Below are 49,690 nucleotides of genomic sequence, written 5' to 3'. Positions count from 1 at the left end.
GTCGACGCCTCGCGCTCGCGCAGCACCCGCACACGGTGGTACTCCTCGGCGAGGTTCGCCAGGTGGAAGTAGCACGTGAAGGCGCGCGCCACCTGCTCGGCACGCTCCAGCGGGAACCCGGCGACGAGATCCGCGGCCTCCGTCAGCGTGGCGCCGCCGTCGTCCGCCCCGTAGGCGCGGATGGTCAGCTCGCGCAGACGCTCGACGTCGTCGAGCAGGCCCTGCCCGCCGGCCTCGCGCAGCACCGTGCCGAGCAGGCCGCCCAGCAGGCGGATGTCCTCGCGCAGCAGCTCGGGCATCTCGTGCCGCGCGCTCACGCGTTCGATCGAGCCGGTGGATCCCAGGTTCTCGCTCACGGGACCAGAGCGTAAGCCGTCTCGCCTCCCGGGCGTCGTGGCGTCCGGCAGGTGACCCCGCCCCCCCGGCGTCAGCCCACCCAGGCCGGGTCGGCGAGAAGCGCCTGCAGCTCGTTCACGAGCCGGGCCGTGTGGAACCCGTCGGCGGCGGCGTGGTGGACCTGCACCGCCAGCGGGAGCAGCACCCGGTCGTCCCGCTCGACGTAGCGCCCGAGCGTGAAGATCGGCGCGAGGTGGCCCCAGCCGTCCCGGATGTCGAGGGTGAAGCCCGTGAACGACGCCCACGGCAGGCTGGAGACGTCGAAGGCGTTCGGCGGCGGCGGGCCCTGCGGGAAGAAGTCGACCGCCCGGCCGTGCTCGGCCAGGAGCGCGGCGGCCGCGTCGTGAAAGCTCCCGAAGTCCCGGTCGTATGCGGTCCAGACGCACGCGAAGGTCTCGCGCTGCGCGTTGAACACCGTGAAGGCAGGGTGCACCGCCGGCCAGACGGCGGGGGCGCCGTCGCCGGTCAGACACATCCGGAACTCCTCGTGCCGGTTGACGACCGTCGCGAGCGCCCAGACCTGCGCGACGTACGTCTTGCGCGCGGACCGGGCCAGCGCCCGGGCGAACGCGGTGACGTCGAGCTCGACCGTCATCGAGTACGTGCACGGCACCGCCTGGCGATAGTGCTCGAAGTGCTGCCGTCGGGGCCACGTGTCGAGGTCGATCGGGACGGGGTTCTCCATGCGGCTAGCCTCCCAGCCACCGCCCGCTCCCCCGCAGCGATTTTCGACGCGCCTCGCGGCGGCCCGAGCGAGCGCCGACCGGCCTATAGCTCCACGACCACCCCGGCATCGTCGGCACCTCCGTCGCTCGCCCGAATCTCACATCCCGACCCGGGCACGCGCGTACCCGACGGCGATCCCGGCACCGACTACCGCGAACCCGGCCCATGCCCAGCCGCCCTCGGCGAGAGGGCCGGCGAGCAGGGCGCCGACGACGGACGACCCGACGACGCCGCCGACGGCGAGCGCCAGGCCGTTGATGCCGAACCGGGTGGCGACGGACGCGGCGGGCGCGCCCGCGGCGACGACGGCGCTCATCGCGGGCTGGAACACCATCTGGCCGAGCGTGAAGACCACCATCCCGGCGACGAGCGACGCGACGCCGGGGCCGCCACCGAGGACGGCGACTCCGGCGCCCATCGCCGCGACGCCGAGCGCGAGCACCACGGGCAGGCGCAGCCTCGCCTGCAGCCACCGCGTGGCGGGCACCGTCGTCGCCAGGACGAGGACGGCGGCCGCGGCGTACACGGCGCCGACGCCGACGCTGCTGCCGAGCACGGCGTCCAGCCGCAGCGGCACGACGAGCTGCAGCTGGGTGAAGATCGCCCACGCCCCCGCGTTGAGCAGGCACAGCACCACGAGGGCCCGCCGCGCCTCGCGCCGCATCCCGCCGGACGCGGCCGGCCCGGGCTCGTCGACGACGGGCGCGGCGGGCGCGGTCGACCCGGCCCCCGGCTCCGCCGCCCGCCCGAGGCCCCACCAGGTGAGCGGCGCGGCGGCGAGGAAGAGGCCCGCCGCGACCCAGCACACGACGTCGAACCCGGTCGCGACGAGCAGGCCGCCCAGCAGCGGCCCGACGACGAACCCGGCGTTGCTCAGCGCCTCGCGCCGGGCGAAGACGTCGGGCCGCGCGCCGCCGAGCCGCGCGTACGCGGCGTAGCTCGCCGGGTGGAAGAGCGCGCCCCCGAGCCCGACGGCGAGGCCCGCGGCGCCCACGGCGACCGGCGTCGTCGCGAGGGCGAGCGCGGCGAATCCGCCGGCCCGCACGAGCACGCCCGCGACGATGGTGCGGCGCACGCCCCACCGGTCGGCGAGGATGCCCGCCGGGAGCTGCAGCCCCTGCTGCGCCCCGGCGCGGATGCCGGCGAGCAGCCCCACCAGCGCGAGCCCGAAACCCAGCCCGTCGGCCAGGTGCACGGCGAGCAACGGCACGAGCACGTAGAAGCCCGTCGCCATGACGAACGTGTTGGCGTACAGGGCGGGCATCGCGCCGCGGGGCGGAACATGCCCCGCGGCCCGGTCGTCGGGCGTCACCGGGGGCCGAGCACCTCCGCGAGCGCCGCGAGCTTGCGGGGGGTGTCGTACGCCGCGCCGCCCTCGTGCCCGTTGTACGGGAAGACCTCGATCTGCGCGGGCCCGCCGTAGCGGTGGTAGGCCGCGAACACGGTGGACGGCGGGCAGACCTTGTCCATGAGCGCCACGGAGAACCACCCGGGGCAGCGGGCGCGCGCCGCGAAGTTCGTGGCGTCGAAGTACGACAGCGTCCGCATCACGTCCTCGACCTCGAACCGGTGCCCCTTGAGGTAGCGCGCGATCTCGGAGTACGGCCCCTCGTCGGTGATCTGCGACGCGCGGCGGTAGTGGCTGAGGAAGGGGACGTCGGCGATCGCCCCGGCGAGGTCGTCGCGCAGGCCCGCGACGGCGAGGGCGAGCCCGCCGCCCTGGCTGCCGCCGAGCACGGCGACCCGGGTCGGGTCGACCTCGGGCAGCGCCTTGACGGCGTCGACGGCGCGCACGGCGTCGGTGACGAGGCGCCGGTAGTAGTGCTTGGCCGGGTCCTCGATGCCGCGGGTGAGGAAGCCGGGCGACGACGACCCGTGCCCCTCGGGCGCGACGTCCGGGGTGTCGGCGGTGGTCTTGCCGCCGCCGCCCTGGCCGCGGTTGTCCACCACCAGGTGCGCGTACCCGGCCGCGGACCACGTGAGCCACTCCCACGGCACGCCGCGCCCGCCGTTGTACCCGATGTACTGCACGACGGCGGGCAGCGGGCCGCTGCGCCCGCGCGGCAGCAGCAGCCACGCCTTGATGGGCTGCCCGGCCCACCCGGAGAACGTCACGTCGCGCACCTCGACGGTCGCCAGCCCGGCGTCGAACGGCACCGACTCCGGCTCGGACGCGGCGGCCGCCGCGGCGTCGAGCGTCTGCTTCCAGAACGCGTCGAAGTCCGCGGGCTCCTCGGGCTGGGGCCGGTAGGCGCGCAGGTCGTCGAGGGGCTTGTCGAAGAAGGCCATGCGGTGCTCCTGGGTCGTGTCGTGCGGGGGTGAGGGTGGGGCTGGTCCGTCAGGGCGCCGAGGGGCCGACGTCGGACCGCTCGAGCGGCTGCCGCACGACGGGCGCCGTGGACACCTCGTCCGCGCCCACGTCGGGCCGGACGTCGCGGGGCTGGCCGTCCAGGTCCTCGGCGAGGAACGGGTACGAGCCGACCGCGGTGTTCATCGCCGGGCCCGGACGCAGCCGCCACAGCCCGCGCGAGCGCACCAGCAGCGGGTCGACGACGCGCACCTCCCGGGGCGCGGCGTCGATGCCGAGGGTCGCGGCGCCCGTCGGATGCGCGACGTTCCCCACGTACGTCACGCCGGCGGGCTGCTTGTGCTCCACGAACAGCGGGCCGGCGGACCCGACGACGAGGTTGTCGGCCACGAGGGAGTCCACCGGCGGGTACAGGTAGTTGGCGCCGACCTCGACGTTCGACGCGTTGTCCACGAACGTGTTGTGCACGACCGTGGCGCGGTGCACGCGCCAGTGCGCCGACGTCGAGCCGGAGCCGTCCACGTCGCCGCCGTCGATCTGCAGGGCGGCCGTGTAGCCGGAGCCGGCGAGGCCCTCGAAGTAGTTGTCGTAGACGAGCTGGTCGTCGCCGTACAGCCGCACGCCGCCCGTGCCGGGCTTGCCGTCGCCGAGGAAGTAGTTCCCCTGGATGACGTTGCGGTCCCCGCGCCGCGCGACGAACGCTCCGGCCGACCGGCGGACCGTGTTGTAGCGCACCGTGTTGTCATCGCTCTTGAGCGAGACGATCTCCGGGTCGGAATCCGTGTTCTCGAACAGGTTGTGCTCGACGACGGCGAACGAGCTCGAGTCCGACAGTGCCGAGACACCGAGCCGGATCGCCTCGCCGCCGTTCACCGGTTGCGCCGCGCTGTCGCCGAACCAGTTGTGGTCGATCCGGTCGTGCTGCGAGATCTGCGTGGCCCCGCCGTAGACGGTGACGTAGTTGCCCATCAGCGTCTTGTCGTGGAACGCGTTGTGGTCGATGCGGTGGTACCCGCTGCCCTCGCCGGAGATCTGCAGCCAGTGCCGCGACGACGTCGGGTCGGCGGGCGGCTCGAACTGGAGGGCCACGTCGTTGCGCGTGAACCGTACGTGCGTGGACGCGGTGATCTTCAGCGTGGTGGCGTTGCGCCAGGTGAGGCCGCGCACGACGACGTGGCTGGACCGGGCGACCTCCATCTGGCCGGCCGTGACGACCGCGCCGCCGAGCGTCGCCGCCTCGACGACGACGGGCAGCTCGGCCGTGCCCGCCTTGTCGGCGAGCTTGACCATCGTGTACTCGCCGTCGGCGAGCACGATCCGGTCGCCGGGCGCCGCCGCCTTGAACGCCGCGGCCAGCTCGGCGCTGGTGCTCACGCGGACCGTGCGCAGCGGCGCGGGATCGGCGCTCTCCCCCGCGGGGGCGAGGGGCGAGCCGGACGCCGTCGTCTCGCCGGGTGCCGCGGCCGAGGCGGACCCGGTGGCGGTGGCGGGCGCGGCCGCGCCCAGGGACAGCCCGAGGGCCAGGGACAGCGGCAGCGCGAGGTGCTTCTTCATGGTGCTCCTCCTGAGGTCCGGGTCTTCGGGTCAGACGAACGACGCGGTGACGGTGGCGCCGCGCAGGTCGGTGGTGCGGGCGGCGATCCGCCAGCCCGCCCCTCGCCGCGTCACGGTGACTCCGGGCGCGGCGTCCACGAACCGCAGGCCGGGCCGGAACAGGTCGACGACCACCTCGGCGCGGGTCTGCGTCGGGTCGCTCACCGCGACGGTGGTGGGCCGGGTCCACCGGGTGGTGGCCCGGGAGGCGTGCACGACGACGGACGCCGGGCCGTCGGCGCGCAGCGCCCCGCCCTCCCCCGGCTCCGCGGCGCCGAGGGGCACCGAGGCGGCCGCCCAGAAGTTCGCCGCGAGCGTGCCGCCGAGCTGGACGGCGTGGACGTCGTCGTCCTGCGCGAGGATCCGCAGCCCGGCCGCGGTGCCGCAGGCCCCCGCGAACCGACGTGTGCCCTCGGCGTCCGCGGCGGGGAGCATGACGTAGGCGTACGACGCCGCGGCGGGCGCGGCGCCGTGGTCGATCCAGGCCGTGACGTACGGGCGGGTCACCGGCGTGTCCGTGCCGTACTTGACGTTGATCTCGCGCCACGTGTGCGTGCGGTCCTCGCGCAGTGCGCGCAGCCGGGCACCGCCGGGAAAGACGTAGCCCGCCGTACCCGCGAGGTGGCACCACCGCACGTCGTCGAGGTCGGCCGACCACCCGTCGGCGACGCCCTGGTCGACGCCGTCGACGACGAACGCCGCGCCCTCGCGCACCTTGCGGTTCTCCACGACCGTCTCCACCCCGCCGGCCGCGGGGGCCGCGATGCCCGATCCCACGCAGACCACGGCGTCGTCGAGCAGGAACCAGCTCTTGAGCGCCCGCAGGTCGGAGCCGCGGGCGCGCAGGTCCTGGCCGTAGGCGGCGAGGGTGGCTCCGGGCAGCGCGGCGCCACCCACCCAGGTCGCGTCGTTCGTGGCGCGGAAGTCCGCGCTGTTCTCGAGGCGCGCGGTGTCGACGGTGGTGCCGGGCAGCCGGTACGGGTCGACCGTGGGCCAGTAGTCCTCGCTGTAGTGGCCGAGGTCGTCCGTGTAGAGCAGCACCATGCCGTCGGACAGGTGCCAGCCGTGCAGGTTCTCGTTCTGGATCGACTCGTAGTTGTAGACGCGGCTGGAGTACGCGCTGACGCTCACCGCGAAGCGCGGCCGGTGGTGCACCGCCTTGTCCATCGCCGGGAACTGCCGGTGCGCGACGAGCGCGCCGCGCGGCGTCGGTCCCGCGGCGAGCAGCGCCGTGGCGGCGACGACGGACGCAGGCGTCGTGACGGCGAGGAAGTCGCGGTAGGTGTCCTCGGCGACCCACTGGGCCACGAGGGAGGTGAGGGTCGCGGCCTGCGCCGCGGGGGCCGACGGGATGAGGCGCAGCGTGCCCTCGATGACCGTCTGCGTGGGCGCGTGCCCCTGCTTGCTGGGCCGCGCGATCTCGCGCCCGCACACCGACGCGACCATGTCGCCGCGCACCATGAGCGGGTCGAAGGCGTCGGTGACCCAGGCGTAGACGTTGGCCAGTGCCGGGTCGGTGACCTGCCACGGCGAGTCGCCCAGCAGGTGCAGCAGCGACGACAGCGTGCCCAGCAGCTCCTTGCCGTAGCCGCCGTTGTACGGGTGCTTCCAGTGCTGCAGGAACGAGCCGTCGCGGAAGAAGCCCTCTCCCGTCCCCTCGCCCTCGGCGGTGCCGCCGTCGACGAAGGCCAGCACGCTGTTCGCACCCCCGCCGTCGACGTCGCTGAGGGCGTCACGCACGCGCAGCAGCGCGGCCTCGTCGCCGTCGAGGCACGCGCGGACGGCGACGACGGTCGCGATCCATACCCGGTTGGCGCCGGTGGCGATCTGCCGGTCGGCCCGCCACAGGTTGGGGTCGGGCGTGTAGTGGTCGATGGCGGCCGTGCTGCGGGCGAGCGCGCCGCCCAGGTGCTCGCGCAGCACGACGAGCGTGTCGGCCAGCGCCGACGCGGAGCCGATCTCCCAGTCCCAGTCGTTGTCGAACCTCGGGATGCCGGGCCCGTACACGTGGTCGTGCATCCAGGAGACGCCGTCCGCGACGGCACCCGCCACCGCCGCGTCGCCGGCCACCGACGTGCCCGGCGTCGCCCAGGCGACGGCGATCGACCGCAGCCGCTTGAAGGTCGTGGTGACGGTGTTGGACCGGGTCCAGTCGGCCAGGTCGGGCCACAGCGCGGCGCGGCCGGCGGACCGGTCGAGCGTGGCGAGGACGGTCGTGGCCGCCCTGTCGACGCGGCGCACGGCGGCCGCGACGTGCGCGTCGCCCAGGTCGAGCCCGGGGCCGCCGGTCTGCAGCACCGCCCACCGCTCGACCAGCTCCGCCGTGGTCGAGGCGGGCACCGCCCGCGCGGGCAGCGGCAGGGCGGGGGCCAGCGCCGCCGCGCCGGCGAGGGCGCCGAACCCGCGCAGCACGCTGCGCCGGGTCGGGCCGCCTGGGCGTGCGGGCATGCTCATGGTGTCGTTCTCCATCACGATCCCTCTCGTCGTCGAGCAGGTGGGTGGAACGGTCGTGCGGGCCGTGCGTCGGGAGGGCGTCAGCCCTGCCGGATCAGCCCAGGAGGGCGCGACGCGCGACGGCCGCGGCCATCGCGGCCGCTCCGGCGGGCGTGGGGTGCAGGCCGTCGCCGCTGTCGAAGGCGGGCGCGAGGCGCGCCGGGTCCGCCGGGTCGGCGAGGGCGGACGCCACGTCGGCGACGGCGTCGAACGCGCCGGTGCCCCGGCCCGCCTCCGCGAGCAGCGTCGCGTTGACGACGCGGCGCTCCTCCTCGAGCGCGGGCGTCCAGCGTTGCCAGCCGCCGAACGGCGTGATCGTGGTACCGACCACGCGCAGCCCCTGGTCGCGGGCGCGCAGCACGAGCTGGCGGTATCCCGCGAGGAGCACGGCGGGGTCCGTCTGGCTGGGCGGCTGCTGCAGGTCGTTGACGCCGAGCACCACGAGCAGGGTGCCCACGCCGGGCAGCGCGAGGGCGTCGCGGTCCAGGCGAGCCTGGCCGCTCGGGCCGAACCGCTCGTCGTCGAGCAGCACGCGGTTGCCGCTGATGCCGAGGTTCGCGACTCCGACCGGTCCGCCGCGCTCCGCGAGGCGGCGGGCGAGGTGGTCGGTGAACCGCTGGTCGGCGTCGTCGGGCGTGCCCACGCCCTCGGTGATCGAGTCGCCCAGCACGGCGACGCCAGGCACGCCCGGCCGCTCGACGTCGACGCCCACCAGCAGCACGGCGGAGCGCGTCGTCTCGGCGCCATCGAAGCCGGCGCCCGCGTCGGCGGTGAGGTCGCCGGACCCGACGTAGCCGGTGGCGTGCGTATTGCGGTGGAAGCTCAGGGAGCCGGTAGGGCCGGGCAGATGGACGCTGACCACGAGGTCGCCGGCGTCGGGCACGTCGAGCGCGGCCGGGTCGCTGACGAGCGTCGCGCCCGCCGCCAGGAGCGCGCCGCGCTCGCCGCCGAAGGTGACGGTCGTGACGGTGGCAGGGTCGACCGCCGCGCCCGCCCCGGTGAGCCCCGCCGCGCGCCGCGCGACGGTCACCGCGCCCACCCGCACCGGCGCCGCCGAGAACGTGCCGGCCAGCCGCACCCTCAGCGTGCCCGTGCGACCGCGGCCGCCCGCCGACCCGGCGCTGAGACGCAGCACGTGGCGCACGGTGCGGTCGGTGACACCGCCCAGCACCAGCGGGTCGGTGGCAGTCGGGCGGGTGTGGGCGGTGGTCCACGACGGCACCCAGGTGGTCGTCCTGGCCCGCGCGGCCCCGGTGTCCGCGAGCGCCTCCGCCCCCGCGAGCGCGGTGGCGCGCGGCGCGAGGAGCAGGGCTCCCGTCGTCGCGAGCGCGCCGGCGAGCAGCGAGCGGCGGCCCATGGTCCGGGCGTCGACGGCGCGGTCCCGGGCGGCGGGTGCGGCGCTGGTGGCGGGGTCGGTCGGGTACGTGGTGCCGGTCATGCGTCGTCCTCCGTCTGGTCGAGGATCACGAGCCCCACCAGGACGGGGACGCTCGCGCACAGCAGCAGGGGGCCCGCGGGGACCACGAGCGAGAACACCGGCGTCGCGACGGCGGCGCCCAGCAGGGCCGTGCCGCGCGGCACGGAGCCGAAGGCGAACCACAGCGCGCCGGGCGCCCAGGTGCGGAGGCTCCCTCCGGGCCGGACCGCCGCGACCACCGCGAGCGCCAGGTGGTACGGCACCGCCGCCACCAGCAGCCCGATCGCGAGCATCACGAGCACGACGGCCGCCGGCCCGGTGCGCCCGACGAGGAACGCGACGTCGGCCGCCAGCAGGGCGAGCCCTGCGGTCGACGCGACCCCGTGCCCGAGGAGCGGGCGCAGGTACGTGCCGAAGGCGCGGAAGACGCCGGTGAACGTGCGCCCCTCGCCCTCGGTGCGCCAGGCGCGCAGGGCGTGGCCGGTCGCGGCCAGGGCGGGCAGCCAGGTCACGACGCCGAGGCACAGGATCGCGAACGCCGCCCCCGCCGCCACGGGGTGCGCGAGCCACTCCAGCCAGCCCATGAGGGTCTGTGACCAGCGGCGCGACCGGTCGGGCGCGGCTCCTGGCCGGGCGGCGGCCCGGGTGCCGGGCGCGACGGTCATGCGTCGGCCCCGAGCACGCCCGTGACCTCGTCCTCGCCGTCGAGCAGCACGCGGCCGTCGAGCTCGACCCGCCGTGCCCCGACGACGGCGACCCGGTCGCCCGCGACGAGCACCGCCCGGGCCCGGGCGCGCACGCCGTCGGCCTCGACGACGCCGTCCGGCCCGGCGAGGTACGCGCGCTCCCCGCCGCCCAGGTCCACCCCCACCCCTGCTGTGAGCATGGTTGTGGCCCCATTTCGCGCCGAATCCGGGCCAAAATCATGCTCACAGCGATCCCCGGGGAGCAGGCGGGCGGCCGACGGCGTCGGACGGAAGGCGTCGAACGGCTCGATCGTGGTGACGGCGAGCAGGTCGCGGGAGGCGGAGGGTGTCACGCGCAGCGTGTGCAGCCGCCGCGTGACGACCAGCGACGGCGTGCTCGACGTCGGGTTGGCCTCGACGTCGGTGACGACCTGCTCGGCGCGGACCGCGGCGCCCGGGGTGTGGGTCGTGAGCCACGCGCCCGCGCGGCCGTTGCGCAGCACGCGCCGGACCGCGCCGTCGTCGGCTCCGTCGACGGCGGCGTCACCCGCGCCGGGCACCGTCTCGGCGGGGTGGTCGGCGTGGAGGAGCACCGTCCACTCGCGCGCCTCGGCGGCGCGCCCGCGGTCGACGACCACCGTCCGCCCCGACGGCAGCACGACCAGCGTGCGCTCCAGCGACTCGACGCCCAGCTCGGCCGGGTACATCCGGCCGGTCCGCGCGCGGCCGTGCAGGAAGCCGCCCTCGGCGAGCACGTCGACCATGTCGGCGGTGCGATCCGGCGGGGCGTCGGCGTAGACGTGGTACCGCCCCTCCCCCGCGAAGCCGTGCCCGTCCACGAGCACGAGGTTGTGGTGCCCGGCCCGCTTCGTGTTGGAGTACCCCTCGTCCACCAGCAGCCACGCCCCGCGCGACGCGAGCACGAACGACCCCGCGTCGGGGTGGTGGTGCCCCGCGCTGAGCGTGTCCCAGCCGCGCTCGGCGTCGATCCTCCGCGAGGTGTCCCAGGCGGTGTGCCCGCCGCCGGGCGACGACTTGAACGACACGAGCGTGGCGTCGTCGTCCCACGACGTGCGGTGCACCAGGAGCCCGAGGTCGCGGAACGCCGCCTGGGGCGCGACCGATTCCGCCGGGTCGACGGGCGCCACGGACGCGTCGTACCAGAGCAGCTCGGCCCACGCCTCGGGCAGCACGCCCGGCTTCACGCCGCTCTCGTACGCCTCGCGCCAGAAGAAGCGCTCCGCCACGGTGTCGGCCAGCCACTGCGCCTCGCCGAGGCCGTAGCGCGCCGCGAGGATCCGGTACAGCGCCACGCTGTGCCCGCTGCGGCGGTCGTGGCAGTCGCCGTGGTCCACGATCTCCTCGTAGCCCGGCGCCGCCTGGTGCAGCCGGTAGGAGAAGGTGTGCGCCAGGAACCGGCACCGGTCCCACCAGTCCACGCCCTCGGCGTCCTGCAGCAGGTCGAGGTACGTCGCGAGCCACGGCACCCCGTAGCGCCAGTACACGACGCCCTCCATGTCGGAGCCGTCGGCGGGCAGCACGTCGACGACGGTCGACATCGCCGCCTTCGCGCGCTCGGTCCACGCCGGCACCCCGAGGGCGTAGCCGACGGTCGCGAGCCCGGTGTGGCAGATCCAGTGGTGGTTCTGCCAGAACGAGCTGCTCCACCAGGAGCCCTCGCCGGCCACCGCGAAGTCGAACAGCCGCCCGCCCTGCAGCTCGAGCTTGGCGCGCAGCTCCTCCCGCCGGTCCGGCTCGAGGTCGTCGCCCAGCCACGAGTACGCCAGCGACAGCCCGTGCAGCAGCCATCCGGCGTCGAGGTCGTGGTCGGGCAGGTGCGCTCGCCCCCAGTGCTCGAACGACACCGCCGCGGAGATCCACCGCCACGCCTCGTCGAGGTAGTGCCGCTGCCCCGTGAGCCGGTACGCGAGCGCGAGGTTCGCGGCCGCCGGCCCCAGGTACGTGATGCTCGCGAGCGGGTGCTCGGCCGGGGGCGCGGTGCGCCGGTACAGGTCGCACTGCTCGGCCAGGCGCCGCCACTGCGGGGCGAGGTCGCCGTCGAGCCGGGAGCGCAGGTCCGCCAGGCAGTCCGCGTCGAGCAGCAGCATCCGGGGCGGGTCGTCGGCCGACGCCGCGGTCGTGACGGTCGCGGTCGTGTCGGTCATGGCGTCATCTCCGCCGGGAGCCGGTGCGCCTCGACGGCGCCGTCGGCGCGGTGCACCCGCACCTCGGCACCGTCGTCCGCGAGCTCGACGCGCGCCACGTCGGCACCCCCGCCGCGCACCGCGGCGTCCGCCTGGAACACCGACACCCACGTCGCGGACGTGGTCCCCTCGGCGGCCCAGTCGACGTGCGCGCGCTCGCGCTGCGGGTCGACCGCGGGGCCGGGGCCCGGCCGGACGGCGGCCCGCACCGGCACCGCGCCGTCCGGGCCGACGGCGACCGCGGCGTGCACTCCGTCGAGCGCCTCCGCCCCGCGCCAGGTGGTCCGCACGACGTCCCCGTCGACGCGCACCCCGAGCGGCACGTCCGGCCGCAGGCCGAGAGCCAGGCGGCGGGGGCGGTCGGCGGACGCGTGCGCGACGTCGAGCAGGTAGCCGTCACCGAGCACGACGTGCCGCACCGCGCGGGCGCCGTCGAACCAGGACGCCTCGTCGCCGCGGACCTCGACCGTCACCGACCGCTCGTCCCGGGCGACCAGGCGCCCGGTCGCCTCGGCCGGGTCCTCGTCGTCCACCCGCACCACCGGGTGCGCGGCCGCGGACGCGTAGTGCGCCCGCCAGGCCGAGTGCCCGTACGGCACCTGGCCGGGGTCGGGCTGCCACGGCGTCTCCCGCCCGTACAGCGCGAGCGAGAGCTTGTCGTGGTGGCCGTGGCCCGCGCCGTGCGGCCCGTGGTCCAGCACGGCGTGGATCCCCGCCCCGCGCAGGACGACGATCCCCACCTCCTCGTCCACGCTCACCGCGGCGCGGGGCGCCCGGTCGACGACGAGCGGCGGCCCGGCGAACCAGCCGCCCGTCCCGTCGCCCCGACCCGCCCACGGCATCGCGCGCAGCTCGTCCTCGAGCCCGTCGGGGCCGCCGTCCGGCCCCGGGTGCTGCCCGGACCCGGGCCCGTGGACCGCCGCGGCCTCGTCCCGCGCCCGCGCGGCGACCGCGTCCAGCCCGGCGTCGGCGACGAAGCCGTCGGCGAGCGCGGCCAGCTCGGTCCACTCCAGCCCGAGGGCGGGGCGTACCGACGGTCCGTCGTGGACCGACGGCAGGATGCCGCCGTCCGTGGCCAGGCCGGCCAGCACGTCGATCATCGCGACCAGCCGGCCGCGGGCCTCGGCGGGCAGCTCCGCCGGGTCCGTCCCCCGCAGGGAGAGCAGGTAGGCCCGCACGACGAAGCCGTGGTAGTACGTGCTCGCCTCCCACTCCCAGCCGCCGGGGGTGCTCGCGGCGAGCGCGTGGGCGAGCTGCCCGTGCTCCCCCGCGAGCCACTCGTCGTCCCCGACGGCGGTCGCGCCCTGCGACCGGCGCACGAGCGCGGCGGCGCGGCTGCACACCCGGCCCGCGGCGTTGAGCCACGCGGTGTAGTTCGACGTGAAGCGCCCGTCGGCCACCAACCGCGCCCGAGCCGCCCGCGCGGCCTCCGCCGTGGCGTCGAGCAGCCCGAGGACGGGCTGCAGGTCCGCCGCGCGCTCCGGGTCGGCCTCGGCCAGCGACCACACCGCGTGCCCGATCGACACCGACCAGATCGCGTCGGTGAGCGCTTGGTGGAACAGCCGCCCGCGGAGCATCCAGTCCTGCGCCCGCTCGTGCTCGCCCCCGCCCGCGACCTCGGCGTAGACCTCGGCGTACCCCACGAGCAGGGACACCGCCTCGGCCCGCGCCGCCTCGTCCCCCGTGCGCGCCGCCCGGTGGGCGAGCACCCGGGCACGGCGGGCCCAGGCCTGGTGGCTGAGCACCAGCCACGCGCCGCGCACGAGGTCGGTGTCCACGACGCAGCCGTGTGGGCAGCGCACGCCGCCCGCGGGCGGCACCGGCCCGGGGATCCCGTCGTGCAGGAGCTCCGTCCCGTGCGTCGGGCAGACGAAGTCGTGCCACCAGCCGCCGCGCTCGCGCGGCAGCCCGGCCGCGGGGGCGTCCGTGGTCACGGGGGCGAGGGAGGTCATCGCGGCCAGGTCCCCCCGTCGATGTCGAGGGTGGTCCCGGTGATGTACGACGCCTCGCGCGAGGCCAGGTACTGCACCGCGGCGGCGACGTCCTCGACCGTGCCCGGACGCCCGACGGGCGTGCCCGCCACCATCTTCTGCTGCGCCTCGGCCGTGCTGAACGTGCCGTGGAACGCCGTGTCCGCGATGTACCCCGGGGCGACGGCGTTCACCGTGACGCCCTGCGGCCCGAGCTCCTTGGCGAGGCCCTTGACGAAGCCGCGCACGGCCGCCTTCGACGCCGCGTAGACGACGGACCCCGGCCCGCCACCGTTGTGGGCCGCGAGGGAGGACACGGCGACGATCCGCGCCCGGTCGGACTCCAGCAGGTGCGGGATCGCCGCCCGGCAGGTGCGGAAGGTGGCGCCGAGGTTGACGTCCACGACCGCCTGGTAGTGGTCGTCGCTCATCTCGGCCACCGGCACGCGACCCACCAGGTGCCCCGCGTTGCACACCACGGCGTCGAGCCCGCCCAGGAACGCGACCGCGTCGGCGACCAGCCGGTCGACGTCCGCGGTCGACGTCATGTCGGCCTGCAGCGCGACCGCCTTGCGGCCGAGCGCCTCGACGTCGGCCACGGTCCGGGCGGCCGCGTCGGCGGAGCTGCCGTAGTGGACCACGACGTCGGCCCCCGCGGCCGCCAGCCCCAGCGCGACGCCGCGGCCGATGCCGTGCCCCGCTCCCGTGACGAGCACCCGTGCGTCCGTCATGTCCATCGTCATCTGCTGTCCTCTCTGTCCGACGGACGGCGCGCTGCCGCCCGTCACTTGATGCCCGCGTTCGCGAAGCCGCGGACGAAGTACTTCTGCCCGAGGAGGAAGAGCGCCACCATCGGCAAGGTCGCCAGCGTGGTGCCGGCCATGAGGAACGCCCATTGCGTGTCGTTCTCGGTGCGGAAGACCGAGAGCCCGACCTGGATGACACGCATCGAGTCCGTGCGCGTCACGAGCAGCGGCCACAAGAAGTTGTTCCAGGAGCTCTCGAACGTCAGGAGCGCCACCGTGATGAACGCCGGCTTGACCAGCGGCGTCATGATCCGGCCCCAGATGCCGAGCTCGCTCACGCCGTCGAGGCGCGCGGCCTCCTCCAGCTCCACCGGAAGGTCCAGGTAGAACTGCCGGAACAGGAACACCGCGAAGGGCGTCACCGCGCCGGGGACGATGAGGGCCCACCAGGTGTCCAGCCAGCCGGTGCCGCCCTGCCCGAGGATGTCGTTGCCGCCGAACAGCGGCATGAACCGCACGATGAGGAACTCGGGGATGATCTTCGTGTAGGTGGGGATCATCAGCGCCGCGACGAACCCGAGGAACACGAGCTCGGAGCCGCGGAAGCGCAGCCGGGCCAGCGCGTAGCCCGCCATCGAGGCGATCAGGAGGTTGATGGCCGTGTGGCTCACCGCGATGACCAGGCTGTTGCGGGCGTAGGTGAGGAACGGTGCCGCAGCGAGCGCGTCGGCGTAGTTGCTCCAGGCCCACTCGGTGGGCAGGAACGTGGGCGGGCTCGCGGCGATGTCCGTCGGCGTCTTCAGCGACGTCAGCACCATCCACACGAACGGCACCACCATGACCGCCGCGATGACGCTCAGGATCACGTAGAGGGCGGCCCGGGAGAGCCGGCGGCGCGAGGCCGGCGAGCGGCCGACGACGTCGAGCGTCGTGCGCGGCGAGGTCGCGGTGAGATCAATGCCGGCCACTGTCGCCTCCGTTGAGCCGTCGGTTCGCGAGGGTCAGGAGCAGCAGGAAGACGAACAGGATGATCGACTGGGCGCACGCGTAGCCGACGCGGAACTCCCGGAACGCCGACTTGTAGATCTCGTACGTCATCATCGTGGTCGTGTTCGCCGGACCGCCGTCCGTGAGGATGTAGATGAGGTCGAACGCCTGGAAGGCGGAGATGACCGAGGTGACGAAGACGAAGAACGTGGCCGGCTTGAGCAGCGGCAGCGTGATGCTGAAGAACTGCCGCGTCTTCGAGGCCCCGTCCACCGACGCCGCCTCGTACACGTCCTTCGGCAGCGACTGCAGCGCGGCCAGGTAGATGAGCATCTTCAGGCCGATGCCCTGCCAGATGCCGACGGCGATGACCGAAGGCATCGCCCACGTCGTCGACGACAACCAGTTCTGCGCCGGGATCCCGAAGAAGCCGAGCACGGCGTTCAGCAGGCCGCTGCGCGGGTCGTAGATCCACAGCCACACCAGCGCGACGGCGATGGTCGCGGTCACCTGCGGGATGAACACGGCGGTGCGGAACAGCGCCCGGGCGCGCAGCTGCGTGTCGAGCATCAGCGCGATGAGCAGCGCGATCCCCATCGCGACCGGCACGGTGAAGAACGCGTAGACCAGCGTGTTGACCATGCCGCGGCGGAACACCGGGTCGGACAGCGCGTCCACGTAGTTCTGGATCCCGTTGAACCGCGGCTGCGTGAGCACGTCGTAGTCGGTGAACGACAGCACGAACGCCGCGATCACGGGGATGCCGATCCAGATCAGCGCGTGCAGGAACGCCGGCGCCACCATGAGCATGCCGGCGCGGCGCCGGGCCGCCCCCGCCCGCCGGCGCCGGGGCGCGGGCGAGCGGGACGGGGTGGCGGGTGGTGCGCTCACGTCGCGCGGCGCAGAGACGACGGCCACGACGACCCCCTCTTCCTCGGTGTGACGGACACGGTCATGGGACGGGCCGGGTCACAGGCGGGCGATCGCGTCGTTCGCGATGCCGGCGAGCTGGTCGATGGCCTGCTGGGCGGACTGCTGCCCGACGATCGCCGTCTCGAGGGTCGGCTTGATCTTCTCCCGGATCTCCATCCAGGCCGGGGTGCCGCCCTCGGACCGCGCCTTGTCGAGGTTGTTGATGGCGAACTCGACCATCGGGTTGCTCTTGACGTAGTCGCTGTCCTTGAGGTCGAGGATCGCCGGGACCGAGCCGCGCTGCTCGCTCGCCACCAGGACCGCGTCGGGCGAGCCCATGAACTCCACCAGGGCACGGGCGGCGGCGGGGTTCTTGGACGTCGCCGACTGGGAGACCATCGTGCCGCCCTGCAGCATCGCCGGCGTGGTGTTGCCGAGCACGAACGTGCCGATCTTGTCGACCAGCTCGGGGCTCTGCTGCTGCAGCTGCACGTACAGCGAGTTGTTGGTCATCATGATTGCCGACGTGCCCTGCTGGAGGGTGGTGGGCTGCCCGGCCTCGGTGGTGAGGGCGAAGTCGGCCGAGCCGTCGGCCACCATGTCGAGGAAGAGCTGCAGGGAGGCCACGCCCTCGGGGCTGTCGAAGAGGACCTCGCGCCCGTCCGCCGAGAACAGCTCGCCGGAGTTGCCGAACAGGAACGTCTCCCAGCACTGGCGCAGGTCGATGGAGAACGGGTCGAAGCCGACCCGTGTCACCGTGCCGCCGTCGCGGACCGTGAGCTCCTTGGCGATCTCCCGCAGCTCGGCCCAGTCCTTGGGCGTGTCGGTGATGCCGGCCTCTTCGAAGAAGTCCTTGCGGTACGCCACGATGCGGGTGTCGAGCACCATCGGCAGGGCGTAGAGCTGGCCGTCGAACCGGGACGGCTCCAGCACCCGCTCCTCGTACGTGTAGCGGGTGGCGAGCGACTCCGGGAGCGGCGCGATCGCGTTCTTGTAGGCGAACGGCGGGATCCAGCCGACGCCGAGCGTGACGACGTCCGGCATGAGCCCGCTGGCGAGACCGGTGGTGATCTTCTCGTTGAGCGACCCGTAGTCGGTGTAGTCCACCGTCACGTTGACGTCCGGGTACTTCTCGTTGAACTGCTTCAGCAGGTTGCCCTCGAGGGTCTCCTTGCCCGTCGTTCCCTCGAAGAGGGCGCACAGGAAGGTGATGTCGCCGGCGACCGGGCCGGTGGGGTCGGCGGCGGGTGACGTCGCCCCGTTCGTCGTGGAGCATCCCGCCACGACGGTCGCGGTCCCGAGGCCCATGGCCGTGAGAAAGCTGCGACGGCTGAGTTCCATGACTTGCCCTTTCGATCGGCACTGATCTCATGAAGGCGATGCCCGGCAGTCTGCGACGACTCCGGTGTAACGATGCACCGACCATAGAGGCGCGGGTGGCCAGCGTCAAGCGCCTGAGAATGCCCTATGATCGGCCCTATACAGTCCATCGATGCACTGGACGGATGGGCTGAACCCGGACGCTGGAGGAGGCCGCGCGAGCGCATGGCTGGAATCACGATCCTGGACGTCGCCCGCGCTGCCGGCGTGTCAACGAGCACGGTCTCGAACCTCCTCAACGGGCGGACCGGCCGCATGCTGCCCGAGACCCGCGAGCGCGTGGAGTCCACCATCCGCGAGCTCGGGTACCGACCCAACCGCGCCGCACGGCAGCTGCGCACCGGCAAGCCGCAGGTCATCGGCCTCGTCGTGCCGTCCGTCGGGAACCCGTACTGGGGCGCGCTGGCGCGACACCTCGAGGCGGCCGCACTCACCGAGGGCTACCACGTGCTGCTGTGCAACTCGGAGCGCGACCCCGACCGTGAGCGCCAGTACGTGGACGAGCTGGTCTCGGACGGCATCCGCGGCATCGTGCTGTGCTCGTCGCTCCCGTCCCTCGAGCACGTCGCGGGGCCGCTCGAGGACGGCCTGCGGCTCGTCGCGTTCGACCGGACGGCCCAGGCCGACGACCCGTCCAGCCTCGTCAACGTGAGCGTCGACAACTCGATCGGCGGCGAGCTCATGGGCGACCACCTCGTCGGGCTGGGTCATCGCCGGGTGGCGTTCGTGTCGGGCGCGATCCGGTCGGTCAACCGCACGGAGCGCTTCCAGGGCTTCCTGCGCGCGCTCGAACGCGCCGGCATCGCGCGTCCGGACGTCGTCACGTGGCCCGGCAGCAGCGCGGACAGCACCTTCGGCGACGTCGAGGCCGCGGAGCTCGGCCGCGTGGCGGCGACGGAGCTCCTCGCCGGCCCGAACCCGCCGTCGGCCATCTTCGCCGTCAACGACATGACGGCGATCGGCGTCTGTCGTGCCGTGCGGGACGCCGGGTTCGAGGTCGGTCCGGACATCTCCGTGGCGGGCTTCGACGACATCGTGCTGGCCGAGCTCTACTCGCCGCGTCTCACCACCGTCCGCCAGCCCATGAAGGAGATGGCGACGGCCGCGTTCCAGGCGCTGCACGACCCGGGGGACGGCGACCGCCTGCCCGGCGCGACCTCGCTGCTCTTCCGGCCCGAGCTCGTGGTGCGCGACTCGACGGCGCCCCCGCCCGGCTGACCGGCCGGAGACGGCCCTCAGGCCGCGTGCCGGGCCAGGATCGCGGCGGCGTCGGTGCCGCGCGGCAGCACGCCGTACCCGTGGCCGCGGCCGACGCCGAGCCGAGCGGCGACGAACGCGTCGGCGCTGGCGGACGGCGCGTGCCGCACCATGAGCGACGCCTGCAGGCCGACGGCCAGCGACTCGACGACCCGCCGCGCCGACGCCTGCCGCTCGGCGTCGTCGGCCGCGGCCACAGAGGCGAGCAAGCCGCGGGTCGCGGCGACGTGCGCGTCGAGCACCGGGTGGGCTCCGGCCGTGGTCGCGAGCTCGGCGTCGAGGGCCGCCCACGAGTCCGGCTCCCGGGTCATCGCCCGCAGCACGTCGAGCGCGATGACGTTGCCCGACCCCTCCCAGATCGCCATCACCGGCTGCTCCCGGTAGCGCCGGGCCAGCGGGAACGCCTCCGTGTACCCGTTGCCGCCCAGGCATTCCATCGCCTCGTACGCGTGCTGCGGCCCGCGCTTGCACACCCAGTACTTCGCCGCCGCCGTCGCGAGGCGCCGGAACGCCCGTTCGGGCTCGGCACCGCTGTCGTGCGCGGCCGCGAGGCGCATCGACGTGAGCGTCGCCGCCTCGGACTCGAGCGCGAGGTCGGCGAGCACCGCCGTCATCGCCGGCTGGTCGACCAGCCGGGCGCCGAACGCCGACCGGTGCCGCGCGTGCCACAGCGCCTCGGCGACGCCCTGCCGCATCCCGGCGGCGCTGCCGTGCACGCAGTCGAGGCGGGTGCGCTGCACCATCTCGATGATGGTGCGCACGCCGCGCCCCGGCTCCCCGACGAGGTGCCCGACGGTGCCGTCCAGCTCGATCTCGCCCGACGCGTTGGAGCGGTTGCCCAGCTTGTCCTTGAGCCGCTGGATCCGGAACGTGTTGCGCGTGCCGTCCTCGAGCACGCGCGGCACGAGGAAGCACGACGGCGTCCTCGCGGCCCCGTCGGGCGCGCCCGGCTCGGCGTGCGCGAGCACGAGGAACGCGTCGGACATCGGCGCCGAACAGAACCACTTGTGCCCCGTGAGCAGGTACGTCCCGTCGTCGCCCGCCCCGGCCGGCACCGCGCGGGTCGTGTTCGCCCGCACGTCGCTGCCGCCCTGCTTCTCGGTCATCGCCATGCCGACAAGCGCGCCGGGCTTGGAGCCGGGCGCCGCGAGGGCGCCGTCGTACCCCGTCGACAGCAGGCGCGGCTCCCAGAGCGCCGCGAGGCGGGGCGCGTGACGGAGGCTCGGCACGGCGGCGTGCGTCATCGACACCGGGCACCCGTGCCCGGGCTCCACCTGCCCGAAGAGGGAGAACACCGCGCCGCGGACGACGTTCGCGCCCGGGCGCGGGTCGGCCCAGGCGCTCGTGTGCGCGCCACGGGCGACGGCGGCGGCGATCACCTCGTGGTAGGCCGGGTGGTACTCGACCTCGTCGACGCGGCGGCCCCGCCGGTCGTGCGTGCGCAGCTCGGGCTCATGAGTGTTCGCGAGCTCCGAGGCGCGCTGGAACGCCGCGCTGCCGACGTGCGCCCCGGTCTCGACGAGCCGCTCCTCGCCCCAGGCTCCGCCGAAGGCGTGCACGGCGTCGCGCAGCACCGGGAAGTCCAGGTACTCGTTGACGTCCACGCGCTCCGGGGGCTGGTTGGTCACGTCGTGCGTGCGGTGACCCCGAGGCGTGACCGGCCCCTCGTCGTCGACGGTGTCGGTGGTCATGTCATCGACCCTCCGGGCTCCTCGCCGGTCAGGAGTACGCGCCCTGCCAGACCGTGTCGAACGGCGTGCTGGCGGCCACGCGAGCCTCGATGCCGCGGGTGACCATGTCCTTCGCGACCTGGACGGCGGCGGGCACGGTGGCGCCCTTGGCCAGCTCGGCCGTGATCGCGGCGGCGAACGTGCAGCCGGCGCCCGAGACGCGCTCCTCGCCGACCTTGGGCGCGGCGAAGACGGTGACCTCGTCGCCGTCGAACAGCACGTCGACGGCGTCGGGGCCGGGCAGCTCGACACCACCCTTCGCGACGACGTAGCGCGGCCCGCGCCCGGTGTCGAGGCGGGCGTGGATGCGGCGCGCCGCCTCCGCCAGCTCCTCCACGGAGGTGATGTCGTCCATGCCGGCGAGGGTCTTCGCCTCGAACAGGTTCGGGGTGACGACGGTGGCGAGGGGCAGGACACGCTCGCGCAGCGCGGTGTCGGTGTCGAGGGCGGCGCCGGGCTCCTGCCCCTTGCAGATCAGCACCGGGTCGAGCACGACGTGCCGCCACGGCTGCGCCTCGAGCGAGCGGGCGACGACGTCGATGGTCGCGGGCGTGCCGAGCATGCCGACCTTCACGACGTCCAGCGCGTGCGTCGCCGTGGCGGCCTCGACCTGGTCCGCGATGACCTGCGGGTCGACCGGGACGAACCGGTGGCCCCAGTCGCGCTTGGGGTCGAAGGAGACGATGCAGGTCAGCGTGCCGACACCGTAGGCACCGAGCTGCTGGAAGGTCTTGAGGTCGGCCTGGATCCCGGCCCCACCCGTGGCCTCGGAACCGGCGATGACGTACGCGAGCGGCGGCGTGGTGCTCATGACGGCACAGCCTACGACCGTCGCAGCCACCACGGGTCCGACGTCGGGGCCGCTGAGACGCTCCGCCAACCCGGAACCGGCGTACCGTGAAGGAGCGAGGCGCGTGGGACGGGTGCGCCGGGCACCGAGAGACCGTGGTGGGGCGACCAGCACGGCGGGCTCGCGAACGGCGACGGACGCCGGGAGACGGTTCTCATGGCGATCTCGAGATACCTCCACGAGTGCGCGTCGCGTGCCGCCGGGGTCCTCGGCGACGACATCGAGGCCAGCATCACGATGCGCCAGCACGGCGTCACGCTCCGCGCCGGGAGCAGCGCGCCGAACGCCGCCCGGTGCGACCAGGCCGAGGCCTGGGCCGACGACGGACCCTGTGTCGAGGCGATGATCACCGGTGCCCTCCGGACCGTGCCGTCGGTCGCCGACGAGATCCGGTGGTCCACGTGGCAGGAGCAGACGTCGCGTGAGGGGTTCACCAGGGCGATCGCACTCCCCGCGCAGGTCTCGCCGGACATCATGATCGCGCTCAACCTCTACTCCAGCGCCACCGGCGAGTGGGAGGCGCAGCTCGTGCACGCCGCCGAGTCCTACGCCCGTCTGATCGCCTCGGCCGTCCGTCTGCAGCTGCAGTTCGCGGACCTCGACGACTATGCCGCGGCGCTCTATCGCGACATGTCGGACGCGACCGTCCTGGAGCGTGCCGTGGGCGCCGTGATGCAGACCAACGGCTGCACGGAGCAGGAGGCGAGGAAGTTCCTCCACTCGGCATCGGTCGAGCATCCACCGGGGGGCCGCGAGATCGCCGAGATCATCCTCCGCTCGCTCGTCGTGGGCATGGACGGCGACATCGTCGACGACCCGAGCGCGGAGCGCTGACCCGCGGGGCGGCCCCACCTCGCGGGCTCGCCCATCGGTGGAAGACTGGTCGGGACGAGGGGGTGGCGAGCACGTGGACGCGTCGAAGCTGCTTGGGCTGCTGGCCGGCACCCTGGCGCACCTCGACGCAGACATGCCGCTGGCGTCCCGCCTCTGCCGGGCCTGCGTCGAGATCGTCGGGGCGCAGAGCGGCGCGCTGACGGTCACCACCCCGTCGGGCGAGCGCATGGTGGTGAGCACCTCGGGCGGCGTGTCGGAGCAGATCGAGGACCTCCAGGAGGTGCTCGGCGAGGGGCCGGGTCAGCTCGCCCTGGACGAGGCCCGGGTCGTGGTCACCCGGATCGACGGCGACACCGCCAGCACGTTCCCGGTCTTCTCCCAGATGGTCTCGTCCGTCAGCGGCCCGGCCACGGTCTACGCCGTGCCGATGCGCGTCGGGCAGCGCGTCGTGGGGGTGCTCAGCCTGTACGTCACGACGGACGGGCTGGCCCGTGACCTGGAGGACCTCCAGTTCCTCGCCGACGCCGTCGGAACCTCGTTGCTGGGCGACCTCGAGTCCCTCGACTGGTCCGACAGGGCCCGGATCCACCAGGCCACCGGGATGGTGACCGCGCAGCTGAAGATCCCGCCCCCCGACGCGCTGGCGGTCCTCCGGGCGCACGCGTTCGCCCGTTCGTCGACGCTGCAGGACGTCGCCGACGAGGTCCTGGCACGCCGGATGGCCTTCACCCACGACGACATCACCGTCGACGAGAACGAACGAACCGAGGACTCATGACCCGCACGCCTGCAGACTCGCTCGCCGACGCAGCGGGAACACTCCTGCACGATCACGACGTCGCAGACCTGCTCCTCCGGCTGACGCAGGACGCCATGCGCTTCGCCGGCGGCGACGCCGCCGGAGTCCTCGTCCGCCTGGCAGCCGGCCCCTTCGAGGTGCTGTCCGCCACCTCGCACACGGCGACGCACCTGGAGCTCTACCAGACGCACCGACAGGAAGGGCCGTGCGTCGACGTCCTCGACACGCACCGGCTGGTGGCGGTGTCCGGCCCCGAGGCGATCGTGGCGCGCTGGCCGGCCGTCGGGCCGGCCATCGTCGAGGCAGGGTTCGCGTCCGTGCACGCGTTCCCGCTCGTCTGGCAGGGCGGAGCGTTCGGCGGGCTGAACGTCTTCGCGGCCAGCGACCGCGGTCTGGACGCGGGCACCATCCGGACGACGCAGGGGCTCGCGGACATGCTGACTCTCGCCATCGTCCAACCGGACCGGCTGCGCCCGGAGGACGTCGACCGTCGTCTCGCCCGGGCCCTGGACGCCCGGGTCGTGGTCGAGCAGGCCAAGGGCGCTCTCGCGCACCAGCTCGGGATCGACGTGGCGCGGGCGTACGACGTGCTGATGGAGCGCTCTGTACGCGCCGGCACGCCGCTCACCCACACGGCGCGAGCCGTGCTCGAGGAGGCTCAGCTGGGCTGAGCCGCGTCGGTGCCGGCCCGTAGGGTGGGCGGCATGAGCGTGAAGATCGGGGCGCACGTCGGGCTTCAGGACGCGGTAGCGGAGGCGAAGGAGATCGGGGCGGAGGTCGTGCAGGTGTTCCTGTCCGACCCGCAGGCGTGGAAGGTGCCACCGCTCGAGTACGCCGGCGGCGCGGAGGCGTTCCGCGAGGAGACGGCGTCGGCGGGCCTCCACGTGTACGTGCACGCGCCGTACGTCATCAACGTGGCCTCGACCAACAACCGCATCCGCATCCCGAGCCGCAAGCTGCTGCAGCAGATCATGTCCGGCGCCGAGGCGATCGGCGCCAGGGGCGTCGTGGTGCACGGCGGGCACGTGACGGCCAACGACGACCCCGCGGTCGGCTTCGACAACTGGCGCAAGGCGATCGACGCGCTCGAGTCGGACGTCCCGGTGCTGATCGAGAACACCGCCGGCGGGGACTTCTCGATGGCGCGACGGCTCGAGCGCATCGAGCAGCTCTGGGCGGCGGTGATGCAGGCGAACGGTGCCGAGAACGTCGGCTTCACGCTCGACACGTGCCACGCCTGGGCGGGCGGCATCGACCTCGCCACCGCCGTCGAGGACATCCGCGCCATCACCGGCCGCATCGACCTCGTGCACGCCAACGACTCGCGTGACACGGCGGGCTCCGGTGCCGACCGGCACGCCCACTTCGGCGACGGGAACATCCCGCCCGAGCTGCTCGTCGGGGTGATCGCCGCGGCCGGCGCCCCGGTCGTCTGCGAGACGCACGGCGACATGGGCCCGGACATCGCCTGGCTGCGGGAGCGCCTCGCGGCCTGACGGGTCCCCTCGACAGGCTGCGGGCGCAAGCGCGCCCGACGCTGGCCTGTGGACGACGCCCGACGCCGAGCGCGCCAGGCCGCCAGGCTGGCCGCATGACCACCGCACCGGCCGCCGAGCGGCCGCCCGCTGCCGACCCCGACCGATACCGCCGCATCGACCCGCACTGGACTCCACCTGGGGATCCGGACCTCGACCCTGACCTCGACGACGCCGAGGGCGGGCTCGGGGCCCCGCGGCGCCGACGACGCCGGGCCCCGCGGCTGACGGAGGACGGGCTCGCCCTCGTCGCCGCCGGCGCCGTCCGCTACGAGTCCGCCCGCCGGGACATGTCGCAGCAGGACCTCGCGATGGCGCTCGGACGGTCTCGCTCGGCCGTCTCCGCCCGTTTCACGGGACAGGTTCCCTGGTCGCTGGACGAGATCGGGAAGATCGCGGTGCTCTACGGCTGCCGCGTGGCCGACCTGCTCGCCGAGGCTCCCCGGTCCACCAGCCCCTGGTGAGCGACCGGGCCTCCGCCAGCTCTCGCGACGCTCTCCCCCTCGCTCGGTCTGCGCCACCTCGTTCGCTCGGCGGCGCGCGCTCGTCCTTGCCGAGGACGTTGTCCTTTCGAGCCCTGTCATCCAGGCAGGAACCGTGTCGCACGAGCGGGTCCCAGTTCGCGTCGGCGGGACGTGATCGGGTATCGGCACCGAGGCCACCTGAAGCGGAGGGAATCCCGCAGAGCGAATCTGTCCGGCCGAGCGGGATTCGGGCCTGCCCAGGGCGCAGGACTCCGGCCGGGCCGACAGGGCCCGAAATGACAACGTCTTCGGCGAGGCACTGGCACGGGCACGATTGCGCGGAGGCTCACCACGACCGCTGGCGCGCCCAGGAAGCACCCCCGGGCCACGAGAGCGCGGTGTCAGGTGGCGGCGAGACCGGCGTCGTGCACGACGATCGCCGCCTGCACGCGGTTGGCGGCGTCGAGCTTGGTGAGGATGCGCGACACGTGGGTCTTGACCGTCGGGACGCTCATGAACAGCTCGGCGGCGATCTCGGCGTTGGACAGGCCCCGCCCGACGGCGAGCGCCACCTCGCGCTCCCGGTCGGTGAGCGTCGCGATCAGCGCCACGGCGCGCCGCTTTCCGTCCGGCGCGGAGTCCCGGGTGACGGCGGTGATGAGCTGCTGGGCGACGCGCGGGGAGAGCGTCGGCTCGCCGGCCGCGGCGGCCTGCACCGCGGCGACCAGCCGGTCGGGCGGTGTGTCCTTGAGCAGGAACCCCGCCGCGCCGGCGCGCAGGGCCTCGAGGATCATGTCGTCGGTGTCGAACGTCGTGAGCACGATGACGCGCACCGCGGCGGACCCGGCGGGCCGGGACGCGCCCCCGGCGACGAGGCGGCGGGTCGCCTCGATGCCGTCGAGGCGCGGCATGCGGATGTCCATGAGCACCACGTCGGGCCGCTCGCGCGCGACGACGTCGAGGGCCTCGAGCCCGTCCCCCGCCTCGGCGACGACCTCCAGTCCCGGCCCGCCCCCGAGGATCAGCCGCAGGCCCGAGCGCACCAGCGGGTCGTCGTCGACGAGCACCACCCTCGTCGCGCCGTCGTGGCCGGTCGTGCCCCCGCTGTCGCTCATGGCGCCCACGGTAGCCAGGCCTCCAGCACGAACTCGCCGTCCGACCGCCCGTACTCCAGGCGACCGCCGCTCAGCTCCGCCCGCTCGGTGAGCCCCAGCAGGCCGAGGCTGGACGACGGCGGGGCCGGACCGACCTCGGGGCCGACGGTCCGCACGGGGTTCCGCACGCTCAGGGCGAGGCCCTCGCCCGGCGCCCCGTCGACGACCACCGTCACCGGCGCCCACGGGGCGTGCTTGCGCGCGTTCGTCAGGCCCTCCTGCACGATGCGGTAGGCGTGTCGGCTCACCGAGTCGGCGAGCTCGTCCAGCCGGTCCGTTCGCCGGTCCAGGCGTACCTCGACGCCGCTTGCCCGCGCCTGGCCGAGCAGCTCGTCGAGGTCGCCGAGCGTCGGCTGGGGCGGCTCCGGCCTCCGCGCCCCGCCGGCCGCCACGTCCCCGTCCGAACCTCCCGAGCCCGTCGAGCCGTCGGCGGCCGAGCCTGCGCCGTCCTGAGCCTGCCGAAGGGTCGAGACCTCCGTCTCCCGCAGCACCCCCAGCACCTCGCGCAGCTCGACGAGCGCGGCGTGCGCGTTGGTCTGCACGACGGCGGCCGTCTCGGCGATCTTCTCGGGCGGCAGGTCCGTGCGGTACGCGAGCGCCCCGGCGTGCATCGCGACGAGCGACATCCGGTGGGCGAGGACGTCGTGCATCTCCCGCGCGATCCGCGCCCGCTCCGTGGAGCGCGCCTGCGCGACGCGGCTCGCCTGCTCGCGCTCCGCCGTCTCGGCCCGCTCGCGCAGGGAGACGAGGTGCTCGCGCCGCAGGCCGATGTATGCCCCGATCCACACCAGCAGCGCGAAACCGAGCGCGCCGGCGACGAGGTCCACCACCCAGTCGTAGGCACCAGGGTCGGCGTAGGGGTGCAGGACGCCGAAGGCCCACGACGCCGCGACGGAGACCACCACGGCGACGCCGATCTTCCACCAGCGGCGATGCGTGGCGAGCGAGACGATCGCGACCACCTGGGCGCCGGTGACCAGGATCGACACCGACGACGCCGCCCCCAGCACGAGGGCCACGGTCAGCGGCGCGCGACGCCGCAGCAGGAGCAGCGGCAGCCCGAGCACCCCCACCAGCAGGTCCAGCGCCGCCTGGGCGTCCGTGACGGTCCGCTGCCCGGTGTCGACCTCCCAGGCGACGAACGCGAGGCCGACGAACCCGATCGCCGCCGCGGCGAGGATGCGCCACGTCTCGCCCCACGCACGGCGGGCACGGGAGGGTCGGTCGGGGGTCACGGGCACGGCCCGAGCCTAGGCAGCCGCGGGCCGCCGGGCATCCGCCGAGGGTCTGCACGGCGTCATCCGAAGGACGGACCCGAACCATCCCCTCGCCCGACGCGCCCGCCACCGCACGCGCGGGAACGTGGAGCCATGATCACCGTGGAGCACCTCACCAAGAGATACGGGCCCGCCGCGGCCGTGGACGACGTGTCGTTCACCGTCGAACCCGGCCACGTCACCGGCTTCCTCGGCCCCAACGGCGCGGGGAAGTCCACGACCATGCGCATGGTGTGCGGCCTGACGCCCGCGACGTCGGGCAGCGCCCGCGTGCTCGGCAAGCCGTTCGCCGCGCTCACCAACCCCGGGCGACGGGTCGGGGTCCTGCTCGACGCCGGCGCCCAGCACTCGGGCCGCACCGGCCGCGAGGTCCTCACCCTCGCCGCGCTGATGACCGGCGTCGACCGGTCGCGCGTCGACGCCACCCTCGACCTCGTGGGCCTCACCGAGCGCGAGGCCGCCCGCCGCGTCGGCCAGTACTCCCTGGGGATGCGCCAGCGGCTCGGCATCGCGAACGCGCTCCTCGGCGACCCGGAGGTCCTGATCCTCGACGAGCCGGCCAACGGGCTCGACCCGGCCGGCATCCGGTGGATGCGCGACCTCCTGCACGACTTCGCCTCCCGTGGCGGCACGGTGCTGCTCTCCAGCCACCTGCTGCGCGAGATGGAGGCGGTCGCCGACCGGCTCGTCGTCATCGGCCGCGGCCGGATCGTCGCGCAGGGTCACCAGGACGAGCTGCTGCGGCAGGCCGGCACCTTCGCCCGGTCCACCGACGACGCCGCGCTGGCACGCGCGCTGCGCCAGGGCGGCGTCGGCGTCCAGGAGCTCGTCACGGGCGGCCTCGCGATCGAGGCCGAGCCGCTCGACGTCGGGCGCGCCGCCGCCGCCGCGGGCGTGGTGCTCGCCGAGCTGCGCGCCGCCGACTCCCGGGGACTCGAGGACCTCTTCCTCGAGCTCACCGCGGACGACGCCCGCGAGACCGTCCGAGAGGAGGTGGCGGCATGACCGCGACATCGTCGTCCGGCCTCGCCCCGTCGGTCGAGCCTGTCGAGACCACCTCGCCGGTCAAGCCTGTCGAGACCCTCCCTGTCCGCCCCGTCACCTTCGCGACGCTCACGCTCGTCGAGTGGCGCAAGCAGCTCGACACCCGCGCCGGCCGGTGGATGCTGGCCGTCATCGCGATCATCACCGCCGCCGTGCTCGCGGTGATGGCGGCCGTGAACGGGGGCGACCACTCGTTCGGCGCCTTCCTGGTCGCCACGACCACGCCGATGGCGATGCTCCTGCCCATCGTGGGTGTGCTCGCCGCGACGTCCGAATGGTCGCAGCGCACCGCCCTCGTGACGTTCACCCTGGAGCCGCGGCGTACCCGCGTCGGCCTCGCGAAGGTGGTCGGCGCGATCGGGTCCGGACTTGCCCTCCTCGTCGTGGCCGTCGGGCTCGCCGCCCTCGCGCACCTGGTGGTCGTCACGTTCCGCGACGCGACCCCGGCGTGGGACGTCGCCGCAGCCGACGTCGGGGGCCTCGCGCTCACCGTCGTGCTGTTCATGGCGCAGGGCGTCGGCTTCGGCCTGCTGCTGCGCAGCACGCCCGCCGCCATCGTGACCCTGCTGCTCCTGCCCACGCTGTTCAGCATCGTCGGGAGCCTCATCTCCGGTATGGCCGACGTGCTGCCCTGGGTGGACCTCAGCACCGCGACCGAGCCGCTGCTCTTCGGCGCCGCGCTCGACGGCGCGGCCTGGGCGCACCTCGGCACCGCCGCGCTGATCTGGGTGGTCGCCCCGCTCGCCGGCGGGCTGTGGCGCGTGGCCCGCAGCGAGATCACGTCGTCCTGACCTCAGACCGGCACCGCCGGTCGAGCCTGCGCCGTCCTGAGCCTGTCGAAGGGTCGAGACCCGATCCGTGGTCTCGACAGGCTCGACCGACGGATGACGTCAGTTTCCGTCGAGGTGCCCACGCATCTCGACGGCGATCTGGTCGGCGTCGAGCTGCTCGAGCGCGCGGCTCAGCAGCTCGGAGTCGTACGTCCCGACGGCGCGGGCATCGAGGAGCGCCTTGCGCTGCGCCGCGATCGTGACGAGCCGCAGCTCGAAGAACTGGCGGCTGAGCTCCTCGGGGGTCGCCTCCTCCTCCGCCATGTCGTTCTGCTCGCGCACGACGACCTCCCGGACGCGCTCGACGACGTACGGCGCGTAGGGGAACCCGTTCCTGCGACGCAGGTCGGGGTCGTCGAGCAGCTCCCGCGCCGTGCCGTCGACGATCTCGCGCAGCCCCTGGGTCCCCTCGACGAGCCGGGACGACGTCACCCCCGCCAGGCCGAGGCGCCGCACCACCCACGGCAACGTGCCGCCCTGGACGAGCAGCGACCCGGCGGCGACACCGAACGCCACGAGGACCACCAGCGACCGCTGCGGGAAGCTGGCCGGGAGGGTCTGCGCCGCCGCGAGCGTCACGACGCCGCGCATCCCCGCCCAGACCAGCACGACCCCCTCCTTGGGCCCGAGCGGCGCGGCGAGCAGGTAGTCGACGTCGGCGACCCGGCGCGCGAACCGGCGCCGGAGGTCCGTGACGCGCGCCGTCCTGCGCTCGTGCATCCGTTCGCGCTGGTCCTCCGACGGCGGCTGCTTCCTCCGCTTCGCGGCCTCGAGCCTGCGGCGGTACCGCTCCTCGTGCCGTCCCCGTCGGCGCGCGTCTCCGACCCCCTGCGGGCCCACCCCGCGCATCGACGCCATCATCGCGGTCGAAGCCTCGGGCGTGAGGATTCCCTTGGCGTCGGCGAACGCGTCGAGCGTCGCCGCGATCCGCTCGGAGTTCTGGTCCAGCGTCTCGCGGATCTGCCCGGCCCGCTCCCGCTTGCGCGCGAGGTAGCGCAGCAGCGGCAGCACGAAGAGCGCCCGCACGACGACGATCCCCGCGGCACCCAGGGCCGCCACGCCCACGGCGAGCCAGAGCGACCCGTGCGCGAGGCGCACGTCCTCGACCAGGTCGAAGACCTGGAGCCCCATCGCGAGGAAGACACCGCCCTCGAGCAGGGTCTCGATGGTGCGCCAGTTCATCCGCTCCGCCACCCGGTCCTGGGGGCGCAGGTGCTTGGCCGACAGCGTGCTCGTCACGAGCCCCGCGGCGACCGACGCGACGATCCCCGAGGCGTCGAGCTCCTCCGCCGGCAGGTACGCCGCGAACGGCACGACGAACGAGATCGCCGTGGACAGGGCCGCGTGCTTGACGTGGGTGCGTGCCCACAGCCCGAGCCGCCCCACGATCATGCCGACGACGGCCGCGATCAGCACCGCCTTGAAGAAGTCCCCGACCACGCCCCACAGGCTCACGCTCGCCGCGGTGGCCGCGATGGCCGCGATGGCCGAGCGGAGCAGCACCAGCGACGTCGCGTCGTTGAGCAGCCCCTCGCCGTCGAGCATCACGACCACGCGCCGGGGCGCGCCGAGCTTCTTGATGATCGACGTGGCCACCGCGTCCGTAGGGCTGACGATCGCCCCGAGCGCGATCCCCGCCGCGAGGTCGATGCCGGGGATCACCCAGGAGAAGACGAACCCCATCACCACGGCGGAGATCACCACGAGCAGCACGGACATCCCGCTGATCGCCGTGAAGTCGCGCCGGAAGTCCATCGACGGGAACGAGGCCGCGGAGCCGTAGAGCAGCGCCGGCAGCACCCCCGCGAGGATCACCTCGGGGTCGATCTCGATCGCGGCCACGAACGGCAGGAAGCTGACGCCCACGCCGAGCAGCAGCAGGACCAGGGGCGCCGCGACCCCCGCCCGGGGCGCGAGCGCCGTGACCCCGATGACGACGACCGCGGACGCCACCGCGATGAGGAGCACGTCCATGCCGACCAACCTAGAGGGTCGGCGCGTCAGCGCACGGCGGCCACCCGGATCATCGACTGCTCCACCCGGTTGCCGTCGCCGTCGCGCATCGCGACCCGCAGGTGCAGGTGGTCGCCGGCGGCCCCGGCCCCGGGCACGACGGCGGTCCAGGAGCCACCGCGGCCTCGCACGACCGGCACCTCGGCCCAGTCGGCGACCTGGCCGACCAGCGTCTGGGAGCCGTAGGCGAACTCCAGGGTGGCGCCGTCGAGGTCCGCGAGCCCGCCGGTGGCGTCGTCGCGGGCCGCGAGCCGCACCCCGACGTCCTCGCCGGCCGCGACCCGGTCGGTCAGGCCGGCGTCGACGTCCACCACCGGCACGAGGCTGTGCTGCGCCCCCTGGTCGGCCGAGCGGGTCGTGAACCACCAGTCGGTGGTGTACGCGCTGCCGAGGGGGTACAGCGAGGTGCGACGCGTGAACGCCTGCTGCACGTGCACCTCCGCCGGCCCGGCGGGGACGGCGTACCCGCCGGCCGCGGGGATCGTCCGCTCGCCGTCGACCCACACCGTGCGGAGCACGGAGTCGGCGTTGAACAGCCCGATCGAGTCGTGCCCCGCCGCGTCGCCCCAGGAGCCGAGGTACAGCGACAGGCCGTTCACGTCGCGGGTCACCAGGGGCTTGCCGTTGGTGTTGGACGACAGCCCGAGCGGCGTGGCGAACCAGGAGGTGGACCCCTCGGCGCCGCGGGCGTACGTGCGGGGCCCGTCGAACGACGCCGCGCTGGCCATGTTCGTCGTCATGCGCGCGATCGTGGTCCACCGCACGTCCGGCGACGCCGTGTACAGCTCCGTGCGCTCCAGCGGCGCCCGGACCGGCAGCAGCGAGCCGCTCGCGTAGACCGGGGCCGCGCCCGGCATCGTGAGCGCCAGATCGAGGTACCACTGCCGCTGGTCGGCGCCCTGGGTGTGGTACTCGGTGGCGACCTCGGCGAGGTCCCGCTCCTTGACACGCTGCACGCCGCTGGGCATCCGCCCCTGCTCGACGCTGGCGAGGTTGTAGACGTACGGGCTGGTCGCGACGGGCTGCGCGTCCCAGGTCATCGTCACCTCGCCGGCGGCCAGCTCGGCCTGCAGCGCGGCGGCGTCGTCGGACGTGATGGTCACCATCGGCAGCTCCGCCCCGCTGCTCGACAGGTAGGGGCGGCCCTGCGACCCGGACACGTGCACCACGACGGCGACCGCGCCGCGGCCGCGCAGCGCGCGCGACCAGCTCAGCGGGCTGCCGCCCTTGACGGCGGACGCCGCGTCGAGCAGCACGACCTTGCCCGCGACGTCGGCGGCCGCCAGGTTCGCGTCGGTCCCGGGACCGACGTCCACCAGCGGGGCCGTGCCGCGCCCGTCGAGCTCGGGGGCGAGGGCCACCGCGAGGTCGTCGACCGTGCGTCCGCCGGAGGAGGTCAGCTCCAGGCGCGGCGCGAAGGCGCGCGTGGTCGCGACGAACGTGAACCGGTCGCCGATCTTCGCCGGGGTCGTGTAGAGGTGCTTCACGTAGGCGGGGATCGTCGTGAGCACGCCCGTCGTCACGGCCCCGTCGTCGCCGAGCCCATACGAGTACCCGAGCGCGAAGCCCTGCGGCTCCGTCGGGCGGCCGGTGCGCCACGACAGCTCGCTCGCGTCGCGGGCGTCGAGCACGACCGTCGTGTCGCCGTCCACCTCCACGTCGTCGGCGTACACCTGCGACACCGACGCGACCTGGCCGTGGTTGCCGACCGCGTCGCGGGTGAGGATCTGCGCGGCGAGGTCGTAGCTCCCGTACGGCAGCTCGAGGGTCACCGAGCCGGAGCCGACGCCGTAGCGCTTCGCAGTGTCCCGGTGGTCGTCGAGCACCTGGAACGACGAGAAGGAGTCCGGCGCCTCGCCGAAGCGGTTCGTCGTGACGACCGTGACCTGCGCGCTCGGCGGCTCGACCGGCGTCCAGAACGGGGCGGTGACGCGGATGCCGCCGCGCGCGGTGCCGACGACGCGGCCGGTCACGGTGCCGAGGTCGTCGGCGTCCCGCACGCGACGCAGGTCCACCGCCACCGGCACCTGCGCGGTGCCGTGCGCGGGCACGACGACGGAGTCCCGCCCCCGGAGGTCGATCCGCGCGGCGCCGGGCAGCCGGTCCCCGTCGTCGCCGAACGCGTCGACGTCGAGGTCGAGGCGGACGTCGTGCGCCGCGTCGTTCGTCAGCGTGACGGTGTCGGTGAACACGTCGGCGCCGGCGGTCGCGCCGCCGGGCGCGGCGAGCTCGACGTTCGGCTCGGCGGTGACGGTCTGCACGACCGCCCGCCCGGCGTCGAGCGGGCCCGCACCCTGGTCGAGGACGGCGGCGTCGGTGTCCGCCGCGGCCGAGGTCAGCGCGGCCTTGACCTGCCGCGGGGTCCACTCGGGGTGCGCCTGCACGACGAGCGCGGCCGCGCCCGCGACGTGCGGCGTCGCCATCGACGTGCCCGACATCGTCGCGTACGGGAAGTCGGGGGCGCCGCCCGTGCGCGCCGCGACGACGTCCACGCCCTGCGACGCGATGTCGGGCTTCGCCGCCGGGCCGCCCACCACGGGCCCGCGGCTGGAGAACGAGGCCGTCTCGTCCTGGCGGTCCACCGCCCCGACGGTCAGCGCGGACGGCGTGCAGCCCGGCGTCGAGACCTGGCCGCGCAGGCCCTCGTTCCCGGCCGCGACCACGAACAGCGCCTCGTCGGACAGCGCCTCGATCATCTCGACGTCGGGGCCGGTGCAGGAGGTGGCGCTGGCGTCGCCGAGCGACATCGACACGACGTCGGCCCCCTGCTCGACGGCCCACTCCATGCCGTCGAGGATCCCCGAGGTCGGGCCCGAGCCGTCGTCGCCCAGGACCTTGCCGACCAGCAGGTCCGCGCCCGGCGCGACGCCGGCGAACCGGCCGTCGGACGCCGCGCCCGTACCCGCCACGGTCGAGGCGGTGTGCGTGCCGTGCCCGTTGGCGTCCTGGACCGCGCCGCCGACGAACGTCCGGCTCGCGGTCACCCGCCCCGCGAGGTCGGGGTGGGCGAGGTCGTAGCCGGTGTCGAGCACGGCGACGGTGGTGCCCGTGCCGTCGAAGCCCAGGTGGTGGGCGGTCCCCGCGCCCGTGAGCGGGACCGTGGGGGTCGGCAGGTCCGTGACGGCCGTCCCCTCCACCACCCGGTCGAGCCAGACCTTCTCCACGCCGCCCGCGGACCGGCTCGCGCCGCCACCCGTGAGCTGGGCCCAGACCGTCGCGGCCCGGTCCTTGTCGATCGCCAGGCCCTGGGCGTCGATCGTCGCCAGGTCGGCGGTCACCTCGGCGCCGCGCAGGGCGGCCGCGCGGGCCGCGGCGGGTCCCGACCGCTGCACGATGACGGGCAGCGTGGCCGTCGTCGCGTCGTCGTAGCCGCTGCGCCAGAGCCTGCTGACGTTGAACAGCTCGACGTCGAGCGTGCCGGCGTCCAGGAGCCGCTGCGCGCCCTCAGGGAGCACGTACGTGTCGCCGCCGTCGGTCCAGGTGGTCCACAGCGCGTCGGTCCCGCCGTCCGGGCCCGTCAGCCGCGGGGCGACGAGCGCGCCGCCCGGCCCGGCCTGTGCGGTGACCCGGTCGCCGGTGACGAGCGTGAAGGTTGCCGTCGTCGGGCCAGGGTTCGTGCTCGCCGCCGACTCCGACGACGGCGCCGACGACGTCCCCTCGGGGGCGTCGGCCGCGGCTGCGGCGGTGGTGGTCAGGGCGAGGACGGCGAGCGTGGCGCTCGCGGTCCGGAGGCGTCGTGCGACGTGCGACATGGGTGGAGCTCCTTCCGGTGCGCCCACTCTGGCCGCGCGCGACCGCCGCCGGAAGCGCCCGGCGCGGCGGATGCCCGCCATGGCGCAGGTCCGCCAGCCGGCCCGCCGACGGCGCCGCTGCACCTCCGCCTCAGACGGTGCTTGTTGTCGTCCGAGTCTGCGGTTCCGCTGCGGGCGGGTGCCTCGTTCCTCGGCCCCACCCTGCGCTGCACCTCCGCCTCAGACGAGGATGCCGCCGGGACCGGTGAGCTCCCGCCACCCCGGCGGCCCCGCCTCCGCGCCGGCGGGCCGCCGCGCAGCGGGAAGGACGTCGGCGGCCACCAGCGGCCCGAGGTCGAGACCCGTCAGCCGGGCGACGTCCGCCACGGGCACCTGGTACGTGCGGAACGGCCCGAGCGGCGGCACCTCGCCCTCCGCGAGCGCCAGCGCCGTGGCCGCGCGCAGCTGCGCGTCGTCGAGCTGCGGCGTCTGGTCGAGCACGAACGCCGCCGCCTCGAGCGTCCGCACGAGGGTGATGCCCGGCTCGCCGGCGGGTGCCCCGGGGCGGGCGCCGCGCTGGGCCGCGGTCTCCGGCACGTCCCACGACGGACGCGCCCAGGCGGCGATCTTCCAGAACTGCCGCGGGATGCCCACGCCTCGGTAGACCGGGTCGTCGCCCGCCAGGACGGTCCCGGTGTGCACGACGACGCGCCTCTCGTGCGCCTGCGCGTAGGTGAGGACGTGGTCCTCCAGCCCGTTCCACAGCTCCTGGGACTGGTTGAACCGCCCGACCTGCGGGGCCGCGTTGGTGTAGACGAACGTGGCCTCGCCTGCCCGTCGCGCCTCGTCGGCGGCGCCCCACATCGGGTCGCGGCGGCGCACGAGGTGGCCGCGGTCGAGGTCGTTGCGGTGGTAGAGCTCCGGCCCGGCCTGCTCGCCCTCGGGGGCCTGGGGGTCGAGCCGCCACGAGCCGGTGCGGGGCAGCGCTCGCAGGGTCGCGCCGTCGATCGCCACCGCGGTGGCGGCGGCCAGGCGACGGCGCGGGTCGAGCAGCACCGTGAAGTGGGGGTGGTCGCACCGGCGCAGCCCCCGGCCGGGGTCGGTCGGCGCGGGCAGCGGCACGCGGACGTCGTCCTCGGGCCCGAGGAACGCGGGGTCGTAGCCGGTCACGGGTCGAGCCAACCATCAGCCGAGGTCAGGGGCACGTCGGCACGCCGGGTTGCTAACGATATATCTTTGACATATCTTAGACAGCGTTGGGTCACGTCCGCGGCCCGACCCGCAGACCTTCAAGGAGCATCACCATGCACTCCCGACGACACACCCCTGACTTCCCCGACGACTTCTTCGACCCGCGCGGCGCCCGTCGCCGTCGCGACGACTTCCCCGACGACGACGGCCCCCGCGAGCCCGGCCGACCGGGCAGCCGCGGCGGCCGGGGCCGGGGCCGGCCCGAGGGCCACGGCCCGCACGAGGGCGACGGCCCGCACGACGGTCGCGGTCCGCACGAGGGCCACGGCGAGCACCCCCGACGCGGCGGCGGCCGCGGCGCCGGCTGGGGAGCCGGCCCGGGCTTCGGCCCGGGCTTCGGCCCGGGCCCCGGCTTCGGCCCGGGCTTCGGTCCCGGCGGGCCTCGTGGCCGCGGGCGCCGGGCCGGGCGCGGCGAGATCCGCGCCGCGATCCTCCTGCTGCTCGCCGAGCAGCCGATGCACGGCTACCAGGTGATCACCGAGCTCGCGGCCCGCACCGAGGACCGCTGGCGGCCCAGCCCCGGCGCCGTCTACCCCGCGATCGCGCAGCTCCAGGACGAGGGCCTCGTCACGCTGACGGAGGAGGGCGGCCGCCGCCTCGCCTCGCTCACCGACGCCGGTCGCGCGCACGTCGAGGCGCACCGCGACGAGCTGGGCTCGCCCTGGGACACCGTCGCCGCCGAGCCGCACCGGCAGGGCCGCGAGCTGCACCAGGCGATGCGCGGCCTCGGCGGCGCCGTCGAGCAGGTGCTGCGCACCGGCACCCCCGCCCAGGCCACGGCCGCCGCGGCCGCGCTCGAGAACGCGCGGCGGGAGATCTACCTGCTGCTCGCGGGCCCTGCGCCGGCCGCGTCCGACGCGCCGGACGACGACGCGCCCGACGACGCGCCCGCCGCCGGCTGATGCGTCAGCCTAGGCCGACGATGGCGGTCGGCGTCCACCGCACCAGGTGGCCGTCGACCGCCAGGTGCACGCCCCACTGGTCGGTCTGCATCTCCTGACGCCACAGCTCCTCCCCCGTGGCCACGTCCAGGGCGAGCCACTGCAGCACGTCGCCGCGCGCGTAGTCCGACACGACGAACGCCGCGTACCGGCCGTCGGTGAAAGCCGCCTCCACGACCGAGGGCGAGTACCCCAGCTCCGCGGGGTCCTCGATCCCGTCGAACACGTCGTCCCGCGCCCACACCTCCTCGCCGGTGGCGAGGTCCAGCCCGTGCACCCCGCGTTCCTCGTCGACCACGACTGCCGTCCGCCCCGTGCGCACCGCCAGCCCGGCGCCCGGCACGGCGGCGGCCCACCGCTCGTCGCCGTCGTCGTCGAACGCGGCCACCTCGTCGTCGCGGCGCACGAGATGGACGTCGCCCCCGCCGCCGTCCGTGCCCAGGGGAGCCAGGTACCGCCCCTCGAGGGTGCGCCGGGTCTGACCGTCGGGCCCGAGCAGGCGGGTCGGCGACGAGGCCTCCTCGTCCGCGGTGTCGAAGAGCCCCCCGGCGTCCAGCCCCGCGTCCTGCTGGGTCACGTAGCCGCCGCCGGCCAACGGTTCGACGGCGAAGCCCTCGAACGTCGTCGGATCGCCCGCCCGGTCCAGTCGCGCGCCGTCCGCCGTCAGCCACGCGTCGATGCCGCACCCGGCCACCCACAGCACCTGGTCGCGCACCAGCGTCTGCACGCCGCCGCGCAGGTCGACCGCCGAGGCCGACCCGTCGTCCGACCAGCGCACGCACAGGGACGGGTCCACGGTGCCGTCGAACCGGAGGGTGCGCTGCCAGCGGCGGTCCCCCGTCGTCGCGTCCTCGAGCCGCACGCGCAGGTCGTAGCCGTCGTCGATGACGTCGCCCGCGCCGGCCAGCAGGTCGTCGACCGTGAGCCGCTCGACGGCGGCGGCGTCCGGCGGGTGCGCGTCGCCGACCCACTCGGCCACGACCAGCCCCCCGCCCGGCCCCGGGAAGAGCATCGTGTGCGACTTCCCGACCGTGCGGGTCGCGAGCACCGTGCCGTCCGCGTCCACGACGGTCACCGCGCTGTGCTCGCGGGTGTCGGACCCGTCACCGGCTCCGTCCGCGCCGGCGACGTCCGGATCGGCACCCTGGCCGGCCGTCGCGGACACGCACACGATCAGGTCGGCGGGCTCCAGGTGGAAGCGGCCCGACCAGAGGTCGAGTCCCGGTCCGCAGCGGCTGGTGCCGTCCGGCAGGCGGGCCCGCCAGCGACTGTCGCCCGTCGCGACGTCGACGCCGAGCAGCAGGTCCCGCTGCTGCACCACGACCACGCCGTCCACCACGCCCACCAGGCCGCCGGGCAGACCGCCCTCCGCCTCGACCCGCCAGGTCTCGCGCGGCCGGTCGGTGAGGTCGAGGACGCCGCCCGGGGCGGCGCGCAGCGCCGCGATCCGGCTGCGGTCGCCCACGGTGTCGACGACCGCCGCGGTCAGCGCCAGCGCCGCGAGCACCACCGCCGCGACCAGACGGCGCCCGTGCAGGAACCTGCGGAGGCGGTCCCAGGCCCGCCGCAGCGAGCCGTCGTCGTCCTCCGCCGCGCCGGGGCCGCTCGGCTCCGGGTCGAGGTCGTCGAGGTCCGCCTCGACGTCGAGGTCGATGAGCAGGGTCGACGGCGTGGCGCCGTCCCCGCTGCCGCCGCGCGGCTGCGCCCGCACCGTGCGCGGCCCGCTCGCGGCCCGCGCAGGCGCCACCTCCTCGTCACCGTCCGGCTCGAGGTCGAACGTGTAGGGGTCGGAGCCGTCGCCGCGTCGTCGGGCCACCTTCCGAATTTACGCCGGGCGGCGGGTGCTCGCCGGGCCCGCGTCGCGGCCCCGGCACGGGCTCAGCCCGCGGCGGACCCGTGCAGCGCCGCCCCGGGATCCTCGTGGACGACGTGGCCGCCCTCGTCGGTGACCGTCGTCGACGTGCCGTCGGACGTGTGCACCACGAGGTGGCCGTCCACCGTCCCCGGGTACCAGCCGGGGACACCGTCGCGGGACTCCTGGGCGACGACCCGACCGTCGTCGAGATCGAGGCGCGCGAGCGTGTACGAGTCCTCGGCCCCCGAGAGCAGCAGCAGCACCTCGTGCCCGTCCGTGACCGCCCCGAACGGCCACAGCTCGTCCACCCAGCCCTCGACCGGTTCGTCGACGCTCCACCGCTCCTGACCCGTCTCGGCGTCGAGGCCGACCAGCCCCCCGCCGAAGAGCTGGACGAGGACGACGTCCGCCGTCCGCGCCAGGACCTGCGTGCTCCAGGCCAGCTCCATCGGGTCCGTCACGATCGCCAGGTCCTCCGGGTCCCACGACCACTCCCACCGGGGCTCGCCGGCCAGGTCGTCCGGCTCCAGCGCGACGAGGCCGGTCGTGGTCGCGACGAGGCGCGGGCCACCGGTGCCGTCCGTCGACCTCGGGTCGAGCAGCAGGCCGGACAGCAGCACGCCCTCGGGGTCGTCGTCGAGCCCGGCCAGCAGGTGGCGCTGCCCCGAGCGCTGGACGGCGATCCCGCCGTCGACGGAGCGGACGGCGCTCTGCCACCACCCGTCGGCGGCAGTGCCGAGCTCCGGGTCCATGCCGCGCGCATCGCCGGGCGGCGCCCAGATGATGCGCACCCCGCACCGGCGGAGCTCCACGACGCCGGGGCTCGACCGCAGCGACCCGCCCGCGAGGTCGATCTCGGCGCGCTCGTTCATCCACGTCAGGCAGTCGTCGGTCTCCTCCGGGTCGAACGGCGCCGCGACCGACGCGTGGACGCCTCCCGTCAGCGCGTCCTCGTACCGCAGCGTGGCCCCCGGGCCGTCGAGCCGCCCCTCGTCGAGCACCCGGTACGCCTTCTCGTCGCTGGAGAAGCGCCGCGGCTCCGGCACGGGCCCGTCCGGCTCGACGACGACGATCATGCCGTCCGGCGCGGGCGCCACCATCAGGTCGGTCACGTCGCCGAGCGAGCGCTCCCCCACCACCGCGCCGTCCGCCGCGAGCACGGTCACCGTGCGGTCGTCCGCCTCGCCGCTGAGACAGACGACCTGGTCGACCGGCATCGTCCACTCCGCCGGGTCCACGGGGGTCGGGCCGCAGTCCACCATGCTGCCCAGCGTGCGGCGCCAGCGCTCGTCGCCGGTCGCGACGTCGACGGCGAGCACGTCGGCCCCGTCCCGCACGACCACGCCTCCGTCCGGCAGCACCGCGAGGACGGACGAGTCGGTGTCCACCGTCCATGCCTCGTCGAGCGCGGCCTCGACGCCGACGACGCCGCCGGGGGCGGCGGCGAGCCGCTCGACGCGCTGGCGCTCGGCGAACGCCGTCCCCGCGGCCACGCCCGCACCCGTGGCCACCACCGCCGCGGCGACGACGCCGGCCGTGATCGCCCACGCCCGGCGCGGCACGCGGCGCAGCCGTGCCAGCGTCCGCTCGGTGCGGCTGGGCCGCTCGTCGTCGATGTCCGGGCCGGCGCCCTCGCCCAGCGGGGCGCCGGGGTCGCCCGCGGCAGGCTCTTCGGGCTCGAGGTCGAAGACGGCCATGGAGCCGCGGCGGCGGGACATGGCCGGAGAGTAGCGGGCGGGGGGCCCGTCGGGGGCGCGTTCTCGCGCGCGCCGCGGGCGGATCACCCGCTCGGCCGCCTCGTCCGCCCCGGTCGGCTCGCCCGGTCGGCTCGCCCGGTCGGCTCGCCCGGTCGGCTCGCCCGGTCGGCTCGCCCGGTCGGCTCGCCCGGTCGGCTCGTCCGGGCAGACTCCGGCCTGCGTCAGCCGACCGCGAGCCCGCGCAGCGCCGCGTTCCCCGTCTCGACCATGACGCCGTCGACCTCCTCGACGCCCGAGATCCCGCCGTCCTCGGCGACCAGCACGTGGCCGTCGACGGCCAGCAGCAGCCCCGGCCCGCCGTCGAGCTCCTGCTCCCCGAGCGTCTCGCCGCTCCGCGCGTCGAGGGAGACCAGGCGGAGGTCCGTGCCGCCGCCGACCCCGACGAGCACGCGGCGACCGTCCGTCACCACGCCGGTCACGGAGTCGTTCGGGCCAGACCCGGCGTCGTTGCCGACGAGGTCGTCGCGCGTCCAGAGCCGCTCTCCCGAGTCGAGGTCGAGCCCCACGACGGCACCCTCGGTGCTCGCCATGACCGCGACCCCGGCCACGCGGGCCAGGGCCTGGTACGACTCGACGTCGCTGGTCCACCGACGGGTGCCGTCCGCGTCATACGCCGCGACCCGCAGCTGTTCGTCGGCGACGAGCCACGGGCCCTGCGCCTCGTCGACAGCCGACGGGTCGAGCACGTAGCCCGGGACCGTCCGGGCGACCGCGCCCGCGTCGTCGAGGGCGTCGGTGGCCTGGCCGCTCAGCAGGAGGGCGCCGTCGGAGGCGCGAACCGGGACCATGCCGCCGTTCGGGCCGTCGACGTCCAGCACCGCACCGTCGGGCAGGATCACGACGCCCGCTCCGCAGACCCCCAGCCCCGCGGCCGTCGGAGACGCCGTCGCCATCGTCCACAGGGCCAGCCGCGGCTTCTTGCCGTCCTCCTCTAAGGTGCCGCAGCTCTCGAGGTCCGCCTCGTCGCGGAGCCGGGCCACGGCCTCGCCGCGCACCTCGCCGGTCAGCGCGTCCTCGACCCGGAGCGACGGGTCGGTCCACCGGCCCTTCTCCCGCAGGCGCTCCAGGCGCGGGAGCGCGCCGCCGCCCGTCGGGAGGCTTGTCGTGGTCATGGAGACGCCGCGGACCACCGCGATCGCGCCGTCTGCGGCGGGCGTCACCTGCGGGAGGTCGTCGTCCCACTCGCCGGCGGCGTCGACGTTGGCCGGGCCGACCTCGCGCGTGCCGAGCACCACGCCGTCGGCGTCGATCACGGTCGCGGTGCGGGCCTCGGGGTCGCCGCTGAGGCAGACGACCCGGTCGACGGGTCGCGTCAGCTCGCTCGCGTAGTACGACGTGGGCCCGCAGTCCGGGTACGCGCCGAGCTCGTGGCGCCACAGCTCGTCACCCGTGCCCACGTCCAGGCCGAGCACCGCGTTCGCGTCCCGGGTGACGACGACGCCGCCCGGCAGCACGGCGAGGACGCCCTCGTCCGTCTCGACCTGCCACGTCTCCTGGGGCAGCAGCGACACGTCGGCGACCCCGCCGGGCAGCGCTCGCATCGCCTCGGCGTGCCGGCGGTCGGCCCAGGCATCGCCGACCGCAGCCCCGACGAGGACGACGACCACCGTGCCCGCGGTGGCGCCGACGGCGACCGCGCGGGCGCGGCGGGACAGCGCACGCCAGCGCCGGCCGACGGGGGCGAGGAGCCGCGAGACGCGCGACTCACGCGCGTCTGCGTCGGCCGCGGCGTCCGGGGCCTCGCCCGCCTCGAGCTCGTCCGGCTCGTGCGGATCGAGGTCGAACCGGAGCATGGGGTCCCGCCGTCGTGCCATGGCGGCAATCTAGCCGCCATCGGGAGCCCTTGCGGACCCCTCGGGACGGCAACGACCCGGCCAGGACCTCAGGCGCGGCGGCGTCCCGCCGACCGCGTCACCACCAGCTCCAGCAGTGCCGTCTGCGCGCGGCGACGCCGGTCCGCGGGCTCGACGGTGAGCCGGACGCCGCGCGTCGGGCGGCGACCGGCGGCGGCCGCGTCGCCCGGGGCCGGGTCCGCGCCCGGCGAGAGCTCGCGCGGCGGCGCGGGCACCCGCGTGCCGGCGGCGCCCGGACGGCTGACCGCGGTGTGGGGCGCCCGGCCGGTCCGGGCGACTGTCGACGGGTTCGCGTGCATGGTCGGGCCTCCTCCGCGCGGCCCGGGTGGCCGCTCGGCCCATCGTGCGCGGCCGTGATTTCGCGCGCGTTGCCCCGCCGTGACGATGCCGCGTCGGGGCCACCAGCACCGCGAGACAGAGCACCCTGAACGCCAAGAGGGAGAGGCCTGTCCACAGGATCTGTGGACAGGCCTCTCTATCTCGTGATGGTCGGGTCTCCATCTCGCGGGGCGGCGATCAGAGGAAGACGGCCGTGCGTGGCCCGAGCGGTCGCACGAGCACCCGCCAGCTCAGCCCCTGGGCCACGAGGACGGCGGCGAAGGCCCCGAGCACGGGCCACGTCAGCCCGTGCAGCACCTGGGTCGGGGCGGCCATCGCCAGCGCCTGCGGCCCGACCACCGCCGCCGTCGCGACGACGGGCGCGAGCACCAGCGCCGGCCCGGCCCAGCGCACCACAGGCCCCCGGTGCTGGCCGCGGTCCAGGTCGAACCGGGCCGCGAGCGCCACCGCGGCGGCGGCGATCAGCGCCACGGCGCCGACCAGGGCCGACGTCGTGCCACGGGCGGCGAGGCCGAGGGCGCCCAGTGCGGCCAGGGTGGCCAGCCCCGCACCCGGAACGAGGGCGGCGCGCACCCGACGACGGGCGGCCGCCGCCAGGTCGGCCGGCGCGCGCCGCGCGACGACGGTGCCGGCGTGCGCCCGCGCGGCCGCCGCGCCGAGGGCGGCCAGCACCGCGGGCAGGCCGATCGCCAGGACCGCGTTCGTCGCCGCGCCGCCGGACCCGCCGGATGCCGACAGCTGCACCCACGCCACCCCGGCCAGCGCGCCGAACGCCGTCGGGAGCGCGACGCTCGCCGCCTGCGCGGCGACGTCCCAGCCGCGCCGCCACCGCGGCGAGGCCAGGCGGCTGCGCAGCCACAGCCCGGCGTCGCGAACGACCCACGCCACCAGCAGTGCGACCACCAGCGGATAGCCCGCCCGCCACAGCGTCGCCTCCACATGACCGAACGCGGCCAGCAGCACCCCCGCGGCGGCCACCAGCCACACCTCGCCGAGCAGCAGGAACGGGGCGACGGTCGCGAGCACCACGCGGCGACGCGCGTCGTCGCGGCCGGCGACGGGGCGCACGAGCTGCCCCCCGCCCTGGACGGCGCCGTCGAGCAGCGCCCAGCCCGCGAGCAGGACGGCGAGCAGCAGGCCCCAGCCGAGGGCGTTCATCGGGTGCCCCCGAAGGTGAGGAGCTCCAGGTCGTGGCCCTCGGCGCGGCCCGCGGTCGCGCCGGGCGCGCCGGGCGGCGGGCCGGACGGCGGGTCGAGGTCGCGGAGCGCCTCTCCGGGCGGGCTGCCGAGCGCCAGCCGCTCGGCGCCGCGGCGCGCGAGCCGCGTCATGACGGTCCAGTCCGCGACGGCGAGGACGAGCATGACGCCGACGAGCACGACGAGCGACGCGACCACCTGACCCGCCGGTGCGTCGGTGACGGCGTCCTCGGTGCGCAGCACGCCCGCGATCGCCCACGGCTGACGACCCACCTCGCGGGCGACCCAGCCCAGCAGCGCCGTGAGGAACGGGACCGGCAGCAGCGCGACCAGCGTCCCGTAGAGCCCGCGGCGCAGCGGCCGCCACATCCGGAACAGCGCGTTGCCGGCGAACAGGAGCAGCAGCACGCAGCCCACGAGGAACGTCAGGAACGCGACGCCCTGCATCACCGCGTAGGCGATGCCGACCACGGGCGGGTCGTCGCCCGACGGCACGTCCTGCAGGTAGGCGAACTGCCCGAACCCGAAGCCGATCGCGAGGAACGCCCCGATGGTCCCCGTGACGACCCCGGTGCGCATCGAGCGTCGCCACAGCTCGTTCTCGGGCGACATCACCGCCCCCGGCAGCCCGGCGTCCACGACCCCCGCCAGCCGCGACGGGGCCCGCCGCAGGTGCCACGCACCCACCCCGACCAGGAGGAACCCGCCCGCCATGAGGCACGCGCCCACCACGTGCAGGCTGGACAGGATCGCGGCGGGGTTGGTGACGAGCGCGCCGACGTCGGTCACCCGGGCCACGCCGTCGTCCATCGCGAAGCCGACGGGGTTGCGCAGGAAGCCGTTCGCGACCATCACGGTGAACGCCGACACGTAGCCGGTGACCACGACCAGCCAGAACGCGAGGGTGTGCAGGGCGCGCGGCAGCACGTGCCAGCCGAAGACCCACAGGCCGAGGAACGTGGACTCCAGGAAGAAGGCCGCCATCGTCTCGATCACCAGCGGCGCGCCGAAGACGCCGCCCGCGACGTCGAGCAGGCCGGGGAAGTTCAGCCCGAGCTGCAGCTCCATGACGATGCCCGCCGCGATGCCCAGCGCGTAGTTGACGAGGTAGAGCTGGCCCCAGAAGCGAGTGGCGCGCTCGAAGACCTCCCGGCGCTCCGGAGTGCGGGCGAGCGCCCACCGCGTCTGGAAGACCGCCACGACCGGGCCGAGCCCCAGCGTCACGAGGACGAAGAGGAAGTGGGTCCCGGCCAGCAGCGCGAACTGCAGGCGGGCGGCGTCGACGGTCGTCATGGGGGCGACGCTAGACCGCCCAGCCGCGGAATTCTGCGGCTCCGAGAACATTCGGGGGGCATCCCTGAGGCGATTCGGGGGTCACCCCTACCCCCGGCTGCCGGTCGAGCCCGTCGAGGACCGGTCCTGGTTCTCGGCGGGCTCGACCGGCGGTCCCGGGTCAGGACGACACGGCCAGGGCGCGCTTCCAGCTCAGCCGGCCGCCGGTCTGCAGCAGCGCCCCGCGGTAGGCCCGCTCGCTCACCAGCACGGCGACGGCGGCGAAGGCCGCGAGGATCAGCAGCGAGAGGATCGGCTCCCACCACGCGGCGTCGCCGGACAGCACGCGCACCGGCATGGCGACGACGTTCGCGACCGGCACGTACGACAGCACGGTCTCGAAGGTGCCGCTGGCGGAGAACGTCAGGAAGTAGATCCCCATGACTCCCATCGTCATCGGGGTGGTGGTGTGCTGCAGGTCCTCGGCGCGGGACGCCAGCGCGCCCGCGACGGCGTACAGGGCGGCCAGCCCGAGGAAGCCGACGGCGAAGAACAGCACGAACCACACGAGCGAGGTCGACAGCGCCGGGAGGATGGACGCCGTCGGCGTGAACGACAGCGCCGCGAGCCCGACGCCGGCGAAGACGAGGTTCTGCGCGAACGCGACCACCGAGCTGCCGAGGATCTTGCCCACCAACAGCTGCCGCAGCGGCACGGCGGTGGCCATGATCTCCACGAGTCGGGACTGCTTCTCCTCCACGACGCTGCCCGCGATCATCGCGCCCGAGCCGATGACGCCGATGAAGAACAGCAGGGCCAGGGCGAACGACGCGAAGAACAGGGTCTGCGAGTCGACGGCGTCCCCGTCGAGCCGGTCGGTGGTCAGCCCGCCTCCGGCCGTGAGCTCGGCGACGGTCGTGCCGGCCGCCTCGGCGTTGGCGGTCAGCGTCTGGTCCGCGACGCCAGCGGTGAGGAGGCGCGTCAGCGTCGAGTCGGGGTCCGCCTCGCCGGTGAGCACCCAGCCGTCGGCCGGGTCGCCGGCGGGGTGCAGCCAGGCGTCCGCGTCGCCGTCGGTGAGCGCGGCTCGCGCGGCGTCGTCGTCCGCCACCTCGAGGGTGGTGAGCTCGGCGCCGCCGCCCTGTGCCTCGGGGATGCCGGCCGCCGTCTCGACCGCGGCCGTCGCGGCGGGGCTTCCTGCGGGGACGGCGACGGTGAAGCTGTCGGTCTTGTTCCCCTGCCAGGCCATGAACCCCGCGAGCGCCGCGATGATCACGACGGAGACGAGCAGGCCCACGAGGAACGTCTTGTTCAGTGCCTGCACCACGACCTCGCGGGCCATGACGATCCGCCACGTGCCGCGGGTGCTGTCGACGGTGGGGGTGTCGTTCCGGGGCTCGGTCGGAGCGGGAGCGGTGGTGGTGGTCACGCGGTCACCTCGCGGTAGATCTGGGCCAGCGTGGGCTTCAGGGGGGTGAGCTCGCGGACGCCGCCGCGCTCGAGTGCGGCGGCGAGCAGGCGTTGGGTGGTCGCGTCGTCGGCGAGCTCGAGCAGGGCGACCGGGCCGTCGACGTCGACCGCGTGCACGCCGGGGACGCCGCGCACCCAGCCGGCGTCGCCGCCGGTCACGAGGCGGTGGCGCAGGCGGCCGGTCCGCTGCAGGTCGGCGGGCGCGCCGTCGGCCATCACCCGGCCGGACTTGAGGATGACGAGCCGCTCGCACAGCCGCTCCACCAGGTCGAGCTGGTGGGAGCTGAACAGCACGGGGACGCCGCGCGCGGTGTGCTCCGCGAGCAGGTCGACCATGCCGTCGACTGCGGCCGGGTCGAGGCCGCTGAACGGCTCGTCGAGGACGAGCAGCCGCGGCGAGCCCATGAGCGCGGCGATGATCTGCACGCGCTGCTGGTTGCCGAGCGACAGCTTCTCGACGTGCTCCTTGGACCTCCCGGCGAGGCCGAGCCGGTCGAGATGGTCCAGCACCTCGGCGCGGGCCGTCGCCGCCGGGATGCCCCGCAGGCGGGCGAGGTACACGAGCTGGTCGAGCACCGGCTGCTTCGGGTACAGGCCGCGCTCCTCCGGCATGTACCCGAAGGCACGCCGGTCGACCCGGGTGACGGGTGCGCCGCCGAAGCGCACCTCGCCGCGCGTGGGGGCGAGGACGCCCATGATCATGCGCATCGTCGTCGTCTTGCCGGCGCCGTTGCCGCCCACGAACCCCGTGAGCAGGCCGGCGGGGGCGGTGAACGAGACGTCGTCGACGGCCGTCAGGTCGCCGAACGTGCGGGTCAGCCCGCGCACCTCGAGTGAGTCGTTCGTCATGACCACGAATCTACGGATCGGGGCGGCCGAGCGGATCCGTCGTGCGGCGGAGATCGCTCCTCCCCCGCTCGACGTAGTGCCCGTTGCGGGTTCCCGCGCAGGAACAGTCAACGGGCGCTACGTCGAGGGTTGCGTCCGAGGGTTGCGCCCGAGGGTTGCGCCCGAGGGTTGTGCCCGAGGGCTGTGGACGACGCCGGCTCGACGACGCCCGCGTCGGGTCTGCTGGTCCCGTGCCTCGAAGGATCGTCGTCCCACCGTCGCTGCAGCACCTCGCCGGCCGCCAGGAGAGCTTGGTCTCCATCGGCCAGTGCCGCGAGCACGGGATGACCGACCAGCAGGTCGGCACGCTCGTGGGCACGAAGCGCTGGCGGCGCGTCATGCTCGGCGTCCTCGACCCCGGCGTCCCAGCCACGGGGCTGCACGACGCGTTCGACCGAGCGCGCCGCCGGGGTGCGATCGTCGGTTCGCTCGCGTTCCCCGGTTCCGTCGTGACCGGCGTCCCCGCGCTCGTCCTGCACGGCGTGCAGGGCGCCCCACGACGAGTGCTGCCGGAGGTGACGTTCCCGAACGGCGCCCCCCGGACGAGCGAGAAGCCTGTGCGAGTCCGCCGGGAACGGCTGCGGCGCTGGATGCTGGTCGACCGGATCCCGTGCGTCCCCGTGGAGCTGGCGCTGGCGCAGGCCGTCCCGGAGCTCGACCGGGGGCACGCCGTCGCCCTCATGGACTCGGCCCGGCAGCGAAGGCTGATCACGGAGGACGGGTTCCGCCTGGCCCGGGACCTGGCACGCGGCCGGCGCGGGGCCGCCCGCACCGCGCCGTGGTGGGACGCGTCCGATCCTCGTGCCGAGTCACCCGTCGAGTCCGACGCACGCCTCGCCTTCGTGGACGCCGGCTACCCGCCGGACGCCGTCCAGCTCGAGATCCTCGACGAGCACGGACGGTTCCTCGCGCGCCCGGATCTGGCCTGGTTCCTGCCCGACGGCCGGGTGGTGCCCGTCGAGCTCGACGGGCACGAAGCGCACTCGACGCCGGAGGCGCTGTTCGGCGACCGGCGGCGCCAGAACGCGCTGGTCGCCCGGGGTGCCAGGATGCTGCGGTTCACCGGCCGCGACGTCGCCGCGGACGCCGTCGTCCCCGAGGTCAGCCGCCTGCTCGACGCCGAGGGCTGGGCCCCGCGACCGTGGCCGAGCGGCGAGCCGCTGATCCTGCCGACTCCGCGGTCGACGTAGCGCCCGTTGATGGTTCAGGCGCGGGAAGCATCACCGGGTGCTACGTCGATGGGAAGTCGGAGGTCGATCGGTAGTAGAAGACGACCGCCTGGACGCGGTCGCGCAGCTGCAGCTTGGCCAGCACGTTGGAGACGTGCGTCTTGACCGTGGCCTCGCCGAGGAACAGCTCGGCGGCGACCTCCGCGTTCGACAGCCCCCGGCCGACCAGCTCCAGCACCTCCCTCTCGCGCGGGGTGAGCAGGTCCAGCCGGGGGTCCGACGGCGCGGCCGCGGGCCCGTCGCCCCCCGACGACGGCGCGCCCGCAGGCCCGTCGCCCCCCGACGGCGGCGCGGCCGTCGGCCCGT

General features: G+C 75.0%; 40 protein-coding genes. 10 read left to right on the top strand and 30 right to left on the bottom strand.

The features are described from left to right. The 14 genes from ABD254_RS10950 to ABD254_RS10885 form a co-directional block, all read right to left on the bottom strand. On the bottom strand, positions 1-356 hold a 356-nt coding region (locus ABD254_RS10950; RefSeq protein ID WP_425553716.1), incomplete at its 3' end, for a phosphoenolpyruvate carboxylase. Positions 357-427: 71 nt separating this feature from the next. Then, positions 428-1,081 (bottom strand): type A chloramphenicol O-acetyltransferase, encoded by a 654-nt coding sequence (gene catA, locus ABD254_RS10945; RefSeq protein ID WP_344248385.1) that lies wholly within the window; start codon positions 1,079-1,081, stop codon positions 428-430. 138 nt (positions 1,082-1,219) lie between these two features. Then, positions 1,220-2,434, bottom strand: coding sequence for an MFS transporter (locus tag ABD254_RS10940; protein WP_344248384.1), 1,215 nt, complete (start codon positions 2,432-2,434; stop codon positions 1,220-1,222). Continuing rightward, positions 2,431-3,411: an acetylxylan esterase gene (locus ABD254_RS10935; protein ID WP_344248383.1), complete on the bottom strand. Its 981-nt coding sequence runs from the start codon at positions 3,409-3,411 to the stop codon at positions 2,431-2,433. Before ABD254_RS10935 ends, ABD254_RS10940 begins: the two co-directional genes overlap by 4 nt. A 49-nt stretch (positions 3,412-3,460) precedes the next feature. Next, entirely contained in the window at positions 3,461-4,984 is a 1,524-nt protein-coding gene (locus ABD254_RS10930; RefSeq protein WP_344248382.1) for a polysaccharide lyase 6 family protein, read from the bottom strand. A gap of 30 nt (positions 4,985-5,014) precedes the next feature. Then, positions 5,015-7,471: a polysaccharide lyase 8 family protein gene (locus ABD254_RS10925; protein WP_344248381.1), complete on the bottom strand. Its 2,457-nt coding sequence runs from the start codon at positions 7,469-7,471 to the stop codon at positions 5,015-5,017. Positions 7,472-7,571: 100 nt separating this feature from the next. Further along, positions 7,572-8,954 carry a GDSL-type esterase/lipase family protein gene (locus ABD254_RS10920; protein ID WP_344248380.1) on the bottom strand — a complete coding sequence of 461 codons (1,383 nt, stop codon included), beginning with the start codon at positions 8,952-8,954 and terminating at the stop codon, positions 7,572-7,574. Beyond that, positions 8,951-9,598, bottom strand: coding sequence for a YesL family protein (locus ABD254_RS10915; RefSeq protein ID WP_344248379.1), 648 nt, complete (start codon positions 9,596-9,598; stop codon positions 8,951-8,953). Before ABD254_RS10915 ends, ABD254_RS10920 begins: the two co-directional genes overlap by 4 nt. Then, positions 9,595-11,784 carry a heparinase II/III family protein gene (locus ABD254_RS10910; protein ID WP_344248378.1) on the bottom strand — a complete coding sequence of 730 codons (2,190 nt, stop codon included), beginning with the start codon at positions 11,782-11,784 and terminating at the stop codon, positions 9,595-9,597. The genes ABD254_RS10915 and ABD254_RS10910 overlap by 4 nt, the downstream gene beginning before the upstream one ends. Continuing rightward, the gene (locus ABD254_RS10905) at positions 11,781-13,775 is read right to left on the bottom strand and encodes a heparinase II/III domain-containing protein (RefSeq protein ID WP_344248377.1); all 1,995 of its coding nucleotides are present in this window, start codon (positions 13,773-13,775) and stop codon (positions 11,781-11,783) included. The genes ABD254_RS10910 and ABD254_RS10905 overlap by 4 nt, the downstream gene beginning before the upstream one ends. Further along, on the bottom strand, positions 13,772-14,536 hold the full coding sequence (locus ABD254_RS10900; protein WP_344248376.1) for an SDR family NAD(P)-dependent oxidoreductase: 765 nt from the start codon (positions 14,534-14,536) through the stop codon (positions 13,772-13,774). The genes ABD254_RS10905 and ABD254_RS10900 overlap by 4 nt, the downstream gene beginning before the upstream one ends. Before the next feature lie 41 nt (positions 14,537-14,577). Beyond that, positions 14,578-15,507: a carbohydrate ABC transporter permease gene (locus tag ABD254_RS10895; protein WP_344248375.1), complete on the bottom strand. Its 930-nt coding sequence runs from the start codon at positions 15,505-15,507 to the stop codon at positions 14,578-14,580. After that, the gene (locus tag ABD254_RS10890) at positions 15,494-16,444 is read right to left on the bottom strand and encodes a carbohydrate ABC transporter permease (RefSeq protein WP_344248374.1); all 951 of its coding nucleotides are present in this window, start codon (positions 16,442-16,444) and stop codon (positions 15,494-15,496) included. The genes ABD254_RS10895 and ABD254_RS10890 overlap by 14 nt, the downstream gene beginning before the upstream one ends. 51 nt (positions 16,445-16,495) lie before the next feature. Continuing rightward, a complete protein-coding gene (locus tag ABD254_RS10885) occupies positions 16,496-17,779 on the bottom strand; it encodes an ABC transporter substrate-binding protein (protein ID WP_344248373.1) in 1,284 nt (427 codons plus the stop codon). A 204-nt stretch (positions 17,780-17,983) separates the two neighbouring features. On the opposite strand from ABD254_RS10885, the gene ABD254_RS10880 reads away from it, so the two are divergent. Next, a complete protein-coding gene (locus tag ABD254_RS10880) occupies positions 17,984-19,036 on the top strand; it encodes a LacI family DNA-binding transcriptional regulator (protein ID WP_344248372.1) in 1,053 nt (350 codons plus the stop codon). A gap of 17 nt (positions 19,037-19,053) precedes the next feature. Here the strand turns inward: ABD254_RS10880 and ABD254_RS10875 are convergent, their stop codons facing one another. Continuing rightward, a complete protein-coding gene (locus ABD254_RS10875; protein WP_344248371.1) occupies positions 19,054-20,766 on the bottom strand; it encodes an acyl-CoA dehydrogenase family protein in 1,713 nt (570 codons plus the stop codon). A 28-nt stretch (positions 20,767-20,794) separates the two neighbouring features. Next, a complete protein-coding gene (locus ABD254_RS10870; protein WP_344248370.1) occupies positions 20,795-21,616 on the bottom strand; it encodes a hydroxymethylpyrimidine/phosphomethylpyrimidine kinase in 822 nt (273 codons plus the stop codon). A gap of 195 nt (positions 21,617-21,811) precedes the next feature. Here ABD254_RS10870 and ABD254_RS10865 point away from each other — a divergent pair, with 195 nt between their 5' ends. From ABD254_RS10865 to ABD254_RS10845, 5 genes are all read left to right on the top strand, one after another. After that, positions 21,812-22,489: an ANTAR domain-containing protein gene (locus tag ABD254_RS10865; RefSeq protein ID WP_344248369.1), complete on the top strand. Its 678-nt coding sequence runs from the start codon at positions 21,812-21,814 to the stop codon at positions 22,487-22,489. A gap of 73 nt (positions 22,490-22,562) precedes the next feature. Continuing rightward, positions 22,563-23,267 (top strand): GAF and ANTAR domain-containing protein, encoded by a 705-nt coding sequence (locus ABD254_RS10860; protein ID WP_344248368.1) that lies wholly within the window; start codon positions 22,563-22,565, stop codon positions 23,265-23,267. Next, the gene (locus tag ABD254_RS10855; RefSeq protein WP_344248367.1) at positions 23,264-23,959 is read left to right on the top strand and encodes a GAF and ANTAR domain-containing protein; all 696 of its coding nucleotides are present in this window, start codon (positions 23,264-23,266) and stop codon (positions 23,957-23,959) included. Before ABD254_RS10860 ends, ABD254_RS10855 begins: the two co-directional genes overlap by 4 nt. A gap of 33 nt (positions 23,960-23,992) precedes the next feature. After that, positions 23,993-24,784 (top strand): deoxyribonuclease IV, encoded by a 792-nt coding sequence (locus ABD254_RS10850; RefSeq protein WP_344248366.1) that lies wholly within the window; start codon positions 23,993-23,995, stop codon positions 24,782-24,784. A 95-nt stretch (positions 24,785-24,879) separates the two neighbouring features. After that, the gene (locus ABD254_RS10845; RefSeq protein WP_344248365.1) at positions 24,880-25,287 is read left to right on the top strand and encodes a helix-turn-helix transcriptional regulator; all 408 of its coding nucleotides are present in this window, start codon (positions 24,880-24,882) and stop codon (positions 25,285-25,287) included. 401 nt (positions 25,288-25,688) lie between these two features. On the opposite strand, the gene ABD254_RS10840 is transcribed toward ABD254_RS10845, so the two are convergent. Together ABD254_RS10840 and ABD254_RS10835 are read right to left on the bottom strand one after the other, a co-directional pair. After that, positions 25,689-26,402, bottom strand: coding sequence for a response regulator (locus ABD254_RS10840; RefSeq protein ID WP_344248364.1), 714 nt, complete (start codon positions 26,400-26,402; stop codon positions 25,689-25,691). Beyond that, positions 26,399-27,682 carry a sensor histidine kinase gene (locus tag ABD254_RS10835; RefSeq protein ID WP_344248363.1) on the bottom strand — a complete coding sequence of 428 codons (1,284 nt, stop codon included), beginning with the start codon at positions 27,680-27,682 and terminating at the stop codon, positions 26,399-26,401. Before ABD254_RS10835 ends, ABD254_RS10840 begins: the two co-directional genes overlap by 4 nt. 129 nt (positions 27,683-27,811) lie before the next feature. On the opposite strand from ABD254_RS10835, the gene ABD254_RS10830 reads away from it, so the two are divergent. Next, a complete protein-coding gene (locus ABD254_RS10830) occupies positions 27,812-28,723 on the top strand; it encodes an ABC transporter ATP-binding protein (RefSeq protein WP_344248362.1) in 912 nt (303 codons plus the stop codon). Beyond that, on the top strand, positions 28,720-29,553 hold the full coding sequence (locus ABD254_RS10825; RefSeq protein WP_344248361.1) for an ABC transporter permease: 834 nt from the start codon (positions 28,720-28,722) through the stop codon (positions 29,551-29,553). Before ABD254_RS10830 ends, ABD254_RS10825 begins: the two co-directional genes overlap by 4 nt. 99 nt (positions 29,554-29,652) lie before the next feature. Here ABD254_RS10825 and ABD254_RS10820 read toward each other — a convergent pair whose 3' ends face one another. The 3 genes from ABD254_RS10820 to ABD254_RS10810 form a co-directional block, all read right to left on the bottom strand. Further along, complete coding sequence (locus tag ABD254_RS10820) at positions 29,653-31,566, bottom strand: cation:proton antiporter (protein WP_344248360.1); 1,914 nt, start codon at positions 31,564-31,566, stop codon at positions 29,653-29,655. Between the two features lie 26 nt (positions 31,567-31,592). Further along, positions 31,593-35,357 (bottom strand): S8 family serine peptidase, encoded by a 3,765-nt coding sequence (locus ABD254_RS10815; protein WP_344248359.1) that lies wholly within the window; start codon positions 35,355-35,357, stop codon positions 31,593-31,595. 219 nt (positions 35,358-35,576) lie between these two features. Continuing rightward, a complete protein-coding gene (locus tag ABD254_RS10810) occupies positions 35,577-36,506 on the bottom strand; it encodes a DNA/RNA non-specific endonuclease (protein ID WP_344248358.1) in 930 nt (309 codons plus the stop codon). A gap of 134 nt (positions 36,507-36,640) precedes the next feature. Between ABD254_RS10810 and ABD254_RS10805 the strand changes: the two genes are divergently transcribed. After that, on the top strand, positions 36,641-37,489 hold the full coding sequence (locus ABD254_RS10805; RefSeq protein ID WP_344248357.1) for a PadR family transcriptional regulator: 849 nt from the start codon (positions 36,641-36,643) through the stop codon (positions 37,487-37,489). Positions 37,490-37,493: 4 nt separating this feature from the next. On the opposite strand, the gene ABD254_RS10800 is transcribed toward ABD254_RS10805, so the two are convergent. The 8 genes from ABD254_RS10800 to ABD254_RS10765 form a co-directional block, all read right to left on the bottom strand. After that, positions 37,494-39,344, bottom strand: a complete 1,851-nt coding sequence (locus ABD254_RS10800; protein WP_344248356.1) for an outer membrane protein assembly factor BamB family protein — start codon at positions 39,342-39,344, stop codon at positions 37,494-37,496. 62 nt (positions 39,345-39,406) lie between these two features. Beyond that, positions 39,407-41,101 (bottom strand): hypothetical protein, encoded by a 1,695-nt coding sequence (locus ABD254_RS10795; RefSeq protein WP_344248355.1) that lies wholly within the window; start codon positions 41,099-41,101, stop codon positions 39,407-39,409. Positions 41,102-41,301: 200 nt separating this feature from the next. Beyond that, entirely contained in the window at positions 41,302-42,954 is a 1,653-nt protein-coding gene (locus ABD254_RS10790; RefSeq protein ID WP_344248354.1) for an outer membrane protein assembly factor BamB family protein, read from the bottom strand. A 68-nt stretch (positions 42,955-43,022) separates the two neighbouring features. Continuing rightward, positions 43,023-43,292 (bottom strand): hypothetical protein, encoded by a 270-nt coding sequence (locus ABD254_RS10785; RefSeq protein ID WP_344248353.1) that lies wholly within the window; start codon positions 43,290-43,292, stop codon positions 43,023-43,025. 217 nt (positions 43,293-43,509) lie between these two features. Next, positions 43,510-44,490, bottom strand: a complete 981-nt coding sequence (locus ABD254_RS10780; RefSeq protein ID WP_344248352.1) for a cytochrome d ubiquinol oxidase subunit II — start codon at positions 44,488-44,490, stop codon at positions 43,510-43,512. Continuing rightward, a complete protein-coding gene (locus tag ABD254_RS10775; protein ID WP_344248351.1) occupies positions 44,487-45,821 on the bottom strand; it encodes a cytochrome ubiquinol oxidase subunit I in 1,335 nt (444 codons plus the stop codon). The genes ABD254_RS10780 and ABD254_RS10775 overlap by 4 nt, the downstream gene beginning before the upstream one ends. A 160-nt stretch (positions 45,822-45,981) precedes the next feature. Then, complete coding sequence (locus tag ABD254_RS10770; RefSeq protein WP_344248350.1) at positions 45,982-47,226, bottom strand: ABC transporter permease; 1,245 nt, start codon at positions 47,224-47,226, stop codon at positions 45,982-45,984. Then, a complete protein-coding gene (locus ABD254_RS10765) occupies positions 47,223-48,116 on the bottom strand; it encodes an ABC transporter ATP-binding protein (RefSeq protein WP_344248349.1) in 894 nt (297 codons plus the stop codon). Before ABD254_RS10765 ends, ABD254_RS10770 begins: the two co-directional genes overlap by 4 nt. Positions 48,117-48,346: 230 nt before the next feature. Here ABD254_RS10765 and ABD254_RS10760 point away from each other — a divergent pair, with 230 nt between their 5' ends. Continuing rightward, the gene (locus tag ABD254_RS10760; protein ID WP_344248348.1) at positions 48,347-49,345 is read left to right on the top strand and encodes a hypothetical protein; all 999 of its coding nucleotides are present in this window, start codon (positions 48,347-48,349) and stop codon (positions 49,343-49,345) included. 40 nt (positions 49,346-49,385) lie between these two features. Here the strand turns inward: ABD254_RS10760 and ABD254_RS10755 are convergent. Continuing rightward, positions 49,386-49,690: response regulator transcription factor (locus ABD254_RS10755; protein WP_344248347.1), on the bottom strand; the 305-nt coding region annotated here is incomplete at its 5' end.

The organism is Isoptericola hypogeus (assembly GCF_039531145.1).
Taxonomy (GTDB): domain Bacteria; phylum Actinomycetota; class Actinomycetes; order Actinomycetales; family Cellulomonadaceae; genus Isoptericola; species Isoptericola hypogeus.
The sequence above is the reverse complement of the archived record's forward strand: the minus strand, read 5'-3'. Positions and strand labels throughout refer to the sequence as shown.

Bases quoted from the DNA above. Each gene is read 5' to 3' on its own strand.
- catA (WP_344248385.1), bottom strand. From the start codon at position 1,081: ATGGAGAACCCCGTCCCGATCGACCTCGACACGTGGCCCCGACGGCAG.
- ABD254_RS10935 (WP_344248383.1), bottom strand. From the start codon at position 3,411: ATGGCCTTCTTCGACAAGCCCCTCGACGACCTGCGCGCCTACCGGCCC.
- ABD254_RS10930 (WP_344248382.1), bottom strand. From the start codon at position 4,984: ATGAAGAAGCACCTCGCGCTGCCGCTGTCCCTGGCCCTCGGGCTGTCC.
- ABD254_RS10925 (WP_344248381.1), bottom strand. From the start codon at position 7,471: ATGCCCGCACGCCCAGGCGGCCCGACCCGGCGCAGCGTGCTGCGCGGG.
- ABD254_RS10920 (WP_344248380.1), bottom strand. From the start codon at position 8,954: ATGACCGGCACCACGTACCCGACCGACCCCGCCACCAGCGCCGCACCC.
- ABD254_RS10915 (WP_344248379.1), bottom strand. From the start codon at position 9,598: ATGACCGTCGCGCCCGGCACCCGGGCCGCCGCCCGGCCAGGAGCCGCG.
- ABD254_RS10910 (WP_344248378.1), bottom strand. From the start codon at position 11,784: ATGACCGACACGACCGCGACCGTCACGACCGCGGCGTCGGCCGACGAC.
- ABD254_RS10905 (WP_344248377.1), bottom strand. From the start codon at position 13,775: ATGACCTCCCTCGCCCCCGTGACCACGGACGCCCCCGCGGCCGGGCTG.
- ABD254_RS10900 (WP_344248376.1), bottom strand. From the start codon at position 14,536: ATGACGATGGACATGACGGACGCACGGGTGCTCGTCACGGGAGCGGGG.
- ABD254_RS10885 (WP_344248373.1), bottom strand. From the start codon at position 17,779: ATGGAACTCAGCCGTCGCAGCTTTCTCACGGCCATGGGCCTCGGGACC.
- ABD254_RS10880 (WP_344248372.1), top strand. From the start codon at position 17,984: ATGGCTGGAATCACGATCCTGGACGTCGCCCGCGCTGCCGGCGTGTCA.
- ABD254_RS10875 (WP_344248371.1), bottom strand. From the start codon at position 20,766: ATGACCACCGACACCGTCGACGACGAGGGGCCGGTCACGCCTCGGGGT.
- ABD254_RS10870 (WP_344248370.1), bottom strand. From the start codon at position 21,616: ATGAGCACCACGCCGCCGCTCGCGTACGTCATCGCCGGTTCCGAGGCC.
- ABD254_RS10865 (WP_344248369.1), top strand. From the start codon at position 21,812: ATGGCGATCTCGAGATACCTCCACGAGTGCGCGTCGCGTGCCGCCGGG.
- ABD254_RS10855 (WP_344248367.1), top strand. From the start codon at position 23,264: ATGACCCGCACGCCTGCAGACTCGCTCGCCGACGCAGCGGGAACACTC.
- ABD254_RS10850 (WP_344248366.1), top strand. From the start codon at position 23,993: ATGAGCGTGAAGATCGGGGCGCACGTCGGGCTTCAGGACGCGGTAGCG.
- ABD254_RS10845 (WP_344248365.1), top strand. From the start codon at position 24,880: ATGACCACCGCACCGGCCGCCGAGCGGCCGCCCGCTGCCGACCCCGAC.
- ABD254_RS10840 (WP_344248364.1), bottom strand. From the start codon at position 26,402: ATGAGCGACAGCGGGGGCACGACCGGCCACGACGGCGCGACGAGGGTG.
- ABD254_RS10830 (WP_344248362.1), top strand. From the start codon at position 27,812: ATGATCACCGTGGAGCACCTCACCAAGAGATACGGGCCCGCCGCGGCC.
- ABD254_RS10825 (WP_344248361.1), top strand. From the start codon at position 28,720: ATGACCGCGACATCGTCGTCCGGCCTCGCCCCGTCGGTCGAGCCTGTC.
- ABD254_RS10820 (WP_344248360.1), bottom strand. From the start codon at position 31,566: ATGGACGTGCTCCTCATCGCGGTGGCGTCCGCGGTCGTCGTCATCGGG.
- ABD254_RS10815 (WP_344248359.1), bottom strand. From the start codon at position 35,357: ATGTCGCACGTCGCACGACGCCTCCGGACCGCGAGCGCCACGCTCGCC.
- ABD254_RS10805 (WP_344248357.1), top strand. From the start codon at position 36,641: ATGCACTCCCGACGACACACCCCTGACTTCCCCGACGACTTCTTCGAC.
- ABD254_RS10795 (WP_344248355.1), bottom strand. From the start codon at position 41,101: ATGTCCCGCCGCCGCGGCTCCATGGCCGTCTTCGACCTCGAGCCCGAA.
- ABD254_RS10790 (WP_344248354.1), bottom strand. From the start codon at position 42,954: ATGGCACGACGGCGGGACCCCATGCTCCGGTTCGACCTCGATCCGCAC.
- ABD254_RS10785 (WP_344248353.1), bottom strand. From the start codon at position 43,292: ATGCACGCGAACCCGTCGACAGTCGCCCGGACCGGCCGGGCGCCCCAC.
- ABD254_RS10780 (WP_344248352.1), bottom strand. From the start codon at position 44,490: ATGAACGCCCTCGGCTGGGGCCTGCTGCTCGCCGTCCTGCTCGCGGGC.
- ABD254_RS10775 (WP_344248351.1), bottom strand. From the start codon at position 45,821: ATGACGACCGTCGACGCCGCCCGCCTGCAGTTCGCGCTGCTGGCCGGG.
- ABD254_RS10765 (WP_344248349.1), bottom strand. From the start codon at position 48,116: ATGACGAACGACTCACTCGAGGTGCGCGGGCTGACCCGCACGTTCGGC.